Source organism: Pseudomonas sp. GL-RE-26 (genome assembly GCF_019956275.1).
In the GTDB taxonomy this organism is placed as follows: domain Bacteria; phylum Pseudomonadota; class Gammaproteobacteria; order Pseudomonadales; family Pseudomonadaceae; genus Aquipseudomonas; species Aquipseudomonas grandcourensis.
Map to the genome: position 1 here is coordinate 57,672 of NZ_JAHBDI010000012.1, position 56,082 is coordinate 113,753.

54 protein-coding genes, 1 tRNA gene and 2 pseudogenes (2 of these 57 running past the window's edge) are annotated in these 56,082 nt (G+C 60.1%); 17 read left to right on the plus strand and 40 right to left on the minus strand.

The features are described from left to right. A protein-coding gene (locus KGB07_RS11005) for an ABC transporter substrate-binding protein (protein ID WP_046040737.1) crosses the window boundary here: on the minus strand, positions 1–366 show its 5' end (the start). The gene continues 648 nt to the left of window position 1, outside the view; 366 of the gene's 1,014 nt are visible here — the first part of the coding sequence; its start codon is at positions 364–366; its stop codon lies beyond the left edge, outside the window. 279 nt (positions 367–645) lie between these two features. On the opposite strand from KGB07_RS11005, the gene KGB07_RS11010 reads away from it, so the two are divergent. The 3 genes from KGB07_RS11010 to KGB07_RS11020 are packed head-to-tail and all read left to right on the plus strand — an operon-like array spanning position 646 to position 4,682. Then, positions 646–2,244, plus strand: coding sequence for an ABC transporter permease (locus KGB07_RS11010; protein WP_223465393.1), 1,599 nt, complete (start codon positions 646–648; stop codon positions 2,242–2,244). Next, on the plus strand, positions 2,241–3,056 hold the full coding sequence (locus tag KGB07_RS11015) for an ABC transporter ATP-binding protein (protein WP_223465395.1): 816 nt from the start codon (positions 2,241–2,243) through the stop codon (positions 3,054–3,056). Before KGB07_RS11010 ends, KGB07_RS11015 begins: the two co-directional genes overlap by 4 nt. Before the next feature lie 15 nt (positions 3,057–3,071). Further along, entirely contained in the window at positions 3,072–4,682 is a 1,611-nt protein-coding gene (locus tag KGB07_RS11020) for an arylsulfatase (protein ID WP_223465396.1), read from the plus strand. A gap of 123 nt (positions 4,683–4,805) precedes the next feature. Here the strand turns inward: KGB07_RS11020 and KGB07_RS11025 are convergent, their stop codons facing one another. After that, the gene (locus KGB07_RS11025) at positions 4,806–5,879 is read right to left on the minus strand and encodes a fatty acid desaturase (RefSeq protein WP_223465397.1); all 1,074 of its coding nucleotides are present in this window, start codon (positions 5,877–5,879) and stop codon (positions 4,806–4,808) included. Between the two features lie 100 nt (positions 5,880–5,979). On the opposite strand from KGB07_RS11025, the gene KGB07_RS11030 reads away from it, so the two are divergent. Next, entirely contained in the window at positions 5,980–6,984 is a 1,005-nt protein-coding gene (locus KGB07_RS11030) for an AraC family transcriptional regulator (RefSeq protein WP_223465398.1), read from the plus strand. Here the strand turns inward: KGB07_RS11030 and KGB07_RS11035 are convergent, their stop codons facing one another. The 3 genes from KGB07_RS11035 to KGB07_RS11045 form a co-directional block, all read right to left on the minus strand. Then, entirely contained in the window at positions 6,985–8,217 is a 1,233-nt protein-coding gene (locus KGB07_RS11035; protein ID WP_223465399.1) for a type II toxin-antitoxin system HipA family toxin, read from the minus strand. Beyond that, positions 8,210–8,458: a helix-turn-helix domain-containing protein gene (locus KGB07_RS11040; protein WP_046040887.1), complete on the minus strand. Its 249-nt coding sequence runs from the start codon at positions 8,456–8,458 to the stop codon at positions 8,210–8,212. Before KGB07_RS11040 ends, KGB07_RS11035 begins: the two co-directional genes overlap by 8 nt. A 118-nt stretch (positions 8,459–8,576) precedes the next feature. Continuing rightward, entirely contained in the window at positions 8,577–9,263 is a 687-nt protein-coding gene (locus KGB07_RS11045; protein WP_046040730.1) for a Crp/Fnr family transcriptional regulator, read from the minus strand. An 84-nt stretch (positions 9,264–9,347) separates the two neighbouring features. Between KGB07_RS11045 and KGB07_RS11050 the strand changes: the two genes are divergently transcribed. Then, on the plus strand, positions 9,348–9,872 hold the full coding sequence (locus KGB07_RS11050; protein WP_046040729.1) for a DUF962 domain-containing protein: 525 nt from the start codon (positions 9,348–9,350) through the stop codon (positions 9,870–9,872). 90 nt (positions 9,873–9,962) lie between these two features. On the opposite strand, the gene KGB07_RS11055 is transcribed toward KGB07_RS11050, so the two are convergent. The 6 genes from KGB07_RS11055 to dibA all read right to left on the minus strand — a co-directional run bounded on the left by KGB07_RS11055 (position 9,963) and on the right by dibA (position 16,132). Beyond that, positions 9,963–10,952, minus strand: a complete 990-nt coding sequence (locus tag KGB07_RS11055) for a sulfate/molybdate ABC transporter ATP-binding protein (RefSeq protein WP_046040728.1) — start codon at positions 10,950–10,952, stop codon at positions 9,963–9,965. A 3-nt stretch (positions 10,953–10,955) separates the two neighbouring features. Continuing rightward, on the minus strand, positions 10,956–11,825 hold the full coding sequence (cysW, locus tag KGB07_RS11060) for a sulfate ABC transporter permease subunit CysW (RefSeq protein ID WP_007972954.1): 870 nt from the start codon (positions 11,823–11,825) through the stop codon (positions 10,956–10,958). A gap of 12 nt (positions 11,826–11,837) precedes the next feature. Next, complete coding sequence (cysT, locus tag KGB07_RS11065) at positions 11,838–12,656, minus strand: sulfate ABC transporter permease subunit CysT (protein ID WP_007972956.1); 819 nt, start codon at positions 12,654–12,656, stop codon at positions 11,838–11,840. A 69-nt stretch (positions 12,657–12,725) separates the two neighbouring features. Further along, positions 12,726–13,739 carry a sulfate ABC transporter substrate-binding protein gene (locus tag KGB07_RS11070; RefSeq protein ID WP_046040726.1) on the minus strand — a complete coding sequence of 338 codons (1,014 nt, stop codon included), beginning with the start codon at positions 13,737–13,739 and terminating at the stop codon, positions 12,726–12,728. Positions 13,740–13,807: 68 nt separating this feature from the next. Then, positions 13,808–13,990: a sulfur starvation response protein OscA gene (gene oscA / locus KGB07_RS11075; RefSeq protein ID WP_007975618.1), complete on the minus strand. Its 183-nt coding sequence runs from the start codon at positions 13,988–13,990 to the stop codon at positions 13,808–13,810. 222 nt (positions 13,991–14,212) lie between these two features. Further along, positions 14,213–16,132 (minus strand): phosphodiesterase DibA, encoded by a 1,920-nt coding sequence (gene dibA / locus KGB07_RS11080; protein ID WP_223465401.1) that lies wholly within the window; start codon positions 16,130–16,132, stop codon positions 14,213–14,215. Positions 16,133–16,278: 146 nt separating this feature from the next. On the opposite strand from dibA, the gene desA reads away from it, so the two are divergent. Further along, on the plus strand, positions 16,279–17,463 hold the full coding sequence (gene desA / locus KGB07_RS11085; RefSeq protein ID WP_046040722.1) for a delta-9 fatty acid desaturase DesA: 1,185 nt from the start codon (positions 16,279–16,281) through the stop codon (positions 17,461–17,463). A gap of 214 nt (positions 17,464–17,677) precedes the next feature. After that, the gene (locus KGB07_RS11090; RefSeq protein WP_223465402.1) at positions 17,678–18,667 is read left to right on the plus strand and encodes a GGDEF domain-containing protein; all 990 of its coding nucleotides are present in this window, start codon (positions 17,678–17,680) and stop codon (positions 18,665–18,667) included. 29 nt (positions 18,668–18,696) lie between these two features. On the opposite strand, the gene KGB07_RS11095 is transcribed toward KGB07_RS11090, so the two are convergent. The 3 genes from KGB07_RS11095 to gabD all read right to left on the minus strand — a co-directional run bounded on the left by KGB07_RS11095 (position 18,697) and on the right by gabD (position 22,951). Further along, positions 18,697–19,911, minus strand: a complete 1,215-nt coding sequence (locus KGB07_RS11095; RefSeq protein ID WP_223465403.1) for a response regulator — start codon at positions 19,909–19,911, stop codon at positions 18,697–18,699. Between the two features lie 135 nt (positions 19,912–20,046). Beyond that, a complete protein-coding gene (gene gabT / locus KGB07_RS11100) occupies positions 20,047–21,324 on the minus strand; it encodes a 4-aminobutyrate--2-oxoglutarate transaminase (protein ID WP_223465404.1) in 1,278 nt (425 codons plus the stop codon). 184 nt (positions 21,325–21,508) lie between these two features. After that, positions 21,509–22,951 carry an NADP-dependent succinate-semialdehyde dehydrogenase gene (gene gabD / locus KGB07_RS11105; protein WP_223465405.1) on the minus strand — a complete coding sequence of 481 codons (1,443 nt, stop codon included), beginning with the start codon at positions 22,949–22,951 and terminating at the stop codon, positions 21,509–21,511. A gap of 349 nt (positions 22,952–23,300) precedes the next feature. Here gabD and KGB07_RS11110 point away from each other — a divergent pair. Beyond that, positions 23,301–23,377 (plus strand) — tRNA-Arg (locus KGB07_RS11110). A gap of 84 nt (positions 23,378–23,461) precedes the next feature. Here the strand turns inward: KGB07_RS11110 and KGB07_RS11115 are convergent. After that, the gene (locus KGB07_RS11115; RefSeq protein ID WP_185754783.1) at positions 23,462–23,611 is read right to left on the minus strand and encodes a hypothetical protein; all 150 of its coding nucleotides are present in this window, start codon (positions 23,609–23,611) and stop codon (positions 23,462–23,464) included. Positions 23,612–23,823: 212 nt separating this feature from the next. On the opposite strand from KGB07_RS11115, the gene KGB07_RS11120 reads away from it, so the two are divergent. From KGB07_RS11120 to KGB07_RS11130, 3 genes are all read left to right on the plus strand, one after another. Then, positions 23,824–24,333, plus strand: a complete 510-nt coding sequence (locus tag KGB07_RS11120; protein ID WP_046040710.1) for a hypothetical protein — start codon at positions 23,824–23,826, stop codon at positions 24,331–24,333. Positions 24,334–24,343: 10 nt separating this feature from the next. Continuing rightward, entirely contained in the window at positions 24,344–24,874 is a 531-nt protein-coding gene (locus KGB07_RS11125) for a DUF5384 family protein (protein ID WP_046040708.1), read from the plus strand. Positions 24,875–24,935: 61 nt separating this feature from the next. After that, positions 24,936–25,265: a hypothetical protein gene (locus KGB07_RS11130; protein ID WP_223465406.1), complete on the plus strand. Its 330-nt coding sequence runs from the start codon at positions 24,936–24,938 to the stop codon at positions 25,263–25,265. A 77-nt stretch (positions 25,266–25,342) separates the two neighbouring features. Here KGB07_RS11130 and KGB07_RS11135 read toward each other — a convergent pair whose 3' ends face one another. Together KGB07_RS11135 and KGB07_RS11140 are read right to left on the minus strand one after the other, a co-directional pair. After that, positions 25,343–25,612, minus strand: coding sequence for a hypothetical protein (locus tag KGB07_RS11135; protein WP_223465407.1), 270 nt, complete (start codon positions 25,610–25,612; stop codon positions 25,343–25,345). A 56-nt stretch (positions 25,613–25,668) separates the two neighbouring features. Beyond that, the gene (locus tag KGB07_RS11140) at positions 25,669–26,229 is read right to left on the minus strand and encodes a YbhB/YbcL family Raf kinase inhibitor-like protein (protein ID WP_223465408.1); all 561 of its coding nucleotides are present in this window, start codon (positions 26,227–26,229) and stop codon (positions 25,669–25,671) included. Positions 26,230–26,369: 140 nt separating this feature from the next. Here KGB07_RS11140 and KGB07_RS11145 point away from each other — a divergent pair, with 140 nt between their 5' ends. After that, on the plus strand, positions 26,370–27,899 hold the full coding sequence (locus KGB07_RS11145) for an FAD-dependent oxidoreductase (protein WP_223465409.1): 1,530 nt from the start codon (positions 26,370–26,372) through the stop codon (positions 27,897–27,899). A 72-nt stretch (positions 27,900–27,971) separates the two neighbouring features. On the opposite strand, the gene KGB07_RS11150 is transcribed toward KGB07_RS11145, so the two are convergent. The 11 genes and pseudogenes from KGB07_RS11150 to KGB07_RS11200 form a co-directional block, all read right to left on the minus strand. Next, positions 27,972–29,477, minus strand: coding sequence for a YdgA family protein (locus KGB07_RS11150; RefSeq protein WP_046040699.1), 1,506 nt, complete (start codon positions 29,475–29,477; stop codon positions 27,972–27,974). Between the two features lie 238 nt (positions 29,478–29,715). Further along, the gene (locus KGB07_RS11155) at positions 29,716–30,351 is read right to left on the minus strand and encodes a hypothetical protein (protein ID WP_046040698.1); all 636 of its coding nucleotides are present in this window, start codon (positions 30,349–30,351) and stop codon (positions 29,716–29,718) included. 92 nt (positions 30,352–30,443) lie between these two features. After that, positions 30,444–31,892 carry an efflux transporter outer membrane subunit gene (locus KGB07_RS11160; RefSeq protein WP_223465410.1) on the minus strand — a complete coding sequence of 483 codons (1,449 nt, stop codon included), beginning with the start codon at positions 31,890–31,892 and terminating at the stop codon, positions 30,444–30,446. Continuing rightward, positions 31,889–32,776: an HlyD family secretion protein gene (locus tag KGB07_RS11165; protein ID WP_046040694.1), complete on the minus strand. Its 888-nt coding sequence runs from the start codon at positions 32,774–32,776 to the stop codon at positions 31,889–31,891. Before KGB07_RS11165 ends, KGB07_RS11160 begins: the two co-directional genes overlap by 4 nt. After that, the gene (locus KGB07_RS11170) at positions 32,773–32,982 is read right to left on the minus strand and encodes a DUF1656 domain-containing protein (RefSeq protein WP_046040693.1); all 210 of its coding nucleotides are present in this window, start codon (positions 32,980–32,982) and stop codon (positions 32,773–32,775) included. The genes KGB07_RS11165 and KGB07_RS11170 overlap by 4 nt, the downstream gene beginning before the upstream one ends. Continuing rightward, positions 32,979–35,051, minus strand: a complete 2,073-nt coding sequence (locus KGB07_RS11175) for an FUSC family protein (RefSeq protein WP_223465411.1) — start codon at positions 35,049–35,051, stop codon at positions 32,979–32,981. Before KGB07_RS11175 ends, KGB07_RS11170 begins: the two co-directional genes overlap by 4 nt. Beyond that, a complete protein-coding gene (locus KGB07_RS11180; protein WP_046040691.1) occupies positions 35,048–35,476 on the minus strand; it encodes a MarR family winged helix-turn-helix transcriptional regulator in 429 nt (142 codons plus the stop codon). Before KGB07_RS11180 ends, KGB07_RS11175 begins: the two co-directional genes overlap by 4 nt. A gap of 132 nt (positions 35,477–35,608) precedes the next feature. Then, positions 35,609–35,890, minus strand: a pseudogene (locus tag KGB07_RS11185) (type II toxin-antitoxin system RelE family toxin). Continuing rightward, the gene (locus KGB07_RS11190) at positions 35,880–36,125 is read right to left on the minus strand and encodes a type II toxin-antitoxin system prevent-host-death family antitoxin (protein WP_046040690.1); all 246 of its coding nucleotides are present in this window, start codon (positions 36,123–36,125) and stop codon (positions 35,880–35,882) included. The pseudogene KGB07_RS11185 and the gene KGB07_RS11190 overlap by 11 nt, the downstream one beginning before the upstream one ends. 82 nt (positions 36,126–36,207) lie before the next feature. Next, a complete protein-coding gene (locus KGB07_RS11195) occupies positions 36,208–36,453 on the minus strand; it encodes a DUF2789 domain-containing protein (protein WP_046040688.1) in 246 nt (81 codons plus the stop codon). Positions 36,454–36,584: 131 nt separating this feature from the next. Continuing rightward, positions 36,585–37,046, minus strand: a complete 462-nt coding sequence (locus KGB07_RS11200) for an aminoacyl-tRNA deacylase (RefSeq protein WP_046040686.1) — start codon at positions 37,044–37,046, stop codon at positions 36,585–36,587. 199 nt (positions 37,047–37,245) lie between these two features. Between KGB07_RS11200 and KGB07_RS11205 the strand changes: the two genes are divergently transcribed. Together KGB07_RS11205 and KGB07_RS11210 are read left to right on the plus strand one after the other, a co-directional pair. Continuing rightward, entirely contained in the window at positions 37,246–37,779 is a 534-nt protein-coding gene (locus KGB07_RS11205; protein WP_223465412.1) for an NfeD family protein, read from the plus strand. A gap of 2 nt (positions 37,780–37,781) precedes the next feature. Further along, positions 37,782–38,540 (plus strand): slipin family protein, encoded by a 759-nt coding sequence (locus KGB07_RS11210; RefSeq protein ID WP_046040683.1) that lies wholly within the window; start codon positions 37,782–37,784, stop codon positions 38,538–38,540. 18 nt (positions 38,541–38,558) lie between these two features. Here KGB07_RS11210 and KGB07_RS11215 read toward each other — a convergent pair whose 3' ends face one another. The 5 genes from KGB07_RS11215 to KGB07_RS11235 form a co-directional block, all read right to left on the minus strand. Continuing rightward, positions 38,559–40,142: a glycosyltransferase family 39 protein gene (locus KGB07_RS11215; RefSeq protein WP_046040682.1), complete on the minus strand. Its 1,584-nt coding sequence runs from the start codon at positions 40,140–40,142 to the stop codon at positions 38,559–38,561. A gap of 117 nt (positions 40,143–40,259) precedes the next feature. After that, the gene (locus KGB07_RS11220) at positions 40,260–41,861 is read right to left on the minus strand and encodes an efflux transporter outer membrane subunit (RefSeq protein WP_223465413.1); all 1,602 of its coding nucleotides are present in this window, start codon (positions 41,859–41,861) and stop codon (positions 40,260–40,262) included. Beyond that, positions 41,858–42,928 (minus strand): HlyD family secretion protein, encoded by a 1,071-nt coding sequence (locus tag KGB07_RS11225; RefSeq protein ID WP_046040677.1) that lies wholly within the window; start codon positions 42,926–42,928, stop codon positions 41,858–41,860. The genes KGB07_RS11220 and KGB07_RS11225 overlap by 4 nt, the downstream gene beginning before the upstream one ends. A 26-nt stretch (positions 42,929–42,954) precedes the next feature. Then, positions 42,955–44,487, minus strand: a complete 1,533-nt coding sequence (locus KGB07_RS11230) for an MFS transporter (protein ID WP_223465415.1) — start codon at positions 44,485–44,487, stop codon at positions 42,955–42,957. A gap of 145 nt (positions 44,488–44,632) precedes the next feature. Beyond that, positions 44,633–45,562, minus strand: coding sequence for a LysR family transcriptional regulator (locus tag KGB07_RS11235; protein WP_046040673.1), 930 nt, complete (start codon positions 45,560–45,562; stop codon positions 44,633–44,635). A 184-nt stretch (positions 45,563–45,746) separates the two neighbouring features. On the opposite strand from KGB07_RS11235, the gene KGB07_RS11240 reads away from it, so the two are divergent. Together KGB07_RS11240 and KGB07_RS11245 are read left to right on the plus strand one after the other, a co-directional pair. Next, positions 45,747–46,598, plus strand: coding sequence for an RHS repeat-associated core domain-containing protein (locus KGB07_RS11240; protein WP_223465416.1), 852 nt, complete (start codon positions 45,747–45,749; stop codon positions 46,596–46,598). Positions 46,599–46,628: 30 nt separating this feature from the next. Next, the gene (locus KGB07_RS11245) at positions 46,629–47,639 is read left to right on the plus strand and encodes an RHS repeat-associated core domain-containing protein (protein ID WP_223465417.1); all 1,011 of its coding nucleotides are present in this window, start codon (positions 46,629–46,631) and stop codon (positions 47,637–47,639) included. 47 nt (positions 47,640–47,686) lie between these two features. Here KGB07_RS11245 and KGB07_RS11250 read toward each other — a convergent pair. Further along, positions 47,687–47,836, minus strand: a pseudogene (locus KGB07_RS11250) (ABC transporter permease); the annotation flags it as partial. 147 nt (positions 47,837–47,983) lie between these two features. Here KGB07_RS11250 and KGB07_RS11255 point away from each other — a divergent pair. Next, on the plus strand, positions 47,984–49,054 hold the full coding sequence (locus tag KGB07_RS11255; protein WP_223465418.1) for an RHS repeat-associated core domain-containing protein: 1,071 nt from the start codon (positions 47,984–47,986) through the stop codon (positions 49,052–49,054). A gap of 30 nt (positions 49,055–49,084) precedes the next feature. On the opposite strand, the gene KGB07_RS11260 is transcribed toward KGB07_RS11255, so the two are convergent. The 6 genes from KGB07_RS11260 to KGB07_RS11285 all read right to left on the minus strand — a co-directional run. Next, on the minus strand, positions 49,085–49,951 hold the full coding sequence (locus KGB07_RS11260; protein ID WP_046040671.1) for an ABC transporter permease: 867 nt from the start codon (positions 49,949–49,951) through the stop codon (positions 49,085–49,087). 21 nt (positions 49,952–49,972) lie between these two features. Further along, the gene (locus KGB07_RS11265) at positions 49,973–50,833 is read right to left on the minus strand and encodes an ABC transporter ATP-binding protein (protein WP_046040670.1); all 861 of its coding nucleotides are present in this window, start codon (positions 50,831–50,833) and stop codon (positions 49,973–49,975) included. 5 nt (positions 50,834–50,838) lie between these two features. Continuing rightward, entirely contained in the window at positions 50,839–51,864 is a 1,026-nt protein-coding gene (locus tag KGB07_RS11270) for an ABC transporter substrate-binding protein (protein WP_223465419.1), read from the minus strand. An 18-nt stretch (positions 51,865–51,882) separates the two neighbouring features. After that, positions 51,883–52,770, minus strand: coding sequence for a TauD/TfdA dioxygenase family protein (locus tag KGB07_RS11275; RefSeq protein ID WP_223465420.1), 888 nt, complete (start codon positions 52,768–52,770; stop codon positions 51,883–51,885). A 385-nt stretch (positions 52,771–53,155) separates the two neighbouring features. Continuing rightward, the gene (locus tag KGB07_RS11280) at positions 53,156–54,520 is read right to left on the minus strand and encodes an HlyD family type I secretion periplasmic adaptor subunit (RefSeq protein ID WP_046040666.1); all 1,365 of its coding nucleotides are present in this window, start codon (positions 54,518–54,520) and stop codon (positions 53,156–53,158) included. After that, positions 54,510–56,082, minus strand: partial view of a type I secretion system permease/ATPase gene (locus KGB07_RS11285; protein ID WP_223465421.1) — the 3' portion only. The gene runs 584 nt beyond the window's last position; 1,573 of the gene's 2,157 nt are visible here — the last part of the coding sequence; its start codon lies off the right edge, out of view; it ends in the stop codon at positions 54,510–54,512. Before KGB07_RS11285 ends, KGB07_RS11280 begins: the two co-directional genes overlap by 11 nt.

Here is a 56,082-nt window from a genome sequence, read left to right on the forward strand (position 1 = left end):
CCCGCGCGCCGAGGCGCTGAGCAGTCGCGTATCCAGGCCATTGGACTTGCCGATGATGGCCGCCAGATCGCCGAGGTAGGCCAGGTCAACCTGACCGTTGGCGAACGCCTCGTTGATCACCGGGCCTGCGCCCTTGAAGAAGCTCCACTGAATTTTGATGCCTTGATCAGCGAAAGCCTTTTCGAAGATCTGTTGATCACGCAGTACATCCACGACACCGCCACCACTGTGCTGGGTCCCCGCACTCAGGTCCGGCACGGCGATGCGGATTTCCTTGAGCTCATCGGCGTTGACCGTGAAAGCCAGCAGCCCCGCCAGGGCCGGTGCGGCGAACAGACTGATGACACGTTTGAAGGGAAGGTTCATGGGTGCGGCTCCTTGGGGCAACGGGCGTTGAGGAGCCGAAAGTAGACCGAAGTGGAACCAACATTTAAATACTATAAATTCACATTTTTAGATCGTTTAGATCTATATCAACGCATCCGGGCCTCTTGGCCAGGTATGCAGGAACGGCATCGAAAATATTCTTCGAATGCATTGGATGCAGCTGAGCTGGAGGCCTTAAATGGCTTTGCTTATCTCTCAATAGCATTGAATTGAATTTTTATAGATCGATTTTGCATACACCGACAACGGAGGTCATCCATGGCCCGTGTTTCCCTTCTCAGCCTGCCGCTGGCCGCGCCACCACTGGAAAACCAGCGCCTCTGGCCCAGCCTGAATCGTCGGCTGTTGCCTTGGTTGCTGCCGATCACCCTGTTCACACTCTGGTGGCTCGCCAGCCGCAATCACTGGATGAGCGAGCAGATCCTGCCGGCGCCGAGCCTGGTCTGGAGCAGCGCACTGGAACTGTCCCAAGGCGAGTTGTGGAGCCACTTGTGGATCAGCCTGCAACGCTTGTTCTGGGGACTGCTGGCCGGGATCAGCGCAGGTGCTGTGTTGGGTGCGGCGCTGGGTTTCAGTCGTCGACTGGAGCGTCTGGTATTTCCAACCTTCGCCGGGTTGGCGCAAGTCCCGACCCTGGCCTGGATTCCGTTGTTCATGGTGTTTTTCGGCATCGGGGAAGTGCTGAAACTGGTGGTGTTGATCAAGGCCATCGTGGTGCCGGTGACCCTGCATGCGCTCGTCGGCGTGCGCGACGCACAACCAAAGCTGCGCGAAGCCGCTGCCGTGTTGCGCTTGCCCAGGCACCTGTTGATCCGCCGTCTGGTGCTGCCTGCCGCGCTGCCGGCATTCATGGCCGGTGTGCGCCTCGCGCTGGCCGCCGGCTGGACTTCACTGCTCGCTGTCGAGCTGCTCGCTTCCAGCGAAGGCATCGGCTACCTGATGGTCTGGGCGCGACAGCTGTTCATGCTCGACATCGTGTTCGTGTGCATCGTGGTGATCGGCTTGATCGGCGTGGCGATGGATCGCGGCATCGGCCTGCTGGACAGGAAACTGGTGCACTGGCCCCACCCGGCCACCGCCGAAATCCGTCGCGGGCCGCGTTATCAAGGTTGGCAGCGATTGCAACCGTGGCTGCTGCCATTGGCGCTTCTGGCCTTGTGGCAACTGGCCTCGGATCAGCAATGGATTGACGCGAACATTCTGGTCAGCCCGCTGGCCGTCCTGCACACCACCTGGAATGGCCTGCTCGACGGCACGCTGATTGGCGGCATGGCCCTGAGCCTGGGCCGAACCCTTGGCGGATTGCTGCTCGGTGGCGGGCTCGGGTTTGCCTTGGGATTGCTGCTGGGGTTGTCGCGCACCAGTGAACGCGTGCTCGGCCCAACCCTCGCCGCTATCCGCCAGATCGCCATTTTCGCCTGGGTGCCGCTGCTCACCGCGTGGTTCGGTCTGGGGGAATTGGCCAAGTGGGTGTTCGTTGCCCTGGCCGCCTTTTTCCCGCTGTTTATCGCCACCCAACGCAGCGTCGCCCACCTGTCGCCGCAACTGAACGAGGCCGCGCAGGTGTTGCGCCTGAATCTGCGCCAGCGCCTCGGTCGACTGGTGCTACCGGGCGCTGCGCCGGGGATTTTTGCAGGGCTTCGGCTGAGCCTGATCTACGCCTGGCTCGGCACCATCGGCGCCGAATATTTCATGCCGTCCAACGGCGGCATCGGCAGCCAGATGATTGGCGCCCAGCAACTGCTGCGTATGGATCTGATCATGGCCGGCATGCTGCTGGTGGGCCTGACCGGTGCCCTGCTCAACCTCATTGGCCAACGCCTGGAAATCCGCGCCACTCGCTGGAGACACGCATGAACGCACCGATTGTCAGCTTCAATCACGTGGGCAAAACCTTCGACGTCGACGGCTTCACACTTGAGGCCATTCGTGAATTCAACCTGGACATCGCCGAGGGCGAGTTCGTCGCCATTGTCGGCTCCAGCGGTTGCGGCAAATCCACTTTGCTGCGGCTGCTGGTGGGCCTCGATACGCAGTTTCGCGGGCAGATCAGCGTGGACGGAAACGCCGTCACCGGCATCGGCGGCGAGCGCGGCATCGTCTTTCAGGAACACCGTTTGTTCCCGTGGCTGAGCGTGGCCGACAACATCGGCCTGGGCCTGGTCAACGAGCCACTCAGCGCGGCACAAAAGCACAAGCGCATCAGCGATTTTATCGAATTGGTGGGTTTGAGCGACTTCGCCCGCGCCTATCCGCACCAGCTCTCCGGCGGCATGGCGCAGCGCGTGGCCATCGCTCGTGGCCTGGTGACCAGCCCACGGATTCTGCTGCTGGACGAGCCCTTCGGCGCCCTCGATGCGCTGACCCGCCAGCAGATGCAGGACGAACTGCTGGCGATCCGCGCCCGGGCAAAAATCACCACCGTGCTAGTCACTCACGATGTCGAAGAAGCGATCTTCCTCGCCGACCGCGTGGTGGTGATGGAGCCGCGTCCGGGGCGGATCAAGCAAGTGGTCGACATTGCCCTGCCCCATCCGCGCCAGCGCAGCAGTTTCGACTTCCACCAGCTGCGCGAAGAACTGCTTCACGAACTCACCAGCGACGATCACTACCAGCCCCCCGTGCCGGTGCAGGTCCGCGATCTGCCGTTGTCCTTCATTGCCTACTGAAAAAGGAAAATCTTGATGCCGCAACGTCCCAACTTTCTAGTGATCCTGGCCGATGACCTGGGCTTTTCCGACCTCGGCGCTTTCGGTGGTGAAATCAACACGCCGAACCTCGATGCATTGGCCAACAATGGCCTGCGCCTGACCGATTTTCACACCGCACCAACCTGCTCGCCGACCCGCTCGATGCTGCTCACCGGCACCGACCACCACATCGCCGGCATCGGCACCATGGCCGAAGCATTGACCCCGGACCTGATCGGCAAACCGGGTTACGAAGGGCATCTGAACGACCGCGTGGTGGCCCTGCCCGAGCTGCTGCGCGAGGCCGGTTATCAGACCTTGATGAGCGGCAAATGGCACCTGGGCCTGACCGCAGAACGGGCGCCTCACGCCCGGGGTTTCGAGCGTTCGTTTTCGCTGTTGCCCGGCGCCGCCAACCATTACGGCTTCGAGCCGACCTACGATGAAACGACGCCGCGGCTGCTGAAATCCACCCCGGCGCTGTACATCGAAGACGACCAATTCATCGATGAGCTGCCCAAGGATTTCTATTCCTCCGATGCCTTTGGCGACAAGCTGCTGCAATACCTCAAGGAGCGCGACCAGACCCGGCCGTTCTTCGCCTACCTGCCGTTTTCCGCGCCGCACTGGCCATTGCAGGCGCCGGCCGAGGTGGTGGAAAAATACCGCGGGCGCTATGACGCCGGCCCTGAAGTGCTGCGACTTGAGCGCCTGGAAAAACTCAAGAAACTGGGGTTGATCGAGGCCGATGTCGAACCGCATCCGTTGATCCAGCTGACTGCACAGTGGGATGCCCTGAGCGATGAGCAACGGCAAATTTCTGCGCGGGCCATGGAGGTTTACGCGGCGATGGTCGAGCGCATGGACTGGAACATCGGGCGCGTCGTCGATTACTTGCGCCAGCAAGGACAACTGGACAACACCTTCATCCTGTTCATGTCCGATAACGGTGCCGAAGGGGCGTTGCTGGAGGCCTTCCCGAAATTCGGCCCACAGTTGCTGACCTATCTCAACCAGCATTACGACAACAGCCTGGACAACATCGGCCGCGCCAACTCCTACGTCTGGTACGGGCCGAGCTGGGCGCAAGTGGCGACCGCGCCGTCGCGGTTGTTCAAAGCCTTCACCACCGAAGGCGGGATCCGTGTTCCGGCACTGGTGCACTATCCGCAGCTGCCGCTGAAGGGCCAGATCAGCCACGGTTTCGGCACGGTGATGGACATCACACCGACCATTCTGGATCTTGCCGGCGTGCGCCATCCGGGCAAGCAATGGCACGGCAAACCCGTGGCGGAAGTTCGCGGCAAGTCGTGGCTGGGGTTTCTGTCGGGCGAGACGGCGCAAGTGCATGACGAGCACACCGTTACCGGGTGGGAACTGTTTGGGCGACGGGCGATTCGGCAGGGCCAATGGAAGGCGGTGTACATCCCGGGACCGGTGGGGCCGGCGACCTGGCAGCTGTATGACCTGGGCAATGATCCGGGGGAGATTCATGACCTGGCGTCGAGCCAACCGCACAAGCTCAGTGCCTTGATCGAGCATTGGCAGCGGTATGTGGATGAGACTGGGGTGATATTGAGTGAGTCGCCGTTTCAGCCAGACTAAACATTACCCCCTGTGGCGAGGGAGCTTGCTCCCGCTGGGTCGCGAAGCGGCCCCCTTATCCCGAAAACGAAGGGGGCTGCTACGCAGCCCAACGGGAGCAAGCTCCCTCGCCACAAGTACGAGTCAGACTTGAGCGGTTTGTGTCCTAACACCTACCGCCTCTTCCTTGCGCTCAAACCGGTTGGCCCGCGCAAACGTGCCGAAATCATTGAACCGCACACCCATCTCGCGCATCACCTTGTGCCCCACCCGCACGGTCAATTGACGGATGTAGAACGGTTCCTTCACCACAAAGTGATGGATCCCGTGGCTGCTGCCGAAGTTGAAGCAGAACGCCTGCAACGGCCACAGCCACCAGGCGTTCAGCACCTGGCACTGCTGCATCACGTTGCCCGGCTCCACGTCACCGTAGTAGTGCATGTTCGAGCTGATGAAGTGCAGGCAGAACGTGCGCAATACATTCGGGCCGATGATCACCACCGCCGCGATGTCGATCACCTGCATCACCGACAACGTCGTTGCCGACCATTCGATCGGTGCGCCCATCAGATGCGCAATGCCGTTCGCTGCGTGGAAGCCGAGAAACACGTACCAAGTACCCCAATGCATCAGCGCCAGCGGTGCGTAGACCTTCAGGGTGCGCTGGACGATGCTGATCTTTTGCGCCCAGGTCTTGGCCCGCAGCATGCGGATGAACGACGACATCATGTTGTCGCCAATCATCAAGAATCGCGCGATGCCCCATGGTTCGCCATTGGTGATGGCGCGTTCTTCCATGTCGGTTTCAGAGCCCGACACCTTGTGGTGATTGAGGTGCAGATGGCGGCGAATCCACGGGTTGATGGTGCTTGGCCGCGCCAGCCACACCAACCCCATCATCAGGTTGTGCGGCACCTTCCGCTTGCGGAAGTACATGCTGTGGATCAGGTCGTGTTCCAGCTCATGGGTCAACGAGGCGAAAAAAGCGTTGAGCAGCAGGCACGCCCACCATGGCATGTGCCCGCTCACGTAGAGCGCCGCCGAACCGACCATACCGGCGATGGCGAAGGCCAGAATGCCCGCGCCGAGGGCGTCCTGATGCTTGAGAATCGGGTATTGCTCGCGCAACTCGACACCTCTGGCCAGCACCACTTCACGGATATGGGCCGATCGTTGAGCTGCATTCAGTCGTTGGGGGCTTGCAGAAGTACGGTCCATGCTTCCATCCTCTGGTTATTGATGGTTGCATCCTGCCTTGCGAACCCTCGCAACGCGGTAGCCGAGAACGCCAACCTGTTGACTGGAAGCGCCAATCAGCATGACTGAACCGACCTCCCTCGCCAGCTGGACCCGCGCTCTGCGCAAGCAACTCGATGCGTTGGGCATCGACAGCACCGCCCTGTGCCAGCAAGCGGGGCTCGACCCGCAACTGATGGACGACCCGAACGCGCGTTATCCGCTGTCGGGCACCACGCACCTGTGGAATCTGGCGGTGCAGGCCAGCGGCGACCCGGCGATTGGTTTGCGGGTTTCGCGTTTCGTCAGCCCGACTACCTTCCATGCGCTGGGTTATGCGTTGGTCGCCAGCGGCAGCCTGCGGGAAGTGTTCGAGCGCATCGTGCGCTATCACCAGGTAGTCAGCGATGCCCTGGAACTGGAACTGACCCGCGCCGAAGATCGCTACTGTTTCCGCCTGAAAATTCCGATGGGCAACCCGGCCCCGGCCCTCGAGGCCATTGATGCGTTCATGGCGATTTACGTGCGCACCTGCCGCAATCGCCTGGGCCGCGACTACGCACCGCTAGCGACCTACCTGCGCCGCCCTGAGCCGGCAGACGCGCACCAATGGCATAAAGTCTTTCGCTCGCCCGTGCACTTCGGCGCCGACGAAGACCGACTGGAATTCGCCCTCGTCGACTTCGACAGCCACCTGGACGACGCCAACCCGGAACTGGCCGAACACAACGAAACCGTGCTCAAGCGCACCCTGGCGCAACTCAAACCACTGACGTGGGAGCGCAAGGTCCGCGATGCCATTGAAGAACAACTGCCCGAAGGCGAACCCAGCGCCGAACACATCGCCAAGGCCCTGCACCTGAGCCTGCGCAGCCTGCAACGGCACCTGGCCGATGAAGGCTGCAGGTTCGACACGCTGCTCAACGAAAGCCGCGAAAACCTTGCGCTGCTGCACCTGCGTGACCCGCAATGTTCGTTGAGCGAGATCAGTTATCTGCTCGGGTTTGCCGACACCAGCAGCTTCAGCCGCGCGTTCAAGCGCTGGACGGGGATGACGCCTGGGCAGTTTCGGGATGGGTTGCGCTGATCAGCCTTTGACCAGACTGCGCGCAATACCCTCGTTCCACTGCTCCAGCATCGCCTCTCCAACCTCGGCAAAGGCACTGTTTGCCTTTATGTGATGGCCCATCTCGCCCATCGCCATTGCCATCCCATGGATGACCTGTTGCAGCAATTCGTTGCAGCGCCCCTCGGTCAAATTGCAGGCGGAGCGACCAAATCGCATCAGCATTTTGTGCTTGGGCCACGCCTTCGATCCGCCCAATAGCAAAGCCATGCTATCGGTCTTGATGTAGACCGACGTGGTGATGATGTCGTAGGCAGGTGCCAGGCTGATTGGTGCATCGACACCACAGTCTTCGTAAAGAACGCCAAAGTTCTTGAGGTGCGCGTCGCCATTTTTCAGACCCGATGACAGCGTGACGATTTTGAAAAACGACTCCAGTGCCTGATTGAGCAAAGGCGGAGAAACAAAGGCCTTGATCTGCTTGGCCGCACCTTCGTACGAACCATCGTATTTGGCTTTTGATGGCCAGGCATTGAGCACGCAGAAGTCCTCGAACCCCAGGTAACCTTTTTCATTCAGGTCGAAGCGTTCAACGATCAAAAACTTGCCGTGCTCACTGAGTTCAAACTTCGGCACCTCAAGACCCGAATGCAACGCCGCCCGCATGCAGAAATATTCATTGGCAGCGAGCTCCGGGTATTGCTCAGGACGAAAGGCCTTGACCAGATGCGTCGCCCCCCGGTGGGACAATCGATCGATGGTTGACGCGCTGTCACGCACCAGTACCTTCGGCTGTACACCGGAAACGCCTGAGTACTGGCCATAGGTCTGCAAGAGGTCCTCGAACAGACCTTGCGCACCATCATGTACAAGTAAGTCCGCCAGGCTGGTTTCAGGTGGCTGGTCGCCCGGACCCTGGGCCTTTGAAATGCCGACTCTTCCGAGCTGGTGCGGGCCGACGATGGCAAGCATCGAAAAATCGTCAAACCCTCGGACGGCCTTGCTGAAGCGACGAGTCAATTCATCGCGCAGGGCGCCTTCAGGCAGATTCATTTCAAAAACCGGTGGAACGCCCGACTCCCACGCGTAGCTCTCCAGCCGCACCGGCATGGTCAACGAGACGGCGTTTTGTTCGGGCGCGTTTTCGGCGTAGGCAAACACGGTATCAACAGGAGACTGACCACGGCCAAGGACTCCCACCGCACTGTTGGAAACGCTGATAGCCAGTCGATCCTTTTCCTGTGGCTCATCCATGGAAATCCACCTTTTTCAGGGTGTCCAGCGTCGGCCGCTTCGACTGTCGCGGCACGGCAGTCAGCTCATAACCGAAGCCATTGAGGATCGCCTCGACCTTGCGCAGACCAATTTCGGAGAGGGTGTTGTTTTCGATGCCGGAGATCGTCGCCCGGCTCATTCCGTATTGCTGTGCCAGTGTCTGCTGGGAGAGTTTTCTTTCCTTGCGTAAGGTTCGGATCAGCTTGCCAAGGTTTTCCATTTCACCACCGCGCATCGTATACAGTGCATAATTTATCAACTTAACGATTATGCATTGTATTTAGTGCAGATCATGATTGAAGTCCAGCTACATTTGCTGACGCCCCCCCTACCGGGCATCAAACCATCGCCAATACCCGCAACCGGGCAGCATCCAGGATTTCGATTTCGCCGTAACTCAGCCCGATGACCCCCTGCCCCTGCAACTCCTTGAGGATCTGGTTGGTGGTCTGGCGTGACAGCGACAACATGGCGGCAAGCTGCTCCTGGGGCAGTTGCAGGACGCGGCGCGGTGGGGCGGTCTCGCCATAGCCTTCGGCGATCATCAGCAAGCGGTGCGCCAGCCGTGCCGGGGCCGGCAACAGGCTCAGTTGTTCGAGGTTGATGAAGGTCATGCGCAATTTCTGGCTCATCAGCAACGCCAGTTGCCGCCAGTGCTGCGGATGCTCATCGAGCAGCGCCAGCAAGGTGTTCTGGGGGATGTGCAGCAGCGTGCACTGGCCCGCGCCGTAGGCATCGTGGGTGCGCGGCTGACCGTCGAACAGGCAGATTTCGCCGAACCAGTGCGGCGGCTCCACCAGGCTCAGCAATGCTTCCTTGCCCTGCTCGCTCACGGCACCGACGCGCACCGCGCCTTCAAGCACCGCGTACAGGCCGCAGGGCGGATCGCCACGTTTGAACAGCCGCTGACCCGGTGACAGGCGCCGCAGCCTGGCCGCCGACAGCAGGCTATCCTGAAGGGAAACAGGCAAATGGCTGAACCACTGACCGCTCATCAGGCGTGGACGCCAGACCTGCATATCCATGAAAACTCCTAGAGATTGTCGCCTGGCTGACAGAGCGGGAAGTGACCCCCGGGGCATGATCAATCACCCCACAGGAGAACAACAATGAAAAACCTCGTCGACCACCTCAGTCAATACGCCGCCTACCACCGTGACCCGCGCAACATCGCCTCGCACTTTATCGGCATTCCGCTGATCGTGGTGGCCGTCGCGGTGTTGCTGTCGCGGCCCGAATGGTCGCTGGGCGGCGTGTGGATGTCACCGGCGGTGCTCGTCTCACTGGCATCGGCATGGTTTTACCTGCGCCTGGAGTTGCGCCTGGGCGTGTTGATGACGGTATTGCTCGGTCTGTCGGTGTGGGCAGGCCATGCGCTGGCGCAGCAAAGCACGCTGGTCTGGCTGGGCAGCGGCGTGGCGATGTTCGTGATCGGCTGGGCGATCCAGTTTGTCGGCCATCACTACGAAGGGCGCAAACCGGCATTTGTCGATGACGTGACCGGGTTGATTGTCGGGCCGTTGTTCGTGGTGGCCGAGCTGGCGTTCATGCTGGGGATGCGGCATGACCTGAAAGAGCAGATTGAGGCGCGGGCGGGTGAGGTGCGGGTCAATCCGAAGCGTGCGGCTGTTTAGATTGCAATCGCGAGCAAGCCCGCTCCCACAGGAGATCTATGGAGTACATAGAATCCCTGTGAGAGCGAGCCTGCTCGCGAAGCTTTTGCTTTAGATGTTGGCAACCTTCTGCCAGACCTTCGGCTTGAAGAACAGCGTCTCGCCCTTCGCCAACCCGACCAGACTGTCGTGATCCTTGACCACTTCGGCTTCGATCAGATCGCTCTGCCCTTCGACCTTCAACGTCACCCGCGTCGTCGCGCCCAGCGGTCGAATATCGCGCACTTCAGCCGCGTGGTGGTCTTCCAGTTCATGGCGTGACAGCGACACCTCGTGCGGGCGGAACAGCACGTGCTTGTCTTCGCCCAGGTGCAATCGGTTCGAATCACCGAGGAAGTGATAGACGAAATCGCTGGCGGGGTTTTCGTAAACGTCACCCGGTGAACCGATCTGCTCGATCACACCCTTGTTCATCACCACGATACGGTCCGCGACTTCCATCGCTTCTTCCTGGTCGTGGGTCACGAACACCGAGGTCAGGTTGATGTCTTCGTGCAGGCGCGCCAACCAGCGGCGCAACTCTTTACGGACCTTGGCGTCGAGGGCGCCGAAAGGCTCGTCGAGCAGCAGCACTTTCGGCTCCACCGCCAGCGCTCGGGCCAGGGCAATGCGCTGGCGCTGACCGCCGGAGAGTTGCTCCGGGTAGCGATCCGACAACCAGTCCAGTTGCACCATGTTCAGCAGTTCGTGAACCTTGGTTGCGATCTGACTTTCGCTCGGACGCTGGTTTTTCGGCTTCATGCGCAGGCCGAACGCTACGTTGTCAAACACCGTCATGTGGCGGAACAGGGCGTAGTGCTGGAACACAAAACCGACGTTGCGATCACGCACGTCGTGGCCGGAAACGTCTTCACCGTGGAACACGATGTTGCCCTGGTCCGGGGTCTCCAGTCCGGCGATGATCCGCAGCAGCGTGGTCTTGCCGCAGCCCGACGGACCGAGCAACGCGACAAGTTCGCCGCTCTGGATGTCCAGGCTGATGTTGTCCAGCGCCTTGAAGGCATGGAAGTTCTTGCTGACGTTACGCACTTCGATCGACATGAATTATTCCTCCGCGGCGCTGGCGCGCAGGCGGTTAATACGGTTTTCGCTCCACTGCTTGAGCAGCAGGATGAAGAGCGCCAGGATCAGCAACAGGCTCGCCACGGCGAACGCGGCCACGTGGTTGTATTCGTTGTAGAGGATCTCCACGTGCAATGGCAGGGTGTTGGTCACCCCGCGAATGTGCCCGGAAACCACCGACACCGCACCGAACTCCCCCATGGCCCGCGCGGTACACAACACCACGCCGTAGATCAGGCCCCATTTGATGTTGGGCACAGTGACGTGCCAGAACATCTGCCAGCCGTTGGCCCCGAGCAAGCGCGCAGCTTCCTCTTCCTGAGTGCCTTGTTCCTGCATTAGCGGGATCAGTTCACGGGCCACGAACGGCACGGTGACGAAAATCGTCGCCAGCACGATGCCCGGCAGGGCGAAGACGATCTGGATGTCGTGATCCTGCAACCACGGCCCAAACAGGCCCTGGGCGCCGAACATCAGCACATAGACCAGACCGGCGATCACCGGCGACACCGAGAACGGCAGGTCGATCAGTGTCACCAGCATGCTCTTGCCGCGGAACGAGTACTTGCTCACGCACCATGCGGCGCTGACACCGAACACCAGGTTCAACGGCACCGAAATCAGCACGGCGATGACCGTGAGCTTCAGCGCCGACAGCGCGTCCGGCTCAAAGATCGCGGTGAAAAACGCCCCGAGGCCGAGCTTCAGGCCCTGGGACACCACGATGAACAGCGGCAACAACAGGAACAGCGCAAAAATCAGCCAGCCAAGGCCGATCAGGATTCGCCGCGAAGTCGCACTGCCACGACGGGCAGCGTTAGAGGAAGCGGCAGCAATAGACGATTGGGACATGGGTGCGCCTCCTTATGGGGTTTCGATGCGCCGCTGCAACAAGTTGATCAGCAGCAACAGGACGAAGGAAACCACCAGCATCAGTACACCAATGGAGGTAGCGCCGGTGTAATCGTATTGGTCGAGCTTGACCATGATCAGCAGCGGCAGAATCTCGGTTTTCATCGGCATGTTGCCGGCGATGAAAATCACCGAACCGTACTCGCCGACCCCACGGGCAAAGGCCAGAGCGAAACCGGTCAGCCATGCCGGAAGCAGTGCCGGCAACAGGATATGGCGGAAAACCTGCAAGGGTTTTGCTCCCAGGCACGCTGCCGCTTCTTCCACTTCACGGGGGATATCCGCCAATACTGGCTGTACGGTACGTACTACGAATGGAAGTGTCACAAAAGTGAGGGCAAGGGTGATGCCCAGAGGGGTGTAGGCGATCTTGAAACCCAGATCCGCTGCAAACTGACCGACCAGACCGGTAGGGGTGTACAACGCCGTCAGTGCAATACCGGCCACCGCCGTGGGTAACGCGAACGGCAAGTCGATCATTGCATCGATCACTTTTCGTCCAGGGAAGGTATAGCGCACTAATACCCAGGCCAACAGCGTGCCGATGATGCCGTTGATGATCGCGGCACACAGGGCGGTGCCGAAGCTGAGCTTCAACGCCGCCAGCACCCGTGGCGCCGAGATGATTGCCCAGAACTGATCCCAGGTGAGTTGAGCGGCATGCACGAACATTGCCGCCAGTGGTATGAGCACAATCAGGCTGAGGTACACCAAGGTGTAGCCCAGCGTCAGCCCGAAGCCGGGTATGACGGGGGAGATACGACGCGACATAAAAGTCCTTGGTTGAGAACGCACTGAGCCCCGGAGGTGAATCCGGGGCTCGTTGATGGCTATTTAAGATTACTGCGCCTGATAGATCTGGTCGAACACGCCCCCGTCATTGAAGAATTTCGGCTGTGCGGTTTTCCAGCCGCCGAAGTCCTTGTCGATGCTCACCAGCTCCAGTTTCGGGAACTGCTGGGCGTACTTGGCGGCCACATCCTTGTCACGTGGACGATAGAAGTTCTTCGCCGCGATTTCCTGGCCGGCCGGGCTGTACAGGTGCTTGAGGTAGGCCTCGGCGATCTGCTCGTTGCCCTTTTTCTCGGCGTTCTTGTCGACCACCGCCACCGGTGGCTCGGCGAGAATCGACAGCGAAGGCACGACGATATCGAACTTGTCGGCGCCGCCCTCTTCTTTCAGGGCCAGGAAGGCTTCGTTTTCCCAGGCCAGCAATACGTCGCCCTGACCGTTGTTGACGAAGGTAATGGTCGAGCCGCGAGCGCCGGTGTCCAGCACTGGCACGTGCTTGAACAGGGTTTGTACGTATTCCTTGGCCTTGGCTTCGTCGCCGCCATTGGCTTTCAGGCCATAGGCCCACGCCGCAAGGAAGTTCCAGCGCGCACCGCCAGATGTTTTCGGGTTCGGCGTGATCACCGAGACGTCATTCTTGACCAGGTCGCCCCAGTCCTTGATGCCTTTAGGGTTGCCCTTGCGCACCAGGAACACGATGGTCGAGGTGTAAGGCGTGCTCGCTTCCGGCAGGCGTTTTTGCCAGTCGGCCGGCAGGGATTTGCCGAGCTTGGCGATTTCGTCGATATCACCAGCCAGGGCCAGGGTCACGACGTCGGCCCGCAGGCCATCGATCACCGCCCGGCCTTGCTTGCCCGAACCGCCGTGGGATTGCTGGACCTTCACGGTGTCGCCTGCGTGATCTTTCTGCCAGAACTTGATGAACTCGGCGTTGTAATCCTGGTACAGCTCGCGGGTCGGGTCGTACGACACGTTGAGCAGCTCGTAGTCCTTGGCAACGGCGGAACCGGCAAAAAGGGCGCTGGCCAGGGCGGCCAAAGCGAAATAACGAATCGACGACATGGTGAAAGCTCCTGGAATTCTTGGTGTGTTGGCTTTTTCTTATGGGATATTGCGTTGCCTGATTCGCCTCAGCCCGGCTTGTTGCCCGGCTGCTGCAAACGGAATTTTTCTTTGCGCTCGATCTGCACCACCTGGGCGTTGTGCACGGTGATTTCCACGGCGCCAAAGCGCAGATCGCGCAGGGCACTCTGGATTTCACGCAGGATGGTGGCTTCGTCTTGACCGTCGACGCTACGCAGGGATGCGCTCATATTGCTGCTCCTTCAACTGAGAGGTTGCCTCGCAGTGTCGGCACTGCTTGCGGCTTGAGAGCAATACTAGAGAGGTGTTGATATTCTTAAAAAGACTATTTAAGAATGTTTATATAACCAGAAGAGATTACTTGAAGGGACAAGGGCTTGAGGTGAATCACCCTCTTTCAGACACACCAAAAACCTGTGGGAGTGAGCTTGCTCCTACAGGGATTTTGTAAATCAGGCGATGACCGGGGCATGAGCCCAATCCAGCTGCAGCGCCGGCACCGGCCGCCCGAACCAGTAACCCTGACCCAGATCACACCCCTGCTCGAGGAGGAAAGCCGCCTGTTCGACCTGCTCGATCCCCTCGGCATGCACCTGCATGCCCATGCTTTGCGCCAGGGCAATGATCACCCGTGAAATCGCCGCATCATCTTCATCCCATGGCAACCCGGCCACGAAGCCCTGGTCGATTTTCAACTTTTGCACCGGCAGACGCTTGAGTCGCAGCAGAGATGAGTAACCCGTGCCGAAGTCGTCGATGGCCAGGCGCACACCCAACTCGCGCAGGCGATGCATCTGCTCCAGTGCGACTTCCGGGTCATCCATCACCGCGCTTTCAGTGACTTCCAGCTCCAGAAACGCCGGTTCCAGCCCGGTTTCGCGCAAGACCTGCGCCACCTGCTGGTACAGCTCACGACGGGCGAACAGACGCGAAGAAACGTTGACCGCGACGAACGACAACACCACCCCCTCCTGCTGCCACTGGCACATCTGCCGGCATGCCTGCGCCATGACCCAGGCATCGATTTCAGCAATCAGACCGGTTCGTTCGGCGACCGGAATGAATTCCGCCGGCGACACCAGGCCCCGCTGCGGGTGCTGCCAACGCACCAGTGCCTCGACGCCAATCAGGCGACGGGTCTTGAGGTCGTGAACCGGCTGGTAATGGACCCGCAGCTCTTGCCGGTCCAGGGCGCGGCGCAATTCGAAGGCGATCTCGACCCGTTGCTGGGCGTGGGCCGTCAGCTCTTCGGTGTACAGGGCATAATCATTGCGCCCCGTGCTCTTGGCCTTGAACAGTGCAGAGTCGGCATTACGCAACAGTTGCTCGACGCTCAAGGCATCGCTGGGGAACAGACTGATGCCGATGCTGGTGTTGATGAACAATTGATGGTCATCGATTGAGAAGGGTGCTTTGAGGCCGTCGATGATCCGCTGGGCCAACGCAGCGGCCTGAACCAGTTGCGGACAGCTTTCGGCGAGCACGGCGAATTCATCTCCGCCCAGCCTGGCCAGGGTGATGCCCGGGCCGAACATGGCGCCCAGGCGCTCGGCCACAGCTTTGAGCAACTGGTCGCCAATGGTGTGCCCGAGGCTGTCGTTGATCATCTTGAAGTGATCGAGATCGATCATCAGCAGCGCGCAGCCACGCTTGTGGACCTGTGCCGAGGCCAGGGCCTGTTCGGCGCGGTCGGTGAACAGCAGGCGGTTCGGCAGGTCGGTCAGCGGATCGTGGTGCGCCAGGTGCATCAGCTCGTGTTCGGAGTTCTTGATTGCACTGATGTCGGTAAACACCGCCACATATTGGCTCGGCCGGCCGAAATCGTCGTGGATCAGGCGGATCGTTTGCCATTGCGGGTAAATCTCGCCGCTTTTGCGCCGGTTCCAGATTTCCCCACTCCACTCCCCGACACTGGCGAGCGTGGCAAACATCACCTGATAGAACTCAGGGGAATGCCGCCCGGACTTGAACAGATTGGGCCGCTGCCCCAGCACGTCCTCACACCCGTAACCGGTGATTTCCATAAACGCCCGGTTCACATGGACGATCACGCCTTCCCGATTGGTGACCAGCACGCCTTCGCGGGTGCAGTCGAACACGGCCGCTGCCTGGCGCAAGCGCATGCGGTCGGCATCGCGTTCACGCAGCTTGGCGCCGATACCCAGACACCGCAGCAACCGCGCACGGGCAATGAAGATCAACCCGGCGCTGAACAACACCCAGACATAACCGTTGATCAGTTGCCATCGCAGTCGCTCGGCAGAGCTATCGAAGAAACTGTTCAATAAATAGCCACTGATCTGCAGCCAAACCACAGAAAGCAACAGATAGAGCAGCGTTGCGCGCAAGGCATCGCGATAGGTGGCAGACATCCGGCGATCCTTGTCCCTACAAATAGGTTGGAATTATAGTTTAAAGACACATCCAGCCACTCTTATCTGAAAGGCCGACTGGTTTTCTGTGTGGGCTTAGTGATAATGCAACGGCTGTTTTTTCTTTATCGAGGGCCCTACAGCCTATGTGGTACGAAGGTTTTCTTGGCTTGTCGCCCTGGTCGCTGGTAGCAGTCACCCTGCTGATGACCCACGTCACGATCATCGCCGTCACGGTCTATCTGCATCGTTACTCCGCCCATCGCTCCCTGGAGCTGAATGGGGGGCTCAAGCATTTCTTCCGTTTCTGGCTGTGGCTGACCACGGCGCAGAACACCCGCGAGTGGACCGCCATCCACCGCAAGCATCACGCCAAATGCGAAACCGTCGATGATCCGCACAGCCCGGTCATCAAGGGCTTGTCCACGGTGCTGCGCAAAGGCGCCGAGTTGTACCGCGCCGAAGCGGAAAACCCCGAGACCCTGCGCATCTACGGCAAGAACTGCCCCGAAGACTGGATCGAGCGCAACCTCTACAGCCGCTACCCGCTGCTGGGCATCGCGATCATGGGCGTTATCGACCTGCTGCTGTTCGGCACCATCGGCATCACCATCTGGGCCATCCAGATGATGTGGATCCCGGTGTGGGCTGCCGGCGTGGTCAATGGCCTGGGCCATGCCATCGGCTATCGCAACTTCGAATGCCGCGATGCGGCGACCAACCTGGTGCCGTGGGGCATCCTGATTGGTGGCGAAGAACTGCATAACAACCATCACACCTACCCTAACTCGGCAAAATTGTCGGTGAAGAAGTGGGAATTCGACCTGGGCTGGGCGTGGATTCAAGTCTTCAGCTTCCTGCGCCTGGCCAAGGTTCAACGGGTTGCGCCGATTGCCCATCGCGTCGAAGGCAAGGGCAACCTGGACATGGACACCGCCATGGCGATCCTCAACAACCGCTTCCAGATCATGGCCCAGTACCGCAAATTGGTGATCGGCCCGCTGGTCAAGCAAGAGCTGGAAAAGGTCGATCACTCGGTACGTCACCAGTTCCACCGGGCCAAACGCCTGCTTTCGCGGGAGACCAGCCTGCTGGATGACAAACACCACGTGCGCATCCAGAACATGCTCGAGCACAGTCAGGCGCTGAAGGTAATTTACGAGAAACGCCTGGCCCTGCAGCAGATCTGGGTCAAGACCAGCTCAAATGGTCACGACATGCTGGCGGCCATCAAGGACTGGATACACGAAGCCGAAGCCAGCGGGATTCAGTCCCTGCGAGAATTCGCCGATCAGTTGAAGACCTACTCGCTGCGTCCTGCCGCTGTCTGAAAAAACCTGTGGGAGCGGGCTTGCTCGCTCCCACAGGGTTATGTGGTGTGACTGTAATATCGCGCCATCAGTACCGCCCGGCGGGAGCCAGCTCCCTCGCCACGAAAGGCGGGAACTTCATCTGAAAAGCCCTATCTCAAAGACACTTCGCCATCCCCGGCGGGCTTGATGTTGGCCGCGATCGCGCGCGGCATGCCCTTTGAGATTTGTGTCGATGGCCCAAAAGAACCTGCAAGACTCATCTCCGTCACATTGGCCCGAGGCCGCGCAGACCCTGATAGCGCTGATGCACGCCCAAGGCGAAGTCGCACGCCTGAGCGAACGCGATCAGTTGTTCAACACCTTGCTGATGAGCGTCAACGCGGTGCTGTGGGCATTCGATTGGGAAACCCGCCAGGTGCTTTACGTCAGCCCCGCCTACGAACGGATCTTTGGCCGTTCGGCTGATCTGCTGCTGGCCGACTGCAATCAATGGCGCGACAGCATTTACCCTGACGACCTGGACTATGCCGAACGCAGCCTGGCCGAAGCGCTGGACAAAGGCGCCGTCGAAGATCGCGAGTATCGAATCATTGCCGCCGATGGCCAAGTGCGCTGGCTCAGCGACAAATGCTATGTCAACCGCCAGGCCGAGCCGGGGCAGCCGGTGATCATCGTCGGCATCGCCGAAGACATCACCGACAAGAAGCGGATGGAAACCGAGCTGCATCGCCTGGCCACCACTGACGCCCTGACCCAGAGCAGCAATCGCCGGCATTTCTTCGAATGCGCCCATCGCGAGTTCGCACACGCCCGGCAACGGGGCGAGCCGCTGTCGTTCCTGATGCTGGACATCGATGACTTCAAAATCATCAACGACACCTACGGTCACCAGGAAGGCGACAACGTGTTGCAACGCATCGCCGAAAGCGGCCGCGCGGCGTTTCGCCGTGGCGACCTGTTCGGACGCATTGGCGGTGAGGAGTTCGTAGCGGTGTTTCCCGGCTGTACGCCGCAGATGGCCCTGCAAGTGGCGGAACGCTTGCACCAGCAGATTCAGCGATTGCGTTTCACCCATGAAGGCCAGACGTTCGGCATCACCGTCAGCCAGGGCCTGACCAGCCTGACCGCCACGGACGAAAACGTGGAGAGCCTGTTTTCCCGGGCGGATGCCGCGATGTATCAGGCCAAGCGCGAGGGCAAGAACCGGATTGTCACTGCCTGACAGGCCACCACAGGGAATCGCGTTCGCCCTCATTTCTTGCGCAAACGCATCAACTCCGGCAAGCCGATCTTGAGCAACCGCGCCGTCCGGCTCTTCGCCAGCTCCTCGATGCCCTCATGCTCGGTCAGACGCGCCATCTGCGCCGCCATGTTCATCACCAGCGCTTCGCGGGAGTAAACCCCGCCACCGAGCTGGTAGACCGCCGCAATCAGTTCCCGCAACTCCAGTGGCAGGCGCCAGCGCGTGCGCAGGGCCGAACCATAGGCCGCGCCAAATTCAACCAGCGCTTCGCCCACTTCCTCCAGCTCGTCCAGTTCGCCACCGGCCTGCTTCCATTCCTGCAAACAGCGCAGCAACGCCAGATCGCCGAGACGATGCAACATGCCGGCGCAATAGCAGCGCTCCTGATCCAGATCGAGCAAGCGCGCCAGAGTGCGCGCGTATTCGGCGGTGTGCAGTGACAGATCCCAATAACGCTCGGCATAGTCGGCCAATTGCGGGTCACTGAGCCGAGCACTGCGTTTGAGCGCCAGCCCGAGAATCAGGTTCATGCTCTGCCCGGTGCCCAGGCGATGCAGCGCCTGGGACAGGGTTTGCACAGCTGCGCCGTGGTGCTGGGCCGCACTGTTGGCAGCGGCGATCAGCACGGCCGTGACCTGCGGATCGGTGCGGATTTCGTCTTCCAGCACCGTCAGGTCGAGGCCATTGGGATTGAGGCTGCGCTTGACCGCCACTTGTACGTCGGTCATCAGCGGCGCGCCGTCGGCCAACTCCCGGCGACGCTCCAGAAACACCGACAACGTCATGCCCGGTGCCAGCGACGGCACCTCGCACGAGACTTCTTCGCCAGCGTTCAGCAGCAACCCCTGCAACCGATGGGTCAGGCTTTCCATATTCAGGGGTTTGGTCAGGTACGCGGCCGGCGCCAGCGGCAAGGCCTCGCGCACGCTGGCACTGTCGTTGCGACTACTCATGAGGATGAAGGGCAGCGGCGGGTTGCGTTTGCGCTGACGGATATTGCGCAGGACATTCAGGCCATCGACGCCGGGCAACTCCCAGTCGGCGATGACCAGGTCATAGGGGTTGGCGGCCAATAGCTCCAGCGCTTGCTGGCCATCGGCGCACAAATCCAGCCGCGCATCGCAGCGTACATTCAACAACACTTCCTTGAGCAAATCCCGGGACCAGGGGTCGGCCTCGGCAATCAGGACTCTTGGAACGGCGGGTAAAATGACAGTTGTCATACAGCTCTCCCTGGCAATGCAGGAACCTTAGCCAATGCTGGCCATTCGATACAGCGCTATTGCGCGGGATCTGTTTCAAGGGGCATAAAAAAACCCGCCGAAGCGGGTTTTTTGTGGATCAGGTCACACTGGGGATCAGAGCTCGGAGAAGCACTCTTCGATGATCGCCAGGCCTTTGTCCAGTTGCTCGTCCGGCGAGGTCAGCGGTACCAGGACGCGCAGAACGTTGCCGTAGGTGCCGCAGGACAGCAGGATCAGACCCTTGTCGCGAGCCTTGGCCACAACGGACGCCACGGCTGCGGCGTTCGGCTTGTGGCTGTCGCCGTTTTCGAACAGCTCGACAGCGATCATCGCGCCCAGGGCACGGACTTCACCGATCACCGGGTACTTGGCCTGGATGGCCTTCAGGCCGGTTACCAGACGCTCGCCAACAGCCTTGCAACGATCCAGCAGGTGCTCTTCTTCGAACACTTCCATCACGGCCAGGGCCGCGGCGCAAGCGATCGGGCTACCGGCGTAGGTGCCGCCCAGGCCGCCTGGAGCGATGGCGTCCATGTATTCGGCCTTGCCGCACACACCGGCCAGCGGGAAGCCGCCAGCGATGGATTTGGCGAAGGTGGTCAGGTCGGCAGCAACGCCCATCTGTTCCATGGCGAAGAAAGTACCGGTACGGCCAGCGCCAGTCTGTACTTCGTCAGCGATCAGCAGGATGCCGTGCTGGTCGCACAGGGCACGCAGACGCTTCATGAATTCTTTCGGAGCGACGTAGAAACCACCTTCGCCCTGAACCGGCTCGATGATGATCGCGGCGATGTCTTTCGGCTCGGCGTCGTTCTTGAAGATGCGTTCGATGGAAGCGATCGAGTCGTCGATGCTCACACCGTGCAGTTCGTTCGGGTACAGCGCGCGGAAGATGCCGCCTGGCATCAGGCCCATGCCGGCCGAGTAAGGCACGACTTTACCGGTCAGGCCCAGGGTCATCATGGTGCGACCGTGGTAGGCGCCGGTGAAGGCGATCACGCCGGCACGGCCAGTGGCGGCACGGGCGATCTTGATGGAGTTTTCCACGGCTTCGGAGCCGGTGGTCACCAGCAGGGTTTTCTTTTCGAAATCACCTGGGACCTTGGCGTTGATTTTTTCGCACACTTCCACGTACGGCTCGTAGGCCAGAACCTGGAAGCAGGTGTGGGTCAGCTTGTTCAGCTGCTCGGTCACGGCGGCGATGATTTTCGGGTGCACGTGGCCGGTGTTCAGCACGGCGATACCGCCGGCGAAGTCGATGAACTCACGACCTTCAACGTCGGTTACGGTCGCGTTCTTCGCGGATTCGGCGAAGATCGGGTGAATCTGGCCAACACCACGTGGAACAGCAGCGGTACGGCGGGCCATCAAAGAAGCGTTAGTCTTGCTCATACATTCCTCATTCACCGCTCATCGGGCGGCGTGGTTCAAGGATAAAGCGACGGGGAGCAACGGCGGCAGCATGCGATGATCGACTGCCACAGCGTTCCCGGCCACCGAGAAAATTCCGGTTTGAAGCGGCGCAAAGGGACAGCGCTCTCGTGCCCTTTGCGCTTGAAGCAATGCCGTGCCGGGCTTAGATGCCCAGGCAGAGGTATTTGATTTCCAGGTAATCTTCGATGCCGTACTTGGAACCTTCACGGCCCAGGCCCGAGGCCTTGATGCCGCCGAACGGCGCGACTTCGTTGGAGATCAACCCGGTGTTGACGCCGACCATGCCGTATTCCAGGGCTTCAGCCACACGGAACACACGACCCAGGTCGCGGGCATAGAAGTACGAGGCCAGACCGAACTCGGTGTCGTTGGACATTGCGATCACGTCGGCTTCGTCTTTGAAGCGGAACAGTGGAGCCAATGGACCGAAGGTTTCTTCCTTGGCCACGGCAGCGTTGTTCGGCACGTTGGTCAGGATGGTCGGCTCGAAGAAGTTGCCTTCCATCGACTTGCCGCCGGACAGCACGGTGGCGCCTTTGGAAATGGCGTCAGCAATGTGCTCTTGCACCTTGGCCACGGCTTTTTCGTCGATCAGCGGGCCAGTGGTGGTGCCTGCTTCCAGACCGTTACCGATCTTGAGCTTGGCCACAGCCACTTTCAGCTTCTCGGCGAACGCGTCGTAGACCGAATCCTGAATGTACAGGCGGTTGGCGCAGACGCAGGTCTGGCCGTTGTTGCGATATTTGGAAATGATCGCGCCTTCGACGGCCTTATCCAGGTCCGCGTCGTCGAACACGATGAACGGAGCGTTGCCGCCCAGTTCCAGGGACACTTTCTTGATGTCCTTGGCGCATTCCGACATCAGTTGACGACCGATTTCGGTCGAACCGGTGAAGGACAGCTTGCGCACGATCGGGTTGCTGGTCAGCTCGCTGCCGATGTCGCCGGCGCTACCGGAAACCACGCTGAACACACCAGCCGGGATGCCGGCACGCTGGGCCAGTTCGGCCAGGGCGAAGGCGGAAAACGGAGTTTGCGAAGCAGGCTTGAGCACCATGGTGCAACCGGCGGCCAGGGCCGGGCCGGCTTTACGGGTGATCATTGCAGCCGGGAAGTTCCACGGGGTGATTGCAGCGGTCACGCCGATTGGCTGCTTGATCACGATCAGGCGCTTGTCTGGCTGGTGGCCCGGAATCACGTCACCGTAGATGCGCTTGGCTTCTTCGGCGAACCATTCGATGAAGGACGCGGCGTAAACGATTTCGCCCTTGGCTTCGGCCAATGGCTTGCCTTGCTCCAGGGTCATCAGGCGAGCCAGGTCTTCCTGGTTCTCGATGATCAGCTCGAACCAGCGACGCAGCTTGGTCGCACGTTCTTTGGCGGTCAGTGCACGCCAGGCCGGCAGCGCTTTGTCAGCAGCTTCGATCGCACGGCGGGTTTCGGCAGCGCCCATCTTCGGCACGGTGCCCAGAATTTCGCCCGTTGCCGGGTTGTTGACCTTGATCGTCTGACCATTGTCCGCATCAACCCACGCGCCATCGATGAAGGCTTGCTGGCGGAACAACTGGGTGTCTTTAAGCTGCATGTCGGCTTTCCTTAACAGCACCGCAACGAATGCGGAGCAAATTATGATTGTAGAAAGGCGCCTCGATAGGCTGCCGTCAGGGAAATCATTCACCGGGCTGAAGCACATAAATAGCGCACTGATTCAAATCGTGCGGTTCAGCACCCAGACAAGAGCGTTTGAAATCTCAAACGAATCCTAGGATCAAAGGGGGTAAAGGACAATAGGCTGTTCGAAAAAAAGAACGAAAACGACGCTTTTGCCTATTTTTTCTGATCAACGTAGCAAACGCGCGTTACAGCTTTAAAAAAACGCAGGCGATTCAGCAGCATGGACGCCCGCAGTGCATATGCGTATCATGGCGCCCGCTGCACCAGTAGCTCAGCTGGATAGAGTACTGCCCTCCGAAGGCAGGGGTCGTGGGTTCGAATCCCGCCTGGTGCACCATACGTTGTAGCGAGAAAGCCTCAGGTCTTATGGGTCTGGGGCTTTTTTGTGGGTGTTGTTTTTAGGAAACTCATGCCCCCCCGTTCAACGGTTGCTGATAGTCGCCGCACCGAAGTGGCCGACCACTAAAATCACGAACAGCCAGGCCAGCAGCGAATGCAGCCTCCCGAGGCTGGCCACCCCGCCGATATCCATGCCGTTCCTGGCGACCATCTGCTGGTCGAAGACTTTCAACCCTTAGCCGTTACCGAGCATCAGGAAAATGCCAGTGATCGGCATCAGCAGCAGGCTGCGGGCTTTGAAACTGCCTAAAGCACCTAATCCACATCCTCTCCAAAGTTTCCTTGGCCTTATCTTCTTGAGTTTGATTAAAATGATGGCACATTGCCTCAAATCACAATGGATTGTCCCTTTCGGGATTTCTTACGCTCATAGAGATATTAGAAATGATGATGTTAAAACGCTGCCTGGTGCTTTCGATTGCTGCCGTTCTTGCTGGCTGCCAAACGAGTGGTGAGGAGTATCAAGCAGATGTATTCGACGCCACTCAGGTAAACACTCAGCAGGAAGCTAAAACCGTCAAAATCCTTACGATTTCGCCGAGCAAGATAAAAGTCAGCAACGAAAAGAACAAAAAAGCAGCCATGATGGCGGGCGGGGTACTGGGTCTGATCGGTGGTGCCGCACTGGGCAACACTAAAAACACTGACACGGCCATTGTCGGCGGTGTAGCCGGTGGCGCTGCAGGCGCCATGGCGGGCTCGATGGTCAATGACACCACCCTCGTACCGGGCGTGCTGATTGGTTATTCCGAAAGCGGCAAGATCTTCACTTCTGCCCAAGTGGGTCGCCCTTGTGAGTTCAAGGTTGGCGAAATATCCCTGATGGTGATGACGATCTCCAACGAAACACGCATTCAGCCGAATGCGACCTGTCCAGAACCCAAGAAAAGCTAAGGGGTCGGACATGAAACATATAGTTCTGGGCTCCGTCCTCGCACTGCTCACCATGCCGACATTGGCAGGCCAATTCGACAATCTGTATCAAATCGAACAGCAAACCAAACAGGCTGAAGCCGCCGCTGAGGCCGAACGCCTCCGTCAGGCGGCAGCCGACCGGGCACGCGAGGAAGCTCGTAGCGCTGCTGATCGTCGGCAACGGGCAGTGGCACAGCAAGCTGCGCAACAAAGGGCCCTCGAGCAGCGCAAGACACAAGAAACTGAACATAAGCGTGTTCAAACCCGTGAAGAAGGCTTCGAAGACGAATTGCGCGCACTGGACCTGGAAGAGCGCCGCCTGGCACTACAGGCCAAGCGCGCGCGCACCGCACGTGCCAACGACTACATCGATGCGGAGTTGCGTGATAGCGCGGCACGCACCGACGTGATCCAGTCTGAAGCCGACTCGGCACGCAATGTGACCTCCGGTGCCAAGTCTCTGCTGGAAGATACCGGCAAGGCTGACGTCAACCGCTCCAGCCGCTTGTTCGGCGAGTAATCTTCCTATCGATCTTCCCCGGACCCTGGTCCGGGGCATCCGTTATCAGAGATGAATTCATATGCTGCGTTTATGTACGCTGATTGCTGCGGGACTACTGCTGAGCGCCTGCTCCAAAGAAGACCCCAAAGCCCAGGTTCCAGCTGTCGACCTGCACGGACAACTGGTGGTGGATCAGGAGATGACTACCAGTCGTCAAGCCCAAGGCATCAATGGTGAATATTACAAGCGCGTCCTCACCGTTAATGGCCAAGACATGGTCTTTGCCGATTTCATCAAGCAATTTTGCTCTGACGCCAACACCCGCGACGAAACTTGCCTGAAAGCCTTTCGCATCAAGAAAATCGATGATGTCAGCGGCGCAACCAAATTTCTCCCCAATGGGCTCTGACACTAGCAAGTACGCCAGACACAGCACATAAGGGCTTTTACCTGGACCCACAAAAAAACCGCCGAAGCGGTTTTTTTTCATTCTGTAGTCCAGTCGAACTCGTCGTACTCATCATCGTCCTCGTCGTCCTCGAAAATCTCCTCTTCAAGGTCGTCGTCTTCAACCACGTCTTCTTCCGGCTGGTTCAGCAGAAAATCCTTGCGACTCTCGGTAATTGCTCGCCGCAGTTCCTCGCCCTTTTGTGGGCAGTTGAGCATTTGGGCGATGCGGTCGATTTTTTTTGCCACGGCATCCTCCAACGCATCGGCTATAGCCTGATAGTGCGCGCTTTCGGGGGTGGATGCCAAATCCCCGGAATGCCGCGCACTTCAGTTTTCTGCAAATCCGCTGGGACGATCAGCCTTCAGCGGTGATAGCGCCGCACCACGCTGCTGTTTCTCAGGACGTGGCCTTTGATTTTTTCCAGCAGCTGCGCGCGGGTCAGGCCGGCGGGCAAGGCGTCCGGGGGCAGGTCCAGGGCGTAGATCTGGATGATGTAGTGGTGCGCGCTGTCGCCAACGGGCGGGCAAGGGCCGATGTAGCCGGTGGTTGCCTTGCTGTTGGTACCGCCGACGCCTTCGAGGCCGGGTTTGCTACCGGCGCCGGCCGGGATCTGGTGGGTGACAGCCTTGATGCCGTAGTGCACCCACTGATCGACACCCTGGCCTTTCTGGCCGTCAGGGTCGTGCATGACGATGGCGTAGCTTTGGGTGGCTGCCGGGCCGGCGTTCCAGTTCAATGCCGGGGAAATATTATGTCCGCCACAACCTGCGGAGTCGCTGGCGGCGGCGGACGTGAACAGACGGTCATCGGAGACGCCGGGAATGTTCAGGGTGAAACGTTCCTGGGCCTGCGCCGGAAACTGCACGCAAAGGGCGACTGCCAAGGCCGCGAGCCAAGGGTTCATTGAGGTCAATCGGGGCATACCGGAGCACCTTGTGCGTGTTGGGCCGTCGTCGGCGTGCAAACTATAGCCGGACCGTTCACGTCGTGGCAGGGGGGAATTGGCTGAACCTCGCGATAAGTACCAGACTCATAAGTGAAACGTCTGTCTGGAGAGCGATCATGACTCTGCATCGCGTTGCGCGTGTCGCCAATGTGCCCGAAGACCGGGGTCTGGAAGTGCAGGTCCGGGACAGCAAAATTCTGCTGTTGCGGACCGGCGATCAACTGCGCGCTTATCAGGCCGAATGCCCGCATGCCGGAGCCCCGCTGGCGGACGGGGCGATATGTCTTGGGCGCCTGACCTGTCCGTGGCACAAGGCGCAGTTTCGGATCGAGGATGGCGGGCTGTGTGAGCCGCCAGCCCTGGACAGCCTCAAGCGCTATCCCCTCGAAGTCCGTGACGGCGACATCTGGGTCGGCGACCAGCCGATGCCGGGTGCCCACCCGCCACCGGCCGACGATTCACGAACCTTCATCATTGTCGGCGCTGGCGCGGCAGGCACGGCGGCGGCAGCGTGTTTGCGCGAGAAAGGTTTCGGCGGCCGATTGCTGTTGATCGACCACGAAGCCGATGCCGGATACGACCGCACCGCGCTGAGCAAGTACGTGATCGCCGGGGAGATGCCTCTGGACGAAGTCCCGCCGCTACGCGACAAGGACTTTTACCGCGAGCAGCGGATCGAGCGCCTGCGAGGCGAAGTTGCAAGCCTGGATACGCCAAACCACACGCTGCGGCTGACTGACGGCCAATCATTGACCTACGACGCCGCACTGCTGGCCACCGGCGGCGTGCCTAACACACTGACGCTGCCCGGCGCCAACCTGCCGCAAGTGTTCGTCCTACGCTCCAAAGCCCATGCGCAGCAGATTCTCGACAGCGCCAGCGCCGGCCAGCGGGTGGTGATCATCGGTGACAGTTTCATTGCCATGGAGTCCGCCTCGTCCCTGCGCCAGCTTGGCCTGCACGTGACCGTGCTGGCCCGCCACGAAGTACCGTTTGCCAAACAGTTCGGTGACACGGTCGGCAAGGCCATTCGCGCGCGACATGAAGCCAATGGCGTCGTGTTTCATACCCAGGGCAATGCGGTACAGATCGAAGGGACGGACAAGGTCGAGGCCGTGCGCCTGGACAACGGCCAACGCCTGGCGGCCGATCTGGTGTTGGTCGGCATTGGCGTCACGCCAGCCACAGCAGCCTTTACCGGGTTGCCGAAGGAGCAGGATCACTCGCTGCGTGTCGATGGCGCAATGCGCGTGACCGACAGCCTTTGGGCGGCTGGCGATATCGCCACGTTCCCGCTGAACAACCAATACCTGCGCATCGAACACTGGCGACTGGCCCAACAGCAGGCGCGGATCGCCGCGGCCAATATGCTGGGCGGTGACGAGCATTACCTCGACGTGCCGTATTTCTGGACCTGGCATTTCGGTAAAACCTACGACTACCTCGGGCACGCCGAGGCCTGGGACGAAGTCGAGTTCAAGGGCGACCCTTACGATCCGCCGTTCATAGGCCTGTTCGGAAAAAACGGCGTGGTGTCGGCGGCGGTAGCCTGCGAGATGGACCGGGCCATGGCGATGCTCGCCGAGCGGATGAAACAATCCTTGCCCTGGGAAGAGGCATGGCGCCTGATCCGTGACGTCCCCTAGACATGCCGGACAGCAAAACGCCCGGCGCCTGCGCGATGCAGAGGCCGGGCGTTGCAGGGTTAACAGCCGCCGTTATTCAGTGGCACTGGCATCTGCGAACTTGCTCATCACAAAACTGGCAAACTCTTCGACGGTCATTTTCTGGCCGTTGAAGTCCACCTGATTGTTGGCGTAACGCAAGTTGGTGACGATGTTGTTGCCGTCCAGTTTTGCCAGTTGGCTACCGACCGCCATGCTGCTGAACATGTCCGCGGTGGCGGTGGCCTGGTCGGCAATCAGCTTGGCGTCGGTCTGACCGTCGATTTGCGACTGCACGGTGAGCACATCGACCAACATGGCTTTGGACACTTGCAGCTTGAAGTCCAGCAGCGCGATCAACTGCCTGACCAACTGATCGGTTGGCAGATCGATGGCTTGTGGCTTGGTCAGGTCGAGCACCATGTTGGCGCGGCTCTCACCGTTGGCGGTGTTGAACGACAGGTTTTCCAGGGCCACTTGTGGTCCGGCCGCCAGCAGTTTTTCCAGGCTGGACTTGAGCAGCGCCTCTTCGGCTTCGGTCAGTTTCAGCTCTGGTGCCGGCAGGCCGGCCGCCGTTGCTTCGGCCGCCGCCCTTTCATACGGCTGCAGTTTGGTCTGGTAAACCTGCATCAATGACAAGGTCGCCGGAATGTCGAGGTTCTTCAGGCTCATGGCCAGCGCACCGGAACCGATGGTCTTGCCGTTGAAAGACACGTCACCGACCTTGTAGTCGGCACGTCCGGAGGCGTTGCTGCCCTTTTCTTCAGTCAGGTTCTTCATTTCGAACTTCTTGAAGTCCAGCACCGACTGCTTGACGCCGAAAGTCGATTTGCCGCTGGCCAATTCAACGACGTTCTCGCCAGTGTAGAAACCGTAAGTACTTTTTGTCAGGTTGCTGGCCAGGGTCAGGCCGTTCAACTCAACCTGCACCGGCGCCTGGTCTTCGGACACGGTGGTCACCTTCAGGCTGTCCATGTAGCCGTTGGCCTTGACCTTCTGCGCCTTGGCGCTGGCGTCGATGTCCATGCTCAGGCCGGAGAACTTCATGCTCGACTTGTCATCCAGGGCCATTTCCAACGGCTGCAACTCGAAGGTGCCATTGGTAGCGTTGTCGTAGCCGATATTGACCACGCCGGTCAGCGGGGACTTGTCCTTGGCAGCGGCAAACCACTTCTCGGTGAGCGGGGTCTTTTCCAGCTCGTAGTGACTGGTCGCCAGGACCGGCAGCCATTTGAGCGACATCAGGCGCGAGAACGGCAACGGGCCGTGTTCGATGTGATCGACAAACAGCAACTCGACCGGCGCTTCGCCGAACATTTCGCCTTCGCCCTTGAGGCGATAGTGCGCGGTGCTGCTGAACACATGACGCTCCAGCGACACCAGTTCCAGCGACGCGGTGCCGTTGGAGCCGACCATCGCCGCCTGCAATTCCTTGTTGGCATCAGCGATCGAGGTGTTCAGCACACCTTCGATTTTGGTGCCGGTGAACCAGGCTCCGCCTGCGCTGATGGCACCGATTGCGACAACAATTCCCAGTAGCACGCCTGCTGATTTATTCATGTATGACCCGTTCAATGTCCGTTGTTGAAAGTGAGGTCGTCTTCCCTGAACCCATGACGGGTTGCGGCTCGACTGCGCTGAAAGTGAATTGCAGATTAGCACCGGGCGCGACGAACGGCTCAATGTTTAAAGGTGAAAGAGTGTCTTTGGGGGTGGTGACACGGTTGGAGATATTCGCAGTCAATGCATTCGCCATCGCGAGCAGGCTCGCGATGGCGATCGAACAGCCAATATCAACTCAAGAGTATTGGACCTCGATCTCATCCAACTGATGATCAAAACTTTTGAGCCGCGCAGTCCAGGTGTACACCAGCACTTCGAAGTCGCGGTTGATCACCGCCCCGCCCGTCACTTCCGAACGCGGGTCGCAGACGTCCAGTTGATAGCGTTCGCGGGCCATGGCCGTGGCGACATCCGCCAGTTCCCGGGCATTGCTGAGCCAGTGCCGACCGTCGTCAGCCACCTGCCGATCCAGCGCCAGACACTGTTTTTTCAGGCTCTCGAGGCTTTTTTCCAGCGGAGTGCCGGTCAATTCGCCCATGACTTCCTGAAAGGTGCGCCCCGGTTGCCAGTAACTGCCCCAGAAATAACGGTCGAACACCGTTTCGACACGACGCAGCGCCACCTTGGTGTCCCAGATCAGGACCAGGGTCTTGCCTTGTTCGAGTTGTCTTTTCTTGATGCGTTGGTTCTGGACCGAGGCCCAGGCCACCACCGCAATGGACATCACGGCAATCAGCGCGGCGGCACTGTCGAGGAACGCCAGAGCCTTGTCGATCTGGTGGGCCAGCATGATGCCGTAGAAATAGGTGGCCGACAGCAGCACCAACGCCACGATGGCGCACCAGAAGCCGAGAGCATAAGGGTTTTTCATTATTGGTTTCCCCCTGAACTGCGCGAGCCTTGTGCGAAGAAAGAGCGCTTTGCACGGGGCGCCCTCCAACTCTTCAAAGCATAGCAACGGCCTCAGGGTTTGCCGGAGTTCGACGCTTGCGTTCGTCCGCTTTCCCAACCGCCGCCCAAGGCGAGGAACAAATCGATCTGACTGGCGGCAACCTGGGTGTTCGCGGCCGCCAGTTGCGCCGTGACGTCGATGTAGGTGCGGGTGGCTTGCAGGTCCGCCAGGAACGAGGCGCGGCCGGCCTGGAAGAAGCGGTGGGTCTGGTCGGCTGCCAGTTTTGCCGATTGCTCGGCATCGGCCAGTGCGTCGCGGCGCTGCAGCAATGCCGTGTACTGGGCCAGGCCGGTCTGGGTTTCGCGAATGGCGTTGAGCACCACCCCGTCGAAATGCGCCAGGGTCGCCTGGGTAACCGCTTCGGCTTCGCGGATGCGCGCCCGGGCGCCGTTGGTCGGCACGTTCCAGGTCAGCGACGGACCGAAGCCCCAGCGGTTGGTAGACGGGTCGCCGAGATCGTCCAGGATACCGACGGTACCGATGGTCGCGCCGATGCTGATGTTCGGGTACAGCTCGCCCGTAGCGACGCCGATACCGGCCGTCGCGGTCGCCAGTCGACGTTCGGCCTGCCGTACATCGGGACGGCGCTTGAGCAACGCGGCGCCATCGCCCACCGGGATCAATTGCGCGATTTTTGGCAGCTCGTCACAGGTGGCGGTGCCAGCCGGCAACTGGTCCACCGGCTTGGCCAGCAACATCGACAAACGATACAGCCCGGCCTGACGTGCGGCTTCATAGCGCGGCATGTCGGCGCGCAGGGATTTGAATTGGGTCTGCGAACGGGTGACCTGGGTTTCGTCGCCTCGCCCGGCATCGCGCAGGCGCTGGATCAGCGTGGTGCTCTGGGCTTGCAGGTCGAGGGAGTGCTGGGCGATTTCCCGCTCTTCATTGGCTGCACACACTTGTGTGTAGGCGCGAACCACGTCGGCCACCACGGTGATGCGTGCAGTATCGGCGGCGGCCTGCGTCGCATCGGCATTGGCCTTGGCCGCTTCGATACCGCGTTGCAAGGTGCCGAACAGGTCGAACTGGTACGACGCACTGATGCCGATATCGCCGATGTTGGCCACCGGCACTTTTTCCGGTATCAGGAAGGCCTGGCCGGACTCCTGCAAACGCTGGGCGCCCATTTTCACGCCGCCGCTCCAGCCACCTGCCGCTTCGGCCTCATCGACCTGAGCGCGGGATCGCGACAGGCTGGCCGCCGCCACGCGCAAATCGGTGTTGGAGGCCATGGCCTGCTGCACCAATTGGTCGAGTCGCGGATCCTTGTACAAGCGCCACCAATCGGCCGGCACCGGCGCGGAAACCACCGTTTTACCGTCGACCGCCAGATCGCCCTGCAAGTCTGGACGATGGACAGCCGCCTCTTCAGGCAAATGATAATCCGGCCCAACCATCTGACACGCCGACAGCAGCAAGCCTAATCCGGCGACCGCCAAACCCGAGGCCTTGCTCATTGCGCCGGCTCCCGTTTCTGATCGTCGATGATCGATACCGTGGCGGTGCGCCCGGCGATCATGCGGAAATCTTCCGGCACGTCGTCGAAGGCGATCCGCACCGGAATCCGCTGGGCCAACCGCACCCAGCTGAACGCCGGATTGACGTTGGGCAGCAGGTTGTTGCCGCTGGTGCGGTCGCGGTCTTCGATGCCGGCGACGATGCTCTCCACATGCCCACGCAAGCGCGCATTGTCGCCGATCACCCGGATGTCGACGCTTTGCCCGATATGGATGCCGTTCAGTTTGGTTTCTTCGAAATAGCCATCGATATGGAACGAGTTGCTGTCGACCACCGACAACACCGGACGCCCGGCGCTGACGAACTCCTGGGCCCGTGGCGCGCGATCGTTGACGTAGCCGTCCACCGGGCTGCGGATCACCGAGCGGTCGAGGTTGAGCTGCGCGCTGTCCACCGCCACCTGGGCTTCCATCAAGGCCACTTGGGCGCGGGCCACTTTCGACTGGCTTTCTTCCAGTTGCTCACCCGGCACCAGGTTGCCAAGCCCCTTGTTCCGCTTGGCCTCGCGCTGGGCCTGGGCCAGGGTTTCCTCGCGGTCAGCGACTGCCGCTTTCGCCTGGCGCAGGGCCAGTTTGAAGCGGTCAGGATCGATGCTGAACAGCACCTGGCCACGCTTGACCAACTGGTTGTCGCGCACCTCCACTTCCTGAATCAGCCCGGAGACATCCGGCGCGATTTGCACGATGTCGGCACGGATGTGCCCGTCGCGGGTCCAGGGCGCGAACATGTAATACATCACCATGCGCCAGACCACGACAACGGCGAAGCTCACGATCAGCAGGGTCAACACCACGCGACCCAGGGTTAGAAACGGTTTTTTCATGTCATCAGGTATCGACTGAGTGAGTCCACGGCGCCAAGCAGCAAGGCGTAGAGGGCCACGTTGAACAATGCCCGGTGCCAGACCAGACGGTAAAAGTGCAGGCGCGTCAGCACCCCGTGCACCAACAGGTACAACACATACGTAATGCCCATCAGCACCAGCAGCGTGGGCAGGAACACCCCGCTCATATCCAGGTCACCGATCATAAAGGCGCTCCATCAATGCCATGGGGAAGCGGCTCTTCGGGCTCGGCGGAGCCGACGAATTCAACGCCGGGCAACAGTGCCAGGCGCAGGCCGCTCAGGGCGTGCAGAAGATGCCGACGGGTTTCGTCATCACCGGCACCGCTGAGGGCACGGCGCGTGCGGTCGAGGGTCATCAGCAACGGGCTCGGTGCCTGCAGGCGTTCACCGGCCTTGAGACAGGCCTTGAAGTACTCGCCCACCTCGGCCACCACCTGACGCAGCAGCACCTGCGGCACACCAAGGACCCGCGGCGTATAAGCGAGCAGGTCCAACAGATTCAGCGCCACCCGCACTTCCCGCAGCGCCACGCCGGAGTCCTGGCCGGTCATGGCCAGGCGCGGCAGATGCTGCATCAACCGATCGAGCATCCGTATGCCCAGAAGCCGATGCTCAGACAACGTGGCCGGCTCGGAGAGGCTGACGATGTCACGCCAGCTGAAACGGGTCAGGCGCTTGGCCGCCAGTTCGGCACCGAACGGCCGGGCAATCAGGGTCCAGATGAACGCGAACAGCAAACCCATGGGGCCGGCCAGGTTGGAGTTGGCGAAACTGAGGAAGTCCGCGTCGTAAGCGCCCTGAATGCTGATGAAGGACGAGGTGTTGACCAGAGTCAGCAGCATGCCCAGGTAAAACTGCGGCTTGACCGTCAGGGTGCCGATGCAAATGAACGGCACGGCAAACGCCAGCACCAGCATCGGAAAGTCATGCAGGTTGGGCAGCACCAGAAACAGATAAAGGCTGGCGAACACCACCGACATCGCAGTCCAGAAAAAGAACCGGTAAATCTGCGGCGCCGGGTCGTCCATCGAGGCAAAGAAACTGCACGCCACCGCCGCCAGGATCACGGCGCTGCCGCCATCGGTCCAGCCGAGCAGAATCCACAGCACCGAAGCGACGATAATCGCGGTGACGGTGGACGCCGCGGAATAAAACATCAGGCCGCGATCCAGGAACGGGGATAGCCGTCCCAGCCGCCAGTGCCGATACGCCGCGCGCCAGCTGTCCTGGCTTTCGCACTGGATGGCGTATTGCAGGCTGCGACAGTCCTGCCACAAATCGATCCACTCGCCGAGTCGGTAAATGGCGTTGGAGAACAGCAGTTGCTTGCGGTCATCCAGCGCTTCGGGAGCCGGTTGCAGGGCCTCAAGTTGATCCTTCAAGGCTTGCCAGCGGTCGAGATCGGCATCCTTGTGCTCGAGCCATTCGGTGGTGGCGGCCAGCAAGGGTGCGAACTTGTCCACAAGCTCCGGGGTGCGCCGTTCCAGGGCGTAAAGCGCGTCGTCAAGGGCATCGATCACTGGCAGCAGGTGAATCATCCGTCCGCGCAATTCCTTGGTGTTACGCACTGTCTGCGGACGCGAGCCTTCGTGGGGCAACTGACCGATCATCAGCTCCAGGGAGTTGAACGTGGCGACCATCGACGTGCGCAACGCACTGACTTCTTCAGGCTGCACGTTGCGGCTAAGGAAACGCAGGCTGTAGGTCGATGCATCGGTAAACCATTTGCTCACCGAATCATTGAACACCGGCGCCAGGCGCCGGGGCCAGAACATCGCACCGACCACCGCCGCCACGGCGATGCCCAGAAAGATTTCCTCGGTCCGCGCTTCGGCCACGTCCCATACGCCGAGCGGGTTGTTCACCACTGGCAGGGCGATCAACGGCAAGGTGTAACCGGCGAGCATCAAGGCGTAGTTGTTGGCCGTGCGCAAATGCAGGGACAGAAACAGCAGAGTCCCGGTCCACAGCGCGATCACCACCACCAGCACGTAAGGGCTCTGCACGAACATCGGCACGAACAAAACCGCCGCCGCAGCGCCGATAAAGGTGCCGACCGCCCGGTACAGCGCCTTGGAACTGGTGGGGCCGAGAAACGGACTGGAAACGATGTACACCGTGGCCATCGCCCAGTACGGACGCGGCATTTGCATGAGCAGGGCGATGTACAGCGCGATCATTGATGCGGCGAAAGTGCGGACTCCGTAGAACCAGTCCCGCGCCGGGGGCATGCCCGAGAAAAATCCGTTCAAGAGTTGGCCACCGATGGCGGCGTGGCCGCTTCAAATGCTCTCAGTACCCGCAGCGTAGCCTCCAGATCACTCTGGTCAATGCCTTCCAGGACTTCGTGGCGCAAGCGCACCAGCTCCACTTCGACCGCCTGCACCAGCTCCCGACCGGTTTCGGTCAGGCTCAGGCATTTGGCGCGGCGGTCCTGTGCATCTTCGGTGCGGCAGACGTAGCCGCCATGGCACAACTGATCGAGCAGGCGTACCAGCGACGGGCTCTCCATCCCAGCTGCCTGGGCCACCGTCACCTGGCGCACACCCTCGCCCAGACGCCCGATCATCAACAGCGGAACGGCGCAGGCTTCGGAGATTCCATAGTTGGCCAGCGTGGTCTGGCAGATTTTGCGCCAATGCCTGGCGGCCACCACCATGGCGCTGCTGATGTTCATCTGGAGAACGTCGAGGTTATTCGGCACGAGGGACAATACACACTGTTAGTTTGCTAACTATCAATATTGCATTGGAGGGGATTTTCCGTCAAGTTTTGAAACAAATACGTAACAGCGACCTGCCAAGAGCCATCAACGTTTCTTGGCTCGCTCATACACTTGACTGCGTTCGCGCTTTCCTACAGCAACGACAGAAACGACGACGCGCTCATCTATCACCTCGTAGACGAGTCGATATCCCGATGACTTCAACTTGATTTTTTAGCAGTCGGGCATGCCATGGAGTGAGTCGGAAGGGATTCGAGGCATTTCGAGCCGCTCTGCCAACTTCTTTTTGAATTGCTCACGTAGCGTGTGCCCCAGCTTGTCCCATTCCTTGCGTGCAGACGGCAGAAATTCGAGCTTATAAGTCATCCAGCGTTACCGGGATCGGTGTTTCATGACGACGAGAACGCACGATTTCCGCCAATTCCAGATCATCCAGGCGCTCCATCATGGCTTCGAACACATCGGCAGGGACCATATACCCCATGACACGATTGTGATTGAGCACTGCGACGGGCCCTCCATGGGCGCCATTCAAAACGGCAGAGGGGTTTTTCTTTAGTTCAGACACGCTGACAGCCATATCAGCCAAAACACTTTGCATAATTAAGACCTCAAATGAGGTCTTAATTCTGGTCAATTATTGTATTCAGAGCAACCTCGGTTGAGCACCGCCTATCAGTTTTCTACACCCCCCGCCCCTTCCTCAACATCACATCCAACTGATCCACCACCTCCGCCCAATCCGCGTCATCGAGTATCTCCTCACGCAGAAGCTCCGCCTGACTCGGGCTCCAGAAAAAAGCATCCGCAAGGTGCAGTTCCGGTTTGAGCGGTGAATGGGTCGCGATGAATTTATCAATGCTTTCGGCGTCGTCCGGCAGGCCGAGTTGCTTGAACAGGGATGGAAGGTTGTGGGTCGGGTTTTCCATGACGAACTCCTGATTACCAATTTAGGGACCGCTGCGCGGTCATTCGCGAGCAGGCTCGCTCCCACAGGAAAATTCGATCTCCCTGTGGGAGCGAGCCTGCTCGCGATGATGGCAGCGAAGACACCGCAGACTCAATGACTCAACTCCCGCACCTCGGCATGCGGCACCATTTTCAGAAACTCGGGCATGTCCATGCGCACCAGGTTGACGTGGTTGCCGGCCTCCAGATAGATGTCTTTCTGCCGGGTCAGCATCGGATCGATCACCACCTCCAACCCATACGACTCACCCAGCGCCGGTACGGCACCGCGTTCGCAATCATCGAACAGGTGCGCCAGGTTGCTTTCGCGGGAAACCTGCCACTCACCGCTGCTTCGGACTTTGCTCAGGTCAAGGTGACGGCTGGCGGGTAGCACGGCCATCAGGTAATGCCCATGGTGATCGTCGAGGATCACCGATTTGGCCACCCGTTCGGCAGGAATACCTGCGACCCGCGCCGTTTCAAGGCTGCTGGCCGAGTGTGGGTGGCTGACGATGTCATATTCGCATTGAGCCTTTTCCAGGCTTCGCTGCACGGTTCTTGCCATACGCATGATGCACCTCGGTGTCCGCCATGATCGCTTGCGGACGATGATTAAAGCTTGGCTTGCGTAGTAAAAGTCTAGGCCCGCCGGCGCGATCCGGCGGGAAATCCGCCCATCGGCCGACGATGACAATTGAGCAAAATTCATACAGGCCAAGGCTCAACTAAACTGTATGCAGAGCCACTCCACGACTCTCCCGGAGGGTCAAGTGATCACGCGTTGCTGTGCAGTTGCGTTGCTGTTGGCGTTGAGCGGATCGGCCGGTGCTGCCGACACGGTTGTGGTGCTGCTGCCCAACCCCGTCGGGATCTGGCTGATCACCTTCGGCATCGCGTTCCTGATCGCCGAGGCGGCCCTGCCCAATTACGGCGTGATCGGCCTGGGCGGCATCGTGATGTTCGTGATCGGCGCGGTGATCCTGTCCAATACCGAAGTGCCCGAGCCGTTGATGATCGGCCTGGGACTGATCAGCGCACTCTTGCTGATCTACCTGGTGTTTCACGCCCTGAAGACCCGACCGCGCCACACCGTCAGCGGTGATGCCGGGCTGGTCGGCAGCGAAACGCCGGTCACGTCAGTGCAACTCGGCAACGCCTATGGCGGCTGGGTTCATCTGCAAGGAGAACGATGGCAAGTGCTCAGCGCAACGCCTCTGCATCCCGGGCAACAGGTGCGGGTGGTGGGGCGCAAGGGCTTGCTGCTGCAAGTGGCCGCGGCTGACGCGGCGCCGGGCGGAGAATAGTCATGGGTTTGCAATTGGGTCTTGTCGCGCTGCTATTGTTGATCATCGCACTGGCGGGGGCGACGTTCCGCATCCTGCGCGAATACGAGCGCGGGGTGGTGTTCCAGCTCGGGCGCTTCTGGCAGGTCAAGGGCCCTGGTCTGATCCTGCTGATTCCGGTGGTCCAGCAAATGGTCAGGGTCGATTTGCGCACCGTGGTGCTGGACGTGCCGCCGCAAGACGTGATCACCCGCGACAACGTGTCGGTCAAGGTCAACGCGGTGCTGTATTTCCGCGTACTTGATCCGCAGAAGGCAATCATCCAGGTCGAGGATTTCCTGGCCGCCACCAGCCAATTGGCGCAAACCACGCTGCGGGCGGTGCTGGGTAAACACGAACTGGACGAACTGCTGGCCGAACGCGAACGCTTGAACCTGGACATCCAGCAAGTGCTCGATGCCCAGACCGACGCCTGGGGCATCAAGGTCGCCAACGTCGAGATCAAACACGTGGACCTCAACGAATCGATGATCCGCGCCATCGCCAAGCAGGCCGAAGCCGAACGGGAACGGCGAGCCAAGGTGATCCACGCCGAAGGCGAATTGCAGGCCTCGGAAAAACTCATGCAGGCCGCCGAAATGCTTGGCCGCCAACCAGGGGCCATGCAGCTGCGCTACATGCAGACCCTGAGTTCGATTGCCGGCGACAAGAGCTCGACCATCGTCTTTCCACTGCCGATCGAGTTGCTCAAGGGCATGGCGGACTTGTCGTCGAAACCATGAAGGTTGCGATGACGCCACTCATTGTCCGGTATTGCCGGACAGGTACAACCTCGCGGCAACACCGCCAGCCTTCATCTGACGAGCGATATGCCATTGCGCCGGCAACGGTGCGAACTCGTCAGGTACGTCGGCGGTACTGATCAGCCAGGTTCGTCCCGTGCCCTTGGGCAGGTCGCTCAAGTGGTCCAGATACACGTCTGGCATCGTCAAGGTACCGAAACCATAGTCGTTCGGCCGGCTCGAGGTGCCATCGGCCCGTGGTGGGGTGTAGAGCAGGGGCTGGGTACTGGTGCGGTTGTAGTAGACGTAACTCAAGTACCAGAGCATGTCACTGGTAACGATCCTGTCCCCCGGCTGAAAATGCAGGTTGACGTCTTCCACCAGGACATTGACCTGATCATGGACGTCCACCGTCGCGTTGTTTTTCAGCCCCACCAGTTCCACACCGACAAACAGGACCAGCACCGTCAGGGCCAGCACCCGGGAACCGGAGTACAAGCGGTCGATTGCCAATGCCGCCAACAGCGGCAAGCCAAGGGCATACGCGGTGAGGTAGCGCTCAATGAATATCGGCGAAAAAAACGACACCGCAAACACCAGCAGCATCGGGACAAAGGTGTAGAGCGCGAGCAACGCACTGCCGCGGAACACGCTTCGATCACGTGCCAGCGCCACCCACGCCAACAACGGCAAGGCCAGCGGCAAGGCAATAAAGACCAGTGGCGGCAGGTTCTCGCCGTCGTCCTGGGTCAGCAACGACCAGACCATCGACGGCAAGGAGTCCAGGCTGACGGGCAACTCCCAGCCAACATCGCCATTGGCCTTCAGTTGGTCCAGGTGCCGTAGCAGGTCGACGAATCCCGGCAGCCACGGCAGATACAGCGCCACGATAGCCACATTGGCCAGCCACCAGTCACCCCGCTGGATGTGCCGCAGACGATGCCCCGGCTGCACGCGGATGATCCCCAGGTACAACCAATGGCAGAGCACGCACAGGGCCGTGAAGTAATGGGTGTAAAACGCCGCGCTCATCAGCACGACATAGATCACCAGATAGCGCCGGCGCTGCGGCTTGCGGATCCAGTACACCAGCGCAATGGTTGCCCCCAGCAACCACAGCCCCAGCAGCGAATACATTCGCACTTCCTGGCTGTAGCGCACCGCCGTGGGCAGCAGGGCCAGCAGGACGCCGGCGAAGATCGCGGCGCGGCGGGTGGCGAGCCGATCGACCAGCCACACACCGAGCCCGACCGAGGCGATCCCCGGCAGGGCACTGAGGCAGCGGATCGACAAAATGCCGTCGCCAAACATCGCGATCCAGCCGTGCAGCAGCATGAAGTACAGCGGCGGGTGCACGTCGTAGGCGGCGTGCAACCAGATATCAGGTATTGAATAACGGGCCAGCAGCAGGCTGGAACCCTCGTCGCCCCAAATCGCGGCAGCGGTCAGATCGTAAAAGCGCACCAGCGCGGCCAATACCAGAATCGGCACTAGCCAATGCTCTCGCGCCCAGCGGATCAACGGTTGCGCGCCCCTGGCGAAACCAGGATTGGCGTGCGGTCCCTGAGTGTCGCCCATCGGCGTTTCTCTGCGCGCCTCCATTGCCTCCCCTTGCGACGTTGAGTGAAGAGCCAGATTACTTGCGCATCACTTTAGCGCGTCAAACCGAGCAACGTCGATGCTGACCCGATAATGAAGCGATAGCCGGCGGCTGCACCGTCAGCGCTGCGCCGTCTCAGCCAACGGATACACCGACTCCCAACCCCCACCCAACGCCTTGTACAACCCGACGGCCGCCAACGACACGCCCGTCGAGCTCTCGACCCACTGCTCCTGCGTCGCCAGCAACGCCCCTTGCACGGTGAGTACGGTGACGAAATCCACCACGCCCTCAACGTACTGTTGTTGCGCGGTGTCCAGAGCAATGCGGTTCTGGCGCACGGCCTCGGCCAGGCTGTCGCGGCGCAACTGACTGGCGTTGTAGGCGGTCAACTGGTCATCGATTTCATGCCAGGCACGCAGCACGGTCTGCTGATAAACGATAGCGGCTTCCTGTTGTTGCGTTTCACGCAATTGGAGCACGCCACGCAAGCGGCCGCCGTCGAACAGCGGCAAGCTGAATTGCGGGCCGATCCCGAACGAACGCGAACCCCAGGAGCCGAAATCGCTCAGCTGCATGGCCTGGGAGCCGATGTTCCCCGACAGGGTGATTCGCGGATAGAAATCGCCCTTGGCCACGCCAATGCTGGCAGTGGCGGCATGCAGCCGCGCTTCGGCCTGGCGAATGTCCGGTCGACGTTCAGCCAATTGCGAGGGCAAGCCAATGGCGACCTGACGCGGCGTTTGTGGCACCGGTGCGTCTGTGGATAACTCCACCGCCAATGCCTGGGGCGGCTCGCCCATCAACAGACTCAAGGCGTTTATCAGTTGCCACTGGCGTTGCTCCAATGCGGGCAGGCGTGACTCGATGGCCGCCACTTGTGCGGCGGCTTCGGCGACATCCAGATCCGTCGCGACACCGTCAGCCAGACGCAGTTGCGAAAGTTTCAGGCTATGGCGGGCAACGTCGAGATTCTGCTCGGTGACGAGCCGGGTGTTCTGCACACCGCGCAGCTGAATGTAGTCCTGGGCGGTTTCGGCCAGCACCGACAGCAGCACGCCGCGTCGGTCGTTCTCGGCGACTTCCAGGTTGGCGTCGGCGGCTTCGGTTTCCCGCCGCACGCGGCCCCAGAAATCCAGCTCCCAGGAAGCGGAAAAACCGGCATCCCACAGGTTGAAGGCGGATTGGCCGTTGTGTCCTGACGGATCGTTCAGGCCTTCACCACTGTTGCGGTTGCGTCCGTAACGACCGCTGGCAGCCGTGTTGGGGTAGCGCTCGGCGGTGATGACCTGACGCACTGCACGACTTTGCTGCAAGCGACTGCTGGCCAGTTTCAGGTCGAGGTTGTCGGTCAGGGCGCGCTGGCTCAGGGCCGAGAGTTTGGGGTCGTGGAACACCTCCCACCAGCGCTCGGTCATCGTTTCGGTGACAGCCTGGCTGGCGGCGGCCTTTGATGGTTTCGACCATTCGGCGATTTCGGTGGCTTCGGGCTTTTGGAAATCGGGTCCTACGGTACAGCCGCTGACTGCCAGTAAGTTCAACGCCAAAACCGCAGACTGAACGAGTCTCTTGTGGCGAGGGGGCTTGTCGGAACGCCGAACCGCCCCGTTGGGTCGCGAAGCGGCCCTGGCTTTGGCGAGCGCTGCGCACTCGAACGGGGCGGTGCGGCGATCCGACAAGCCCCCTCGCCACAGGTACATATTCCGATCGAGAAAACTCATCGCTGAGTCACCTCACGCACAGACGACGCATTGCTGCCGGTATCAATACTCGCCTCCACCGACATCCCCACCCGCAAGCGCTCGGCCAGCGACTGTCCCGGCTCCAGCACGATCTTCACCGGTATCCGCTGCACCACCTTGGTGAAGTTGCCGGTGGCGTTGTCCGGTTTGACTGCGGCGAACGTCACCCCGGTGGCCGGTGCAATGCTTTCGACACGACCGTTCAATGCCGCACCGCCCAGACTGTCGACGCGCACTTGCACAGCCTGCCCCGGTTGCACATCCGTCAGTTGGGTTTCCTGGAAATTGGCCATCACGTATGCCTGCGCCAGCGGCACCACCGCGAGGATTTTGCTGCCCGGAGTGACATAGGCGCCGACCCGCACCGCGCGTTCGCCGACCATGCCGTCCTGTGGCGCGACGATCCTCGTATAGGACAACTCGTAGCTGGCCATTTCCAGCTTCGCTTGCGCCCGTTTCAAGCCCCCTTCGGCTGCATCGCGCTGGGCCGTGAGGATCTCCACCTGCTTGCGTTCCGCCGCCAGTACCGCCGTGGCATTGGCCAATCGTGCCGAAGCCTGGTCGATGCGCGTTTGCGCCTGTTGCGCATTTTGCACCGTGCCCGCGCCCACCCCGGCAAGGTGGTTGTAGCGGCTCAGTTCATGCTCGGCAAAGGCCATTTCCGCCTTGGCCGAAACCACCGAGGATTGCGCCTGGGCAATCACCGACGCCTGGCGCTCAAGGGTCGCCCGGGCGTTTTGCAGTTGCGCCCTGGCCACCAGCGTTTCGGCATCGGCGGCCTCGGCGGCTGCGCGTAGATCCCGGTCATCGATCAATGCCAGCAACTGTCCGGCCGTGACCTGCTGGTTGTCCTCCACCAGCACTTGCCTGATAAACCCGGCAACCCGCGGTACGACCAGGGTGAAATCCGCCGAGACATAAGCATCGTTGGTGTTCTGCTGGGTACGCTTGCCGAACAGGCCGGGCATCGCCAGGTACAGCAACACGCCGACGGCCAATGCGGCGGCCACGGCCACCGCGACTTTCTGCTTTGCTTGAGTGTTCATAAAAACCTTCTGTAACAGTGGAGCATTCAGGTCGGTGCGCACGGTGGATAGATCCGCGTCGGCAGCCAGAAAATCAGCAGGACCAAGGTCACGGCGACAACGGCCATGCACAGGTAAAGATCAGAGGAAGTGAGCACCACCGCTTGCTCATGCAGACGATGCGCGAGACCTGCACTGTCGTGCTCGGCCAGCGGCGAATTGCCGAGGCGGTCGACCAGCATGGTCGAGTGAAAATGCAGGCGAGCCGTGGTCAACGCCTCGATCACACCGGTAGCGATGACTGCCGACAGGCCTTTGACGGTATTGAACCAGGCCGATGCAAACGGCCCTTCCATCGGGCTGATGCTGCCGGTGGACAGCATCAGCAGCGGCAACACCGCCATGGGCTGACCGAAAATCTGCAGCCATTGCAGCACATAGAAATCATCGCGAATCCACGCGGACGTCAGTTGCGAGCCGCCGACGCACGACAGCGCCAGCATGCTCAGGCCGATGCCCAACACCCAGCGGCAATCGACCCAGCGAAAGTTGCACAGCGCCGCCACCAACGGCAGCGCAATCAATTGCGGCAGCGCCGCCAGCAGCATGATCGGCGCGGTCTGCACCGGGCGATAACCCTGGACCTGCGCCAGGTAGCTGGACGGAATAATGATCACCGCCTGCAACACCACCAGCACGCCCGCCAGGGTCAGCAGGGCGAAAGACAGGTTACGGATGCCGAGCATCTGCATCTTGAAAAACGGAATCGGCTGCGACCACTCGCCGGTCAAAAACAACACCAGCAACAACAGCCCGCCACCGAGCAGCCCGCAGATCAGGTTCGACTCGAACCAGTCCAGGCGATTGCCCTGCAGGATGCCGATCACCAGCATGCAGATGGCGGGAAAACCCAGCAGCACACCGCGCCAATTGAAGGACTTGAAGCGCTCCAGGCGCAGCGGGTCCTGGGGTAAGCCATACGCCACTGCGGCCATGGCAGTCAGGCACGGCGCGATGATTTGCCAGAAGGTCCATTGCCAGCCGACATACTCGGTCCACAGCCCGGCCAACGGCGTGCCCAGGCCCGGGCCAAATGTCGCCGTCAGGGCATAACCGGCCAGGCCATACAACTTCACATTGGCGGGCAGAAACCGCAGGGCCACGGTCATCAGCATGGGCGGCAATGCCCCGCCCGCCAGGCCTTGCAAGGTGCGCAGCAACAGCAGGCTTTCGTAATTCGGGGCGAAGGGGCACAACACACCCAGCAGGGTGAACAGGCTGATGGCGCACAAGGTGAAACGCCGCAACGAGAACGTCACCGCACACCACGGCGCAAACGCCATGGCCGCCACTGACGTCGCGGTGTAACAGGCGACCAGCCAGGTGCCTTCGTCGTAGCCGATGGCCAACGCACCGCGAATGTCGGCCAAGGCGACTTTGGTCACCATCTCGTTCAGGCCCGACACCAGCACCGCCAGCAATACGCCTACCAGGCCGATGATGATCCGCGGGCCGAAGACGGTTGGAGCGGCTGCCGTGCTGGCCGCAGCAACAGGTGCCGTGACCGTAAGGGAAGTCATGTACTGCAAGCTCCGGCGTGGAAAGACCGAAGCATTCTAGGAAGCGTGATGCCTGACGAAAATCAACTTATCAGCAGGTTATAAGTGCGTCTGACGCAACAATACAAAACCCTGTGGGAGCGAGCTTGCTCGCTCCCACAGGGGTTCAGCGGTGACTTTCAGGTTGAGCGGCCAACCACGTTTCATCGCAACACGCCTTGAGCGTTTCCCGCAGCCAGCGGTGGGCCGGATCCTTGTCGAAACGCGGATGCCAGGCCTGGGTCAGCATCAAGGTCGGCAACGGGATCGGCAGGTCGAACGAGCGCAGCTTCAGACCGAGCCGTCGCACGCTCAGCAGCGCCTCTTTGGGCACAGGCAGAATCAGGTCGGAATCGGGCAAGGCAAACATCGCCGCATGAAAGCTCGGCGCGATCACCGCCACCCGCCGCTCCAGCCCCAGGGCATTGAGCGCGGTATCGATCGGACCTCGGGCGATGCCGCGCCGGGACATGCTGATATGGGAATAACCCGCATAGCGCTCAGCCGTGATCTCATCGTCCAGCAGCGGATGATCCTCACGCACCAGACCAACGAAGTGGGTGGAAAACAGGTTCTGAATCTTCACTTCCGGGGTCAACGGCCGGGTGTTGCTGATACTCAGATCGATCCGCCCTTCGCGCAACGCCTCGTCATCGCCATCGCCTTCCGGGACGAAACGCAATTCGCAGTGCGGCGCCTGCCGATCAAGGGTGTCGAACAGCTTGCCGCCGTAGACACCGACAAAGAAGTCGTTGGCCCGAATACTGAACCTCCGCCGCAGCGAACTCAGTTCCACCGCATCAGCCGAACGAAACAGCAACCCGGCCTGCTCCACCACACTGCGCACCTGCTCGCGCAATTCCAGCGCCTTGGGGGTCGGCACCAGACCACGGCCGGCGCGCACCAGGATCGGATCGCCAATGGCTTCGCGGATGCGCGTCAACGTCCGGCTCATTGCCGCCGGGCTCAGGCTCATCCGCCGCGCCGCGCCCACCACACTGCCCTCGTCGAGCAAAGCATCGAGGGCGACCAACAGGTTCATGTCTGGGAGTTGCATGGTGAGCACTCGTGTCTGATCTTGGTTGAGTCAGATGCAATGCTAGCAAACATCCTCCGAATGATGCTTTGACTGTACCGGCCCAGGTGCGCGACCCGAGCCACTATCAGTTCTGATAGTTATCTAGTTGAGCTCAAGCGAGTAAAACAGTAAGCCGTATCCCACTTCCACGAAGCTCCCCGATATGAGTCAGGCCAAACCTGTTAATCAGCAGAACCCCAGCCAGCAACGCGCGACCTTGCTGGTAGTGGATCTCAAAAACTCGGTATTGATCGAAGTCGATGCGGGCAATCTTAATCTCATTGCGTACTCGCCCTACGGCCAACAATCGTCACAGCTTGGGGTCATGACGCGGCTAGGGTTTAACGGCGAACTACGTGAGGTTAAACCTGAATGGTATTTGTTGGGCAACGGGTACCGCGCTTACAACCCGCAGTTGATGCGCTTTCATAGCCCGGACAGTTTGAGTCCGTTTGGTGAGGGTGGGTTGAATGCGTACATATATTGCGGTGGGGAGCCGGTGATGAATTCAGATCCGACGGGGCAATCGATTTGGGCGTTCTCCAGAGCCTTACAGCGTCTCGCCGAACGGGTGACCAATGTTGCCACGCAAGCTGTCAGGACAACGGCCTTTGCGACAAAAAACGCAATGAACAGCACCACGAACCTTATTGGTAGCGGCGCTTCAAAGATGTCGGTCGCCTTAGGAAACACCAAAAAATCCTTCATTGCTGCCACGGTAGGGAGTGAGCCATTTCCTGTTCCGCCAAGTCGTGTAGTTTCACCTTCGAAATCGCAGATCGCTTCGCCGAACCCGATTGGAAAATTACAACGATCTAATCGGGTCAGGCAACAAAGAATGTCTTATCAAGAAAACCCCGCCGCCTCTACTTCTCGTAGTCGAACAAAAGCGGAAAAACCTCAATTCCAACCCTCTAACTACAACCACGTACAAGCGACTATTGACGCAAGAGGGCACACCTCTCTGCTGAGTAGAGTGACCGGGGAATTTGTCGCAACCATTCGTACATCTTAAAAGCACGTGACTCTCACGACGACTCCCAAAATGGCTCAGCGTAAATCCGTTGATTCAAACAACCAAACCTGGAAACGCACCGTGCTGCTGGCAACCGACCGTAGCCAATCCATCATTGGCGAAATCGTCGATGGCCAGAACCACACCATCGGCTACTCCGCATACGGCGAGCAATCCGCGCAGCAGAAAGTCGAGACACGGCTGGGGTTCAATGGCCAATTGCGTGAAGCGGATATCGGTTGGTATTTGCTGGGCAACGGCTACCGCGCCTACAACCCGCGATTGATGCGTTTTCACAGCCCGGACAGTTGGAGTCCATTTCGTGGGGGTGGGTTGAATGCGTATATGTATTGCGTGGGGGATCCGGTAAATCGGGTGGATCCGACGGGACATATCTGGCAAACCTTGATTGCCAAGGCACGTAAGCTGGCTTCGGAATTTCATTTGCCCAATTATCGGGCTGCTCCAGTACCCAAAGATATCGTGAGCATTTCAGCCGGTGCTAACGCCGCGCGCGCCATGCAACAAAACATACCGATTCAGAAAACAGATGACTTAGCCGGTTTTTTTTCCGCTGCTGAGTACGCTGCCGGCAAGAAGTCCCCACCCATCTGGACAAACGATGCAGCGGAGCGACTTAGTGGAGTCCAAGCCACGCCGTACCCGCAGCAGCCACCTGGCTTTCTTGGATCTTCTTTTGTTGCCTCTCGGCAGAAGCAGTCGCCAGGCAAAACTTGGAAAGTAAGCAGCACTGCGCATGGTTCCTCTCAATCACCGAGCGCCTCCACCAGCTCTCAATATGCCCAAAAGCCTGGCTCATCTTTTGATAAGCCTGAATCCTCACGTGAAGTTGGACTTAAACCATTATTTGAACCTAGCAGTAACAATGTTCCCGCGAACAACACTTCATCGGAGGCTTATCGACAACATGTCACTTACCAGAAATTTCATGAAGCGCAACCGCCCGGGCACCCTCCTTCCTACACTCAAGTAATGCAAGAAAAGGCGATGGAAGACATCAGAAATGGCGGCAAGAAATAGCGCCTGTTGTCCATCGGCCATGGGCAATCAAATTCATAAGCCAGACCTCACCACCGCACCATCCCCCACCGCCTAACCGTCACCCGCGCCAACGAATCAAACACCAGATTCTCCACCAGCAACCCAATCAGAATCACCACCGCAAATACCTTGTCGGCGTACAACTCATTTCGGCTCTGAAAGATGTACCACCCCAGCACGGCCCTCGGAAAAGGCCTCGTCACCCCATCCATCTGCCCCGGCCCCCAAAGCACGACTCGAACCACTATCAGTTCTGATAGTTCTCAAGCCTGGCTCAAGCGAGTAAAACCCAAGGCCTGCCCCACTTCCATGAAGCTCCCGATATGAGCCAAGCCAAACCTGATGAACCAGTCAACCGCAGCGAACCACGGGTAGTACTGCTGGCAACCGACCGTAGCCAATCCATCATTGGCGAAATCGTCGATGGCCAGACCAAAACCATCGCCTACTCAGCTTACGGTGAGCAGTCCGCGCAGCAGAGAGTCGAGACACGGCTGGGGTTCAATGGCCAACTGCGTGAAGCCAACATTGGCTGGTATTTACTGGGCAACGGCTACCGCGCCTACAACCCGCAATTGATGCGTTTTCACAGTCCGGACAGCTGGAGTCCGTTTCGTGGGGGTGGGTTGAATGCGTATATGTATTGCGTGGGGGATCCGGTGAACAGGTCGGATCCGACAGGGCATAACCCGCTGATAGCATTGGCGCTCGCAGCGAGCGACTTCAAAGCATCACTCAAGTTTCGCTTACCCAATTATCGGACCGGAGGGCCACTTCCCATAATCGATACGACGGTTGCTGCCAATGCTGCACGCACCCTGCAACAACACATACCGATTCAGAAAACAAAAGACTTAGACGGTATTTTTTCCGCCACCGGGTACCTTGCCGGCCCCAAGTCCCTGCCCCGCTGGACAAACGACGCAGCTGAGCTACATAGCGGAGTCCAGGCCACGCCGTACCCGCAGCAGCCACCCGGTTTTCCTGGATCTTCCTTTTTTGCCTCGCCTCAAGGGTCATCGGGTGGGCGTGTACCACGAGCGACAAACTCGAACGCCCCTCGTCAGGCCGGTAGCAGCGCAGGTCGAAAGCCGACTAACTCTGAAGGACTACCGACCTACAACCAGGCAAAGTCTGGCGGCATGCTCTCGAATAAAGACACTTTAGCTGCGGGGCTCAACCCTCAGGAATATAAGGTCTATCACATGGAACAGCGGCCACCACAGTATGAAAACCTCAATATTGCAGCACCTCATCCGGCACCGGTTGTTCAGCAGGTTCCCGTTCAGCCATTGCCAGCCGCAGAGGTTGTAAACAGAAATGCACAGGTGCGGCGTGGCCAAACGCTGAGGAGAACTAATGCCCATGACCGTCGCTGGAATCCAGGAACCTGATTGCATTTGCCAACGCGCCATTAACAATTTTTACCGCACCATCCCCCACCGCCTAACTGTCACCCGCTCCAACGAATCAAACACCAGGTTCTCCACCAGCAACCCAATCAGAATCACCACCGCCAACCCGGCAAACACCTTGTCCGTGTACAACTCATTGCGATTCTGAAAAATGTACCAGCCCAACCCACCCTTGCCACTGGTCGCACCAAACACCAGCTCAGCGGCAATCAACGTACGCCAGGCAAACGCCCAGCCGATTTTCAGCCCGGCGAGGATTGACGGCAGTGCCGCCGGAATCAGGATGAACAGCACGAAACGCATGCCCTTGAGGCCGTAGTTGCGCCCGGCCATGCGCAGGGTTTCCGAGACGCCGAGGAAGCCAGCGTAGGTGTTCAGCGCCAGTGCCCAGAGCACCGAATGCACCAGCACGAAAATCAGGCTGTTCTGGCCCAATCCAAACCACAGCAGCGCCAGCGGCAGCAGGGCGATGGCCGGCAAGGGGTTGAACATTGAGGTCAGGGTGCTGAGCAGATCGCGACCGAACTGCGTCGACACCGCCAGTGTGGTCAGGGCAAACGCCAGGACGATGCCGATCAGATAGCCCTTGAGCAATACCACCAGGGAAATCCACACCTTGCTTAGCAATTCACCGCTGAGCAGGCCGTCGTACAGCGCGTGTGAGGTCTGCAAAAAGCTCGGCAGCAGCAGGTCGTTGTTCTGATAGCGCGCAACGGCCTCCCAGAGCACTGCGAGCAACACAAGGATCAGGCTTTTACGCAACCAGCCCTGCTGCCACAGGCGTTGGCCAAGGGGTAGTTCACGCTCCAGCGGCACGCTGGTCAGTGGCTGCAAAACCGTTTCGAACTCTTCACGCGGGGATGATAAATGGCTCATCGGACCCTCCTCTCAACTGGCTCAATAAGCGATGCGGATGTCGGCGAAATCCAGTTCATGTTCGGCTTGCGGTGACTGGCTTTCGTCGAACAACAGCCGGTGAATACGTCGCGCCGACTCCTGAAACGCCACACCGCCCAGGCTATGCAAATCGTATTGGTGGCTGTGGACTTCCGCCCTCACCCGGCCCGGATGGGGTGACAGCAACAGAATGCGATTGCCCACCACCAGCGCCTCTTCGATAGAGTGCGTGACGAACAGCAGCGTGAAGCGCACTTCCTCCCAGAGCAGCAGCAACTCTTCCTGCATCTTGCGCCGGGTCAGGGCATCGAGCGCGGCAAAGGGTTCGTCCATCAACAGGATTTTCGGCTGCATCGCCAGCGCCCTGGCGATGGCAACGCGCGCCTTCATGCCACCGGACAAAGTGTGCGGATAGGCATCGGCAAATGCGGCGAGGCCGACTTTTTCCAGATAGTGCAGCGCCCGCTCTTCGGCCTCCTTGCGCTTGAGGGTTTTCGAGGCCAGAAGCGGAAACATCACGTTCTGCTTCACGGTTTTCCACGGCGGCAGTTGATCGAACTCCTGGAACACCACGATCCGGTCCGGCCCCGGCGCATCGACGCGCTGGCCCTGCAGACGGATCTCGCCTTCCACTGGCTGGATGAAGCCGGCGGCGGCCTTGAGCAACGTCGACTTGCCACAACCGGACGGCCCGAGCAGGACAAAGCGGTCCGCCGGATCGATCTCGAAACTGACTTGATGGGTCGCCCGCACCACCCGCTGCGGCGTGCGGTATTCGAGGCTGACGTTATCGACCGACAGCAGCGCCTGGGCTGCCGCGATCGGTTTGCTGACCGTGTGGCCTTGCAAAGGGGCGTTCATTTCGATCAGCTCCCTTGCAGCGGCGTGGCGTCCTGGAAGAAGTAGTCCTTCCATGAATCCGGTTTGTTTTTGATCGCGCCGACGCGGTAGAGGAACTCGGCCAACGGGTAAGTGTTTTTCGGCGTGATGCTGAATTCGAACTGCGGGTTGTCGATGATTTTCAGCAACGCGGCACGGTCGATTTTGGCCTTGGTAACGCGGATGTACGTGTCCGCCGCTGCGCCTTTATCGTTCTGCGCGAATTGCGCCGCTTCGGTCAGTGCATCGATAAACGCCTTGTAGGTTTTCGGGTTCTCATTGCGGAATTTCTCGGTGGCGAACAGTACCGTCGGCGAGTTCGGACCGAGCAGGTCATAGGTGTTCAGCACCACGTGCACATTGGGATTGGCCAGTTCCTGATCCTGGAACGGCGGGTTGGAAAAGTGCCCGCTCAGCTCGGTGCCGCCGGCCACCAGCGCCGCTGTCGCGTCGGGGTGCGGAACGGCGATGGTGTACTTGTCGAGGCGATTGAACTCCTTGTCGCCCCACTGTTTGGCCGCCGCGTATTGCAGGAAGCGCGACTGCACCGACACGCCCACCGCCGGCACCGCGATACGGTCCTTCTCGGTGAAGTCGGCGATGGTTTTGACCTTGGGGTTATTACTCACCAGGTAGTACGGGAAGTTGCCCAGGGAAGCCACGGCTTTTACGTTCTGCTTGCCGTGGGTGCGATCCCAGATGGTCAACAGCGGGCCGACACCGGCGCCGGCAATGTCGATCGAGCCCGACAGCAACGCATCGTTGACCGCTGCGCCGCCGGAGAGCTGAGTCCAGTCGACCTTGATGTCGATGCCTTCCTGCTTGCCGTACTTCTCGATCAGGTTCTGATCGCGCACCACATTGAGCAGCAGGTAAACGATGCCGAACTGTTCGGCAATGCGGATTTCACCTTCGGCGTGGGCCACGGTCGGCGCCACCAGGCTGCCGGCGATCAGGCTGAAACCCAGGCCGATGGCCGCGGCCAGCGGTGCGAATGGAAGACGTTTGGACATGATCAGATCTCCGACAAATCAGAAAGGCGCGTCGCCCTGGATGGTGGTGCGATACAGCTTGCGGCGCAGATGGCTGGGGCATCCGGCGGCGAGGTGAATCAGCGAACGGTTGTCCCAGAACACCAGGTCATGGGGCTGCCATTGATGGCGGTAGATGTTTTGCGGCAGAACGCTGTGAGCATAGAGTTCGGTCAGCAGTTGCTGGCTCTCGTCTTCCGGCAGGCCAACGATGCGGGTGGTGAACCCCTCGCTGACGAACAACGCCTTGCGGCCGTTTTCCGGGTGGGTGCGCACGACCGGGTGGACGACTTCGGCGACCTGGGCGAGTTGCTCCGGGGTCAGGGTCGGGCGCCAGTTGCCTTCGAACTTGGTTTCGCTGTAACGCGCCGTGTAGGAGTGCGCCGCCGAGCGACCTTCCACCGCTTTGCGCAACGCGAGCGGCAGGCTGTCCCAGGCTTTGTGCATGTCGGCGAACAAGGTGTCGCCGCCTTCTGACGGCAGCTCCTGGGCATGCAGCATCGAGCCCAGGCTCGGCAGCTCCTTATAAGAAAGATCGGAGTGCCAGAACTTGCCGGCGTCGCCCAAGCCGATGTTCTGGCCGTTCTCGACGATGTTGGAAACGATGAGGATTTCCGGATGCCCTGCCAGCAGGAACTGTTTGAGCACGTGGATCTGCAATACGCCAAAACGGCGGCTGAAATCGATCTGTTGCTCAGGGGTGATGCGCTGGTCGCGGAACACCACCACGTGATGATCCAGGTGCGCGCGGTGAATGCGGGCGAAGTCCTGATCATTGATCAGACGGGACAAATCGAGACCGATGATCTCGGCGCCCACCGCTCCGCTGAACGGGCGGATTTCAAAGAATTGTGGCGCGATGCTTGGCGAAGCTGAAGCTGCAGACATAAATCACTCCCACGCACGGCACGCTCAAAGGCGCGCGCGTCGATCAGAAACTCACGGAGGTCCCGTGTTGGTTCGTGTCGTGCGGCGCGCCGATTGGTCGGCAGGTACGCAGGAGATTGACTTTATAGATATAAGAATTGAAATTTAAATACCGTTAACGAATAACGATATGGCGATTGCTAAGGGAATGGAGGAATCGCGGTGTGACGTTATTTGTCACTTTCTGACAGGGTTGTAGTGTTTTGGCGGACGCTATCGCGGGCAAGCCCGGCTCCCACAGGTTTTTGTGTCAAACACATGATCGTGTTTCAACAAAGAACCTTGTGGGAGCGGCGATGCGGCGATCCGACTTGCCCGCGATGGGGCCAGTGAATCCACTACAGATCTAGCGCTCGTGCAGCGCCTCGGCCCGCGCGCGGATGATCGGTTTGAGCAGATAGCTCAGCACGGTCTTCTTGCCGGTGATGATGTCCACCGAAGCCACCATCCCCGGAATGATCAGCAACGGCTTTTCATCGGTGCCCAAGTGGCTGCGGTCGGTGCGCAGCTTGATGATGTAGTAGGTGGTCTTCTTGTCTTCATCGGTGATGGTGTCGGCGCCGATCTGCTCCAGCTTGGCCTTCAACCCGCCGTAGATGGTGTAGTCATAGGCGGTGAATTTCACCGTCGCTTCCTGCCCCGGATGCAGGAACGCGATGTCCTGCGGACGGATCTTCGCCTCGACCAGCAAGGTGTCGTCCAGCGGTACGATTTCCACCAGGTCGCTGCCTGGCTGGATAACCCCGCCGATGGTATTGACCAGCAACTTGTTGACGATGCCCCGCACTGGCGAAGTGACCAGCGTCCGGCTGACCCGGTCTTCCAGGGCCTTGCCGGTGGCCTGGGCCTTGTTCAGGTCGGTGCGTGCTTCGTTGAGTTGGGTCAGGGCTTCGCTACGGAACTTGCCTCGGGTTTCATCGACCTTGCGCTGCACTTCCTTGATTGCCGATTCGGCACGCGGAATGGCCAGGGTAGTGGCGTCGAGCTGACCACGGGTCTCCGCTTCGGCACGCCTGAGGCGCAGGACTTCCACCGGCGAGACCGCGCCCTGGGCCACCAACGGCTCGGACATGCTGATTTCCTGACGCTGGAAGCCCAATTGCTGGCGATACTGCGCCTGCTTGGAAGTGAATTCGCGCAGCTCTTGCTGGCGCTGGATCAGTTGCTCCTGCAAGCCGCCAATCTCATCGTGCAACTGTTGGCGGCGGCTTATATAGAGCGACTCTTCGCTCTTGGCCTGACCCGGCACGGCCTTGAGCACATCCTCGGGGAAGTTCAGCGGGCGATCTTCGACCTCGGCGCTCAGGCGTTCGACCCGCAGCAGCATCGACAACCGATCGGCCTCGGTTTCGCCGACGTTCGAAGCAAAGCGCGTGTCGTCCAGGCGAATCAGCGGTGCGCCGGCTTCGACGATCTGGCCTTCCTTGACGAACAGTTCGGCAACGATACCGCCTTCAAGGTTCTGGATTTTCTGGATCTTCGACGACGGAATCGCCTTGCCGTCGCCCTTGGTCACCTCGTCGATCACCGCGAAGTTGGCCCAGAGCATCAGGAACACGAAGAACGCGATGATCGCCCAGATCGTCAGCCGCACCACCCGTGGCGCATCCTCGATCAGCGCCTTGTTGACCTCCGGAAGTGGCTGGCCCTCAAGCGAAGCAGAGCCTTTGAAGTAGCGACGGATCGAATCCTTACCCGACTTAAGCAACACTGATCTGCCCCTTCTTCAACGCTTCCATCACCGCGGCTTTCGGGCCGTCGGCGAGTATCTGCCCGCGGTCGATCACGATCAGCCGATCCACCAGCGACAACAGCGATGCCCGGTGCGTCACCAGCACCATGGTCTTGTTTTCGATCACCGCTGCCAGGCGCTGCTTGAGGCGCTCTTCGCCGGTGTTGTCCATGGCGCTGGTCGGCTCGTCGAGCAGCAGGATCGGCGGGTTGAGCAACAATGCACGGGCCAGGGCGACGTTTTGCCGCTGGCCACCGGAGAGGTTCTGCCCGCGCTCGCCGACCTGCAGTTCATAACCCTGCGGGTGCAAACGCGCATATTCGTGGACGCCGGCCAGTTCTGCGGCTTGCAGCACCAGTTCGTCCTCGACATACCGCGCGCCGGAAACCAGGTTGTCGCGCAAGGTGCCGGCGAGCAACTGAATGTCCTGGGGCACGTAGCCGATGTTGTAGCGCAGTTCGCTGACGTCGATCTGGCGGATATCCACACCGTCGACCAACAACGCACCGTCATCCGGCTGATACAGCCCCACCAGCAATTTCGCCAACGAGCTCTTGCCCGAGCCGCTTCGGCCAATGATGCCGACCTTCTCGCCGGGACTGATCGACAGGTTGATGTTCTTCAGCGCCAGGTTCTGCTGTTGCGGGTAGGTGAAGTTGAGCTGGCGGCACTCAATGCCGCCCTGCAGCACCTTGCGGCTGAGCGGACGCTCTTCGAAATTGCGCTCCTGGGGGAGCTCCATCATCTGGTCGACCGAGGTCATGGTCACCCGCGCCTGCTGATAACGAGTCAGCAGCCCGGACAGTGACGCCAGCGGGCTGAGCGCACGGCCGCTGAGCATGTAGCAGGCAATCAGGCCGCCCATGCTCAGGTGACCGTCGATGATCTGGTACACGCCGAAGACGATCATGATCACCCCGGCCAGTTGCTGGATCAGCAAGGTGATGTTCATCGCCAGGCCAGAGAGCATTTTCACCCGCAACTCAAGACGACTGAGGGTGCCGATGGTCTGCTCCCACTGATACTGGCGTTCGCTTTCGGCGTTGTTGACCTTCACCGCATCCAGGCCGGCCAGGGTTTCGATCAGGCTCGACTGACGCTCGGCCCCCAGCGCCATGGTCCGCTCCATGGTCGCCACCAGGGGTTTCTGCAAGGCATAACCGATGGCCAAGGCGATCGGGAACGCCAGCACCGGAATCCACACCAGGTGCCCGCCGAGGATCGCGATGACGATAAAGATCAGAATCGTGAACGGCAGGTCGATCAGGCTGGTCAGCGTCAGCGAGGCGAGGAAGTCGCGCAGGCTCTGGAACTCATGGATGTTCTGGGCAAAGCTACCGACCCGCGCCGGCCGGTATTTCATGGCCATGCCGACGATGCGCTCGAACAGCGTGGCCGAGATGATCAGGTCGGTTTTCTTGCCGGCCAGATCCAGGCACAGGCTGCGCAGGCTTTTCAGGATCAGGTCGAAGAGGTAGGCGCCGGTGATGCCGAGTGCCAGCACCCAGAGCGTCGCTTCGGCCTGGTTCGGCACGACGCGG

Excerpts from the sequence above, each read along its gene's own strand:
- KGB07_RS11010 (WP_223465393.1), top strand. The coding sequence starts at position 646 with ATGGCCCGTGTTTCCCTTCTCAGCCTGCCGCTGGCCGCGCCACCACTG.
- KGB07_RS11015 (WP_223465395.1), top strand. The coding sequence starts at position 2,241 with ATGAACGCACCGATTGTCAGCTTCAATCACGTGGGCAAAACCTTCGAC.
- KGB07_RS11020 (WP_223465396.1), top strand. The coding sequence starts at position 3,072 with ATGCCGCAACGTCCCAACTTTCTAGTGATCCTGGCCGATGACCTGGGC.
- KGB07_RS11025 (WP_223465397.1), bottom strand. The coding sequence starts at position 5,879 with ATGGACCGTACTTCTGCAAGCCCCCAACGACTGAATGCAGCTCAACGA.
- KGB07_RS11030 (WP_223465398.1), top strand. The coding sequence starts at position 5,980 with ATGACTGAACCGACCTCCCTCGCCAGCTGGACCCGCGCTCTGCGCAAG.
- KGB07_RS11035 (WP_223465399.1), bottom strand. The coding sequence starts at position 8,217 with ATGGATGAGCCACAGGAAAAGGATCGACTGGCTATCAGCGTTTCCAAC.
- KGB07_RS11040 (WP_046040887.1), bottom strand. The coding sequence starts at position 8,458 with ATGGAAAACCTTGGCAAGCTGATCCGAACCTTACGCAAGGAAAGAAAA.
- KGB07_RS11045 (WP_046040730.1), bottom strand. The coding sequence starts at position 9,263 with ATGGATATGCAGGTCTGGCGTCCACGCCTGATGAGCGGTCAGTGGTTC.
- KGB07_RS11050 (WP_046040729.1), top strand. The coding sequence starts at position 9,348 with ATGAAAAACCTCGTCGACCACCTCAGTCAATACGCCGCCTACCACCGT.
- KGB07_RS11055 (WP_046040728.1), bottom strand. The coding sequence starts at position 10,952 with ATGTCGATCGAAGTGCGTAACGTCAGCAAGAACTTCCATGCCTTCAAG.
- cysW (WP_007972954.1), bottom strand. The coding sequence starts at position 11,825 with ATGTCCCAATCGTCTATTGCTGCCGCTTCCTCTAACGCTGCCCGTCGT.
- cysT (WP_007972956.1), bottom strand. The coding sequence starts at position 12,656 with ATGTCGCGTCGTATCTCCCCCGTCATACCCGGCTTCGGGCTGACGCTG.
- KGB07_RS11070 (WP_046040726.1), bottom strand. The coding sequence starts at position 13,739 with ATGTCGTCGATTCGTTATTTCGCTTTGGCCGCCCTGGCCAGCGCCCTT.
- oscA (WP_007975618.1), bottom strand. The coding sequence starts at position 13,990 with ATGAGCGCATCCCTGCGTAGCGTCGACGGTCAAGACGAAGCCACCATC.
- dibA (WP_223465401.1), bottom strand. The coding sequence starts at position 16,132 with ATGTCTGCCACCTATCGCGATGCCTTGCGCGCAACGCTGCTCTATCTG.
- desA (WP_046040722.1), top strand. The coding sequence starts at position 16,279 with ATGTGGTACGAAGGTTTTCTTGGCTTGTCGCCCTGGTCGCTGGTAGCA.
- KGB07_RS11090 (WP_223465402.1), top strand. The coding sequence starts at position 17,678 with ATGGCCCAAAAGAACCTGCAAGACTCATCTCCGTCACATTGGCCCGAG.
- KGB07_RS11095 (WP_223465403.1), bottom strand. The coding sequence starts at position 19,911 with ATGACAACTGTCATTTTACCCGCCGTTCCAAGAGTCCTGATTGCCGAG.
- gabT (WP_223465404.1), bottom strand. The coding sequence starts at position 21,324 with ATGAGCAAGACTAACGCTTCTTTGATGGCCCGCCGTACCGCTGCTGTT.
- gabD (WP_223465405.1), bottom strand. The coding sequence starts at position 22,951 with ATGCAGCTTAAAGACACCCAGTTGTTCCGCCAGCAAGCCTTCATCGAT.
- KGB07_RS11120 (WP_046040710.1), top strand. The coding sequence starts at position 23,824 with ATGATGATGTTAAAACGCTGCCTGGTGCTTTCGATTGCTGCCGTTCTT.
- KGB07_RS11125 (WP_046040708.1), top strand. The coding sequence starts at position 24,344 with ATGAAACATATAGTTCTGGGCTCCGTCCTCGCACTGCTCACCATGCCG.
- KGB07_RS11130 (WP_223465406.1), top strand. The coding sequence starts at position 24,936 with ATGCTGCGTTTATGTACGCTGATTGCTGCGGGACTACTGCTGAGCGCC.
- KGB07_RS11140 (WP_223465408.1), bottom strand. The coding sequence starts at position 26,229 with ATGCCCCGATTGACCTCAATGAACCCTTGGCTCGCGGCCTTGGCAGTC.
- KGB07_RS11145 (WP_223465409.1), top strand. The coding sequence starts at position 26,370 with ATGACTCTGCATCGCGTTGCGCGTGTCGCCAATGTGCCCGAAGACCGG.
- KGB07_RS11150 (WP_046040699.1), bottom strand. The coding sequence starts at position 29,477 with ATGAATAAATCAGCAGGCGTGCTACTGGGAATTGTTGTCGCAATCGGT.
- KGB07_RS11155 (WP_046040698.1), bottom strand. The coding sequence starts at position 30,351 with ATGAAAAACCCTTATGCTCTCGGCTTCTGGTGCGCCATCGTGGCGTTG.
- KGB07_RS11160 (WP_223465410.1), bottom strand. The coding sequence starts at position 31,892 with ATGAGCAAGGCCTCGGGTTTGGCGGTCGCCGGATTAGGCTTGCTGCTG.
- KGB07_RS11165 (WP_046040694.1), bottom strand. The coding sequence starts at position 32,776 with ATGAAAAAACCGTTTCTAACCCTGGGTCGCGTGGTGTTGACCCTGCTG.
- KGB07_RS11170 (WP_046040693.1), bottom strand. The coding sequence starts at position 32,982 with ATGATCGGTGACCTGGATATGAGCGGGGTGTTCCTGCCCACGCTGCTG.
- KGB07_RS11180 (WP_046040691.1), bottom strand. The coding sequence starts at position 35,476 with ATGAACATCAGCAGCGCCATGGTGGTGGCCGCCAGGCATTGGCGCAAA.
- KGB07_RS11190 (WP_046040690.1), bottom strand. The coding sequence starts at position 36,125 with ATGCAAAGTGTTTTGGCTGATATGGCTGTCAGCGTGTCTGAACTAAAG.
- KGB07_RS11195 (WP_046040688.1), bottom strand. The coding sequence starts at position 36,453 with ATGGAAAACCCGACCCACAACCTTCCATCCCTGTTCAAGCAACTCGGC.
- KGB07_RS11200 (WP_046040686.1), bottom strand. The coding sequence starts at position 37,046 with ATGCGTATGGCAAGAACCGTGCAGCGAAGCCTGGAAAAGGCTCAATGC.
- KGB07_RS11210 (WP_046040683.1), top strand. The coding sequence starts at position 37,782 with ATGGGTTTGCAATTGGGTCTTGTCGCGCTGCTATTGTTGATCATCGCA.
- KGB07_RS11215 (WP_046040682.1), bottom strand. The coding sequence starts at position 40,142 with ATGGAGGCGCGCAGAGAAACGCCGATGGGCGACACTCAGGGACCGCAC.
- KGB07_RS11220 (WP_223465413.1), bottom strand. The coding sequence starts at position 41,861 with ATGAGTTTTCTCGATCGGAATATGTACCTGTGGCGAGGGGGCTTGTCG.
- KGB07_RS11225 (WP_046040677.1), bottom strand. The coding sequence starts at position 42,928 with ATGAACACTCAAGCAAAGCAGAAAGTCGCGGTGGCCGTGGCCGCCGCA.
- KGB07_RS11230 (WP_223465415.1), bottom strand. The coding sequence starts at position 44,487 with ATGACTTCCCTTACGGTCACGGCACCTGTTGCTGCGGCCAGCACGGCA.
- KGB07_RS11235 (WP_046040673.1), bottom strand. The coding sequence starts at position 45,562 with ATGCAACTCCCAGACATGAACCTGTTGGTCGCCCTCGATGCTTTGCTC.
- KGB07_RS11240 (WP_223465416.1), top strand. The coding sequence starts at position 45,747 with ATGAGTCAGGCCAAACCTGTTAATCAGCAGAACCCCAGCCAGCAACGC.
- KGB07_RS11245 (WP_223465417.1), top strand. The coding sequence starts at position 46,629 with ATGGCTCAGCGTAAATCCGTTGATTCAAACAACCAAACCTGGAAACGC.
- KGB07_RS11255 (WP_223465418.1), top strand. The coding sequence starts at position 47,984 with ATGAGCCAAGCCAAACCTGATGAACCAGTCAACCGCAGCGAACCACGG.
- KGB07_RS11260 (WP_046040671.1), bottom strand. The coding sequence starts at position 49,951 with ATGAGCCATTTATCATCCCCGCGTGAAGAGTTCGAAACGGTTTTGCAG.
- KGB07_RS11265 (WP_046040670.1), bottom strand. The coding sequence starts at position 50,833 with ATGAACGCCCCTTTGCAAGGCCACACGGTCAGCAAACCGATCGCGGCA.
- KGB07_RS11270 (WP_223465419.1), bottom strand. The coding sequence starts at position 51,864 with ATGTCCAAACGTCTTCCATTCGCACCGCTGGCCGCGGCCATCGGCCTG.
- KGB07_RS11275 (WP_223465420.1), bottom strand. The coding sequence starts at position 52,770 with ATGTCTGCAGCTTCAGCTTCGCCAAGCATCGCGCCACAATTCTTTGAA.